Annotated in this window: 55 protein-coding genes (2 of these 55 only partly in view); 28 read left to right on the top strand and 27 right to left on the bottom strand. The window is 54.5% G+C overall.

All coding sequences use genetic code 11. The features are described 5' to 3' along the window. From ACRDCA_RS11795 to ACRDCA_RS11775, 5 genes are all read left to right on the top strand, one after another. Positions 1 to 711 carry the 3' portion of a glutamine synthetase family protein gene (locus ACRDCA_RS11795; protein ID WP_438689670.1) on the top strand. It extends 708 nt beyond the left edge of the window, so the window shows 711 of its 1419 coding nt (coding positions 709-1419); the start codon falls outside the window, past its left edge; it ends in the stop codon at positions 709 to 711. Positions 712 to 837: 126 nt separating this feature from the next. Beyond that, positions 838 to 2208: an APC family permease gene (locus ACRDCA_RS11790; protein ID WP_438689669.1), complete on the top strand. Its 1371-nt coding sequence runs from the start codon at positions 838 to 840 to the stop codon at positions 2206 to 2208. Between the two features lie 99 nt (positions 2209 to 2307). Further along, positions 2308 to 3201, top strand: coding sequence for an aromatic amino acid DMT transporter YddG (gene yddG, locus ACRDCA_RS11785; protein ID WP_438689668.1), 894 nt, complete (start codon positions 2308 to 2310; stop codon positions 3199 to 3201). An 83-nt stretch (positions 3202 to 3284) separates the two neighbouring features. After that, the gene (locus tag ACRDCA_RS11780; protein ID WP_025121179.1) at positions 3285 to 3557 is read left to right on the top strand and encodes a hypothetical protein; all 273 of its coding nucleotides are present in this window, start codon (positions 3285 to 3287) and stop codon (positions 3555 to 3557) included. 417 nt (positions 3558 to 3974) lie between these two features. Next, positions 3975 to 4853 (top strand): nucleoside-specific channel-forming protein Tsx, encoded by an 879-nt coding sequence (locus ACRDCA_RS11775; protein WP_438689667.1) that lies wholly within the window; start codon positions 3975 to 3977, stop codon positions 4851 to 4853. 53 nt (positions 4854 to 4906) lie between these two features. Here the strand turns inward: ACRDCA_RS11775 and ACRDCA_RS11770 are convergent, their stop codons facing one another. From ACRDCA_RS11770 to hutC, 5 genes are all read right to left on the bottom strand, one after another. Continuing rightward, complete coding sequence (locus tag ACRDCA_RS11770) at positions 4907 to 5089, bottom strand: hypothetical protein (RefSeq protein WP_438689666.1); 183 nt, start codon at positions 5087 to 5089, stop codon at positions 4907 to 4909. A 531-nt stretch (positions 5090 to 5620) separates the two neighbouring features. After that, entirely contained in the window at positions 5621 to 7156 is a 1536-nt protein-coding gene (locus ACRDCA_RS11765; RefSeq protein ID WP_438689665.1) for a serine hydrolase domain-containing protein, read from the bottom strand. A 348-nt stretch (positions 7157 to 7504) separates the two neighbouring features. Further along, positions 7505 to 8305, bottom strand: coding sequence for an N-formylglutamate deformylase (gene hutG, locus ACRDCA_RS11760; RefSeq protein WP_438689664.1), 801 nt, complete (start codon positions 8303 to 8305; stop codon positions 7505 to 7507). After that, positions 8305 to 9525, bottom strand: coding sequence for an imidazolonepropionase (hutI, locus tag ACRDCA_RS11755; protein ID WP_438689663.1), 1221 nt, complete (start codon positions 9523 to 9525; stop codon positions 8305 to 8307). The genes hutG and hutI overlap by 1 nt, the downstream gene beginning before the upstream one ends. A gap of 308 nt (positions 9526 to 9833) precedes the next feature. Next, entirely contained in the window at positions 9834 to 10589 is a 756-nt protein-coding gene (gene hutC / locus ACRDCA_RS11750) for a histidine utilization repressor (protein WP_438689662.1), read from the bottom strand. Between the two features lie 183 nt (positions 10590 to 10772). On the opposite strand from hutC, the gene ACRDCA_RS11745 reads away from it, so the two are divergent. Together ACRDCA_RS11745 and ACRDCA_RS11740 are read left to right on the top strand one after the other, a co-directional pair. Continuing rightward, positions 10773 to 12143 carry a formimidoylglutamate deiminase gene (locus ACRDCA_RS11745; RefSeq protein WP_438689661.1) on the top strand — a complete coding sequence of 457 codons (1371 nt, stop codon included), beginning with the start codon at positions 10773 to 10775 and terminating at the stop codon, positions 12141 to 12143. Beyond that, the gene (locus ACRDCA_RS11740) at positions 12143 to 12715 is read left to right on the top strand and encodes a HutD/Ves family protein (protein WP_438689660.1); all 573 of its coding nucleotides are present in this window, start codon (positions 12143 to 12145) and stop codon (positions 12713 to 12715) included. Before ACRDCA_RS11745 ends, ACRDCA_RS11740 begins: the two co-directional genes overlap by 1 nt. A gap of 143 nt (positions 12716 to 12858) precedes the next feature. Here ACRDCA_RS11740 and ACRDCA_RS11735 read toward each other — a convergent pair whose 3' ends face one another. Next, positions 12859 to 13068 (bottom strand): hypothetical protein, encoded by a 210-nt coding sequence (locus ACRDCA_RS11735; RefSeq protein WP_438689659.1) that lies wholly within the window; start codon positions 13066 to 13068, stop codon positions 12859 to 12861. Between the two features lie 172 nt (positions 13069 to 13240). Here ACRDCA_RS11735 and ACRDCA_RS11730 point away from each other — a divergent pair, with 172 nt between their 5' ends. Beyond that, positions 13241 to 13429, top strand: coding sequence for a hypothetical protein (locus tag ACRDCA_RS11730; RefSeq protein WP_438689658.1), 189 nt, complete (start codon positions 13241 to 13243; stop codon positions 13427 to 13429). Here ACRDCA_RS11730 and yniD read toward each other — a convergent pair. Further along, complete coding sequence (gene yniD, locus ACRDCA_RS11725; RefSeq protein ID WP_223499378.1) at positions 13426 to 13533, bottom strand: small membrane protein YniD; 108 nt, start codon at positions 13531 to 13533, stop codon at positions 13426 to 13428. The two genes, ACRDCA_RS11730 and yniD, sit on opposite strands and share 4 nt — an antisense overlap. Positions 13534 to 13871: 338 nt before the next feature. On the opposite strand from yniD, the gene ACRDCA_RS11720 reads away from it, so the two are divergent. Further along, the gene (locus ACRDCA_RS11720) at positions 13872 to 14258 is read left to right on the top strand and encodes an ASCH domain-containing protein (protein WP_021178228.1); all 387 of its coding nucleotides are present in this window, start codon (positions 13872 to 13874) and stop codon (positions 14256 to 14258) included. A 139-nt stretch (positions 14259 to 14397) separates the two neighbouring features. Here ACRDCA_RS11720 and ACRDCA_RS11715 read toward each other — a convergent pair whose 3' ends face one another. Continuing rightward, positions 14398 to 14646, bottom strand: a complete 249-nt coding sequence (locus ACRDCA_RS11715) for a DUF1480 family protein (RefSeq protein ID WP_438689657.1) — start codon at positions 14644 to 14646, stop codon at positions 14398 to 14400. 505 nt (positions 14647 to 15151) lie between these two features. Here ACRDCA_RS11715 and ACRDCA_RS11710 point away from each other — a divergent pair. The 6 genes from ACRDCA_RS11710 (at position 15152) to ACRDCA_RS11685 (ending at position 21144) form a co-directional block, all read left to right on the top strand. Further along, a complete protein-coding gene (locus ACRDCA_RS11710; protein WP_438689656.1) occupies positions 15152 to 15697 on the top strand; it encodes a Csu type fimbrial protein in 546 nt (181 codons plus the stop codon). A 63-nt stretch (positions 15698 to 15760) separates the two neighbouring features. Then, complete coding sequence (locus tag ACRDCA_RS11705) at positions 15761 to 16279, top strand: Csu type fimbrial protein (RefSeq protein WP_438689655.1); 519 nt, start codon at positions 15761 to 15763, stop codon at positions 16277 to 16279. Positions 16280 to 16291: 12 nt separating this feature from the next. Next, the gene (locus tag ACRDCA_RS11700; protein WP_438689654.1) at positions 16292 to 16816 is read left to right on the top strand and encodes a Csu type fimbrial protein; all 525 of its coding nucleotides are present in this window, start codon (positions 16292 to 16294) and stop codon (positions 16814 to 16816) included. A gap of 18 nt (positions 16817 to 16834) precedes the next feature. Then, entirely contained in the window at positions 16835 to 17632 is a 798-nt protein-coding gene (locus ACRDCA_RS11695) for a fimbrial biogenesis chaperone (RefSeq protein WP_438689653.1), read from the top strand. A gap of 18 nt (positions 17633 to 17650) precedes the next feature. Beyond that, positions 17651 to 20173, top strand: a complete 2523-nt coding sequence (locus tag ACRDCA_RS11690) for a fimbria/pilus outer membrane usher protein (protein WP_438689652.1) — start codon at positions 17651 to 17653, stop codon at positions 20171 to 20173. Continuing rightward, on the top strand, positions 20170 to 21144 hold the full coding sequence (locus ACRDCA_RS11685) for a Csu type fimbrial protein (RefSeq protein ID WP_438689651.1): 975 nt from the start codon (positions 20170 to 20172) through the stop codon (positions 21142 to 21144). The genes ACRDCA_RS11690 and ACRDCA_RS11685 overlap by 4 nt, the downstream gene beginning before the upstream one ends. A gap of 141 nt (positions 21145 to 21285) precedes the next feature. Here ACRDCA_RS11685 and rsmF read toward each other — a convergent pair whose 3' ends face one another. From rsmF to yebS, 3 genes are all read right to left on the bottom strand, one after another. Continuing rightward, a complete protein-coding gene (gene rsmF / locus ACRDCA_RS11680) occupies positions 21286 to 22722 on the bottom strand; it encodes a 16S rRNA (cytosine(1407)-C(5))-methyltransferase RsmF (protein ID WP_438689650.1) in 1437 nt (478 codons plus the stop codon). A gap of 107 nt (positions 22723 to 22829) precedes the next feature. Next, positions 22830 to 25460: an MlaD family protein gene (locus ACRDCA_RS11675; protein ID WP_438689649.1), complete on the bottom strand. Its 2631-nt coding sequence runs from the start codon at positions 25458 to 25460 to the stop codon at positions 22830 to 22832. Next, entirely contained in the window at positions 25429 to 26676 is a 1248-nt protein-coding gene (yebS, locus tag ACRDCA_RS11670) for a membrane integrity lipid transport subunit YebS (protein WP_438689648.1), read from the bottom strand. Before yebS ends, ACRDCA_RS11675 begins: the two co-directional genes overlap by 32 nt. Before the next feature lie 238 nt (positions 26677 to 26914). Between yebS and ACRDCA_RS11665 the strand changes: the two genes are divergently transcribed. The 4 genes from ACRDCA_RS11665 (at position 26915) to htpX (ending at position 31430) form a co-directional block, all read left to right on the top strand. Beyond that, the gene (locus ACRDCA_RS11665; RefSeq protein ID WP_025121201.1) at positions 26915 to 27412 is read left to right on the top strand and encodes a GAF domain-containing protein; all 498 of its coding nucleotides are present in this window, start codon (positions 26915 to 26917) and stop codon (positions 27410 to 27412) included. Positions 27413 to 27507: 95 nt separating this feature from the next. After that, positions 27508 to 28218 (top strand): RNA chaperone ProQ, encoded by a 711-nt coding sequence (gene proQ, locus ACRDCA_RS11660; protein ID WP_025121202.1) that lies wholly within the window; start codon positions 27508 to 27510, stop codon positions 28216 to 28218. A gap of 19 nt (positions 28219 to 28237) precedes the next feature. Continuing rightward, on the top strand, positions 28238 to 30286 hold the full coding sequence (gene prc, locus ACRDCA_RS11655; protein ID WP_438689647.1) for a carboxy terminal-processing peptidase: 2049 nt from the start codon (positions 28238 to 28240) through the stop codon (positions 30284 to 30286). A 265-nt stretch (positions 30287 to 30551) separates the two neighbouring features. Continuing rightward, positions 30552 to 31430 carry a protease HtpX gene (htpX, locus tag ACRDCA_RS11650; protein ID WP_438689646.1) on the top strand — a complete coding sequence of 293 codons (879 nt, stop codon included), beginning with the start codon at positions 30552 to 30554 and terminating at the stop codon, positions 31428 to 31430. 205 nt (positions 31431 to 31635) lie between these two features. On the opposite strand, the gene ACRDCA_RS11645 is transcribed toward htpX, so the two are convergent. Then, positions 31636 to 33030 carry an MFS transporter gene (locus ACRDCA_RS11645; RefSeq protein ID WP_438689645.1) on the bottom strand — a complete coding sequence of 465 codons (1395 nt, stop codon included), beginning with the start codon at positions 33028 to 33030 and terminating at the stop codon, positions 31636 to 31638. Positions 33031 to 33258: 228 nt separating this feature from the next. On the opposite strand from ACRDCA_RS11645, the gene kdgR reads away from it, so the two are divergent. Beyond that, positions 33259 to 34050, top strand: a complete 792-nt coding sequence (gene kdgR / locus ACRDCA_RS11640) for a DNA-binding transcriptional regulator KdgR (protein ID WP_438689644.1) — start codon at positions 33259 to 33261, stop codon at positions 34048 to 34050. A 75-nt stretch (positions 34051 to 34125) separates the two neighbouring features. Here kdgR and ACRDCA_RS11635 read toward each other — a convergent pair whose 3' ends face one another. The 7 genes from ACRDCA_RS11635 to hxpB form a co-directional block, all read right to left on the bottom strand. Further along, positions 34126 to 35022: an SMP-30/gluconolactonase/LRE family protein gene (locus ACRDCA_RS11635; RefSeq protein ID WP_438689643.1), complete on the bottom strand. Its 897-nt coding sequence runs from the start codon at positions 35020 to 35022 to the stop codon at positions 34126 to 34128. Beyond that, complete coding sequence (locus ACRDCA_RS11630) at positions 35015 to 35890, bottom strand: SDR family NAD(P)-dependent oxidoreductase (RefSeq protein ID WP_438689642.1); 876 nt, start codon at positions 35888 to 35890, stop codon at positions 35015 to 35017. Before ACRDCA_RS11630 ends, ACRDCA_RS11635 begins: the two co-directional genes overlap by 8 nt. An 85-nt stretch (positions 35891 to 35975) precedes the next feature. After that, positions 35976 to 36896 carry a LysR substrate-binding domain-containing protein gene (locus ACRDCA_RS11625; protein WP_438689641.1) on the bottom strand — a complete coding sequence of 307 codons (921 nt, stop codon included), beginning with the start codon at positions 36894 to 36896 and terminating at the stop codon, positions 35976 to 35978. Between the two features lie 117 nt (positions 36897 to 37013). Continuing rightward, positions 37014 to 38405 (bottom strand): L-cystine transporter, encoded by a 1392-nt coding sequence (locus ACRDCA_RS11620; protein ID WP_025121207.1) that lies wholly within the window; start codon positions 38403 to 38405, stop codon positions 37014 to 37016. A 176-nt stretch (positions 38406 to 38581) separates the two neighbouring features. After that, a complete protein-coding gene (locus tag ACRDCA_RS11615) occupies positions 38582 to 39130 on the bottom strand; it encodes a metal-dependent hydrolase (RefSeq protein ID WP_025121208.1) in 549 nt (182 codons plus the stop codon). Positions 39131 to 39339: 209 nt separating this feature from the next. Continuing rightward, positions 39340 to 40101, bottom strand: a complete 762-nt coding sequence (gene kduD / locus ACRDCA_RS11610) for a 2-dehydro-3-deoxy-D-gluconate 5-dehydrogenase KduD (protein ID WP_438689640.1) — start codon at positions 40099 to 40101, stop codon at positions 39340 to 39342. Between the two features lie 209 nt (positions 40102 to 40310). Then, positions 40311 to 40976: a hexitol phosphatase HxpB gene (gene hxpB / locus ACRDCA_RS11605; protein WP_438689639.1), complete on the bottom strand. Its 666-nt coding sequence runs from the start codon at positions 40974 to 40976 to the stop codon at positions 40311 to 40313. A gap of 203 nt (positions 40977 to 41179) precedes the next feature. Here hxpB and ACRDCA_RS11600 point away from each other — a divergent pair, with 203 nt between their 5' ends. Next, complete coding sequence (locus ACRDCA_RS11600) at positions 41180 to 41740, top strand: YniB family protein (RefSeq protein WP_438689638.1); 561 nt, start codon at positions 41180 to 41182, stop codon at positions 41738 to 41740. Between the two features lie 55 nt (positions 41741 to 41795). Here the strand turns inward: ACRDCA_RS11600 and ACRDCA_RS11595 are convergent, their stop codons facing one another. The 6 genes from ACRDCA_RS11595 to ghoS all read right to left on the bottom strand — a co-directional run bounded on the left by ACRDCA_RS11595 (position 41796) and on the right by ghoS (position 46923). Then, positions 41796 to 42665, bottom strand: coding sequence for a fructosamine kinase family protein (locus ACRDCA_RS11595; protein ID WP_438689637.1), 870 nt, complete (start codon positions 42663 to 42665; stop codon positions 41796 to 41798). A gap of 283 nt (positions 42666 to 42948) precedes the next feature. Next, a complete protein-coding gene (locus tag ACRDCA_RS11590; RefSeq protein ID WP_438689636.1) occupies positions 42949 to 43806 on the bottom strand; it encodes a metal ABC transporter permease in 858 nt (285 codons plus the stop codon). Continuing rightward, positions 43806 to 44669: a metal ABC transporter permease gene (locus ACRDCA_RS11585; protein WP_438689635.1), complete on the bottom strand. Its 864-nt coding sequence runs from the start codon at positions 44667 to 44669 to the stop codon at positions 43806 to 43808. The genes ACRDCA_RS11590 and ACRDCA_RS11585 overlap by 1 nt, the downstream gene beginning before the upstream one ends. Continuing rightward, the gene (locus tag ACRDCA_RS11580) at positions 44669 to 45559 is read right to left on the bottom strand and encodes a manganese/iron ABC transporter ATP-binding protein (protein WP_438689634.1); all 891 of its coding nucleotides are present in this window, start codon (positions 45557 to 45559) and stop codon (positions 44669 to 44671) included. Before ACRDCA_RS11580 ends, ACRDCA_RS11585 begins: the two co-directional genes overlap by 1 nt. Next, the gene (locus ACRDCA_RS11575; RefSeq protein ID WP_438689633.1) at positions 45556 to 46494 is read right to left on the bottom strand and encodes a metal ABC transporter substrate-binding protein; all 939 of its coding nucleotides are present in this window, start codon (positions 46492 to 46494) and stop codon (positions 45556 to 45558) included. Before ACRDCA_RS11575 ends, ACRDCA_RS11580 begins: the two co-directional genes overlap by 4 nt. Positions 46495 to 46623: 129 nt before the next feature. Continuing rightward, a complete protein-coding gene (gene ghoS / locus ACRDCA_RS11570; protein WP_438689632.1) occupies positions 46624 to 46923 on the bottom strand; it encodes a type V toxin-antitoxin system endoribonuclease antitoxin GhoS in 300 nt (99 codons plus the stop codon). Positions 46924 to 47032: 109 nt separating this feature from the next. Here ghoS and ACRDCA_RS11565 point away from each other — a divergent pair, with 109 nt between their 5' ends. From ACRDCA_RS11565 to ACRDCA_RS11545, 5 genes are all read left to right on the top strand, one after another. After that, the gene (locus ACRDCA_RS11565) at positions 47033 to 47695 is read left to right on the top strand and encodes a transglycosylase SLT domain-containing protein (RefSeq protein WP_021178197.1); all 663 of its coding nucleotides are present in this window, start codon (positions 47033 to 47035) and stop codon (positions 47693 to 47695) included. 307 nt (positions 47696 to 48002) lie between these two features. Beyond that, positions 48003 to 48728: a gluconate 2-dehydrogenase subunit 3 family protein gene (locus ACRDCA_RS11560; protein ID WP_438689631.1), complete on the top strand. Its 726-nt coding sequence runs from the start codon at positions 48003 to 48005 to the stop codon at positions 48726 to 48728. Positions 48729 to 48730: 2 nt separating this feature from the next. Further along, positions 48731 to 50515, top strand: coding sequence for a GMC family oxidoreductase (locus ACRDCA_RS11555; RefSeq protein ID WP_438689630.1), 1785 nt, complete (start codon positions 48731 to 48733; stop codon positions 50513 to 50515). An 11-nt stretch (positions 50516 to 50526) separates the two neighbouring features. Next, the gene (locus tag ACRDCA_RS11550; protein WP_438689629.1) at positions 50527 to 51867 is read left to right on the top strand and encodes a c-type cytochrome; all 1341 of its coding nucleotides are present in this window, start codon (positions 50527 to 50529) and stop codon (positions 51865 to 51867) included. Between the two features lie 413 nt (positions 51868 to 52280). Continuing rightward, a complete protein-coding gene (locus ACRDCA_RS11545) occupies positions 52281 to 52445 on the top strand; it encodes a hypothetical protein (RefSeq protein WP_438689628.1) in 165 nt (54 codons plus the stop codon). Between the two features lie 790 nt (positions 52446 to 53235). On the opposite strand, the gene ACRDCA_RS11540 is transcribed toward ACRDCA_RS11545, so the two are convergent. Beyond that, complete coding sequence (locus tag ACRDCA_RS11540; protein ID WP_438689627.1) at positions 53236 to 53814, bottom strand: hypothetical protein; 579 nt, start codon at positions 53812 to 53814, stop codon at positions 53236 to 53238. A 319-nt stretch (positions 53815 to 54133) separates the two neighbouring features. Here ACRDCA_RS11540 and ACRDCA_RS11535 point away from each other — a divergent pair, with 319 nt between their 5' ends. Beyond that, positions 54134 to 55018, top strand: coding sequence for a PHP domain-containing protein (locus ACRDCA_RS11535; protein WP_438689626.1), 885 nt, complete (start codon positions 54134 to 54136; stop codon positions 55016 to 55018). A gap of 354 nt (positions 55019 to 55372) precedes the next feature. Continuing rightward, positions 55373 to 56656, top strand: coding sequence for an HAAAP family serine/threonine permease (locus ACRDCA_RS11530; RefSeq protein WP_438689625.1), 1284 nt, complete (start codon positions 55373 to 55375; stop codon positions 56654 to 56656). A gap of 36 nt (positions 56657 to 56692) precedes the next feature. Here the strand turns inward: ACRDCA_RS11530 and ACRDCA_RS11525 are convergent, their stop codons facing one another. Next, positions 56693 to 56761, bottom strand: partial view of a MarC family NAAT transporter gene (locus ACRDCA_RS11525; RefSeq protein ID WP_438689624.1) — the final stretch only. The gene runs 618 nt beyond the window's last position; the window shows 69 of its 687 coding nt (coding positions 619-687); its start codon lies off the right edge, out of view; it ends in the stop codon at positions 56693 to 56695.

Genomic DNA, 56761 nt, shown 5'->3' with positions numbered 1-56761 from the left:
CATACCAACGATGTGTTGCAGGCCTGCGATCATGCCCTGGCGTTAAAACGGCTGATACGCATGGTGGCCGAGAAACATCATATGCATGCGACCTTTATGGCTAAACCTTATGAGGAACATGCGGGTAGCGGTATGCACGTGCACATCAGCATGCTGGATAAGCAAGGCAATAACGTGTTTGCCGATGCGGATGGGGAAGACTCCGCACTGCTAAAGCAGGTGCTGGCTGGCATGATTGCTTTAATGCCTTCCTCTATGGCCCTGTTGGCACCCAACGTTAATGCTTACCGCCGTTTCCAGGCGGGGATGTACGTACCAACACAGGCCTCCTGGGGCCATAACAACCGCACCGTAGCGCTGCGAATTCCCTGCGGCGATCGCGACAGCCACCGCGTGGAGTACCGCGTGGCGGGGGCCGATGCCAACCCTTATCTGGTGATGGCGACCATTCTGGCCGGGATTGTCTATGGCCTCGATACTCAATTACCCCTTCTGGAACCAGTGACCGGCAACGGGCTGGAGCAGGAGGGGCTGCCGTTCCCAATTCGCCAGAGTGATGCGCTGTATGAGTTCGAACACCAGCCGGTGCTGAATGCGCTGCTGGGCGAACGCTTCAGCCATGTCTACCTGGCCTGTAAAACCGATGAGTTGGAGCAGTTTGAAAAGCTGATCACCGAAACCGAAATCGAGTGGATGCTGAAAAACGCCTGACGTCCTCAACCCGATCCTACCGCGCGCCGGCGCATTCCCGCGGGTTCCCTGTGGCCTGGCGAAGCCGTGCGCGACGGTGATGACTTCTTCCAACTTGGCGTACAGGACGCCGGTGAGGAATAACCCATGACGATAAGTGCCATCGACGATAATGGCGCGGGCAAACCGCAACTGCGCAAGACATTGAAGCTGTGGCAAGTGGTGATGATGGGCCTGGCCTATCTGACACCAATGACGGTGTTTGACACCTTTGGTATCGTTTCTGGCGTGACGGACGGTCATGTTCCGGCGTCTTACCTGTTGGCGTTGGCAGGGGTATTGTTTACCGCCATCAGCTACGGCAAGCTGGTGCGCCAGTTCCCGACGTCAGGGTCGGCTTACACCTATGCGCAAAAGGCCATCAACCCGCATGTGGGCTTCCTGGTTGGCTGGTCATCGTTGCTGGATTATCTGTTTTTGCCGATGATCAATACGCTATTGGCGAAAATTTATCTCACGGCGCTGTTTCCTGAAGTCCCGCCCTGGATTTGGGTGGTAGGATTTGTGGTCCTGATCACCGCTATCAATCTGAAAAGCGTCAGCCTGGTGGCGAACTTCAATACCCTGTTTGTGGTGGCGCAGGTGGCGATTATCGTGGTGTTTATCTTCCTGGTGGTGCGTGGCCTACACAGTGGCGAAGGGATTGGCCACGTCTGGAGCCTGCAACCCTTTATCAGTGAAAACGCTCATCTGTTGCCGATCATTACCGGTGCCACCATTCTGTGCTTTTCGTTTCTGGGTTTTGACGCCGTCACTACGCTGTGCGAAGAAACGCCGGATGCCGCCCGTGTGATACCGCGTGCCATCTTTCTTACTGCGCTCTATGGTGGGGTAATTTTCATCAGCGTGTCGTTCTTTATTCAACTGTTCTTCCCGACGTTGGAACGTTTCAAACAGCCAGATGCGGCCCTGCCGGAAATTGCCCTGTACGTCGGCGGCAAACTGTTCCAGTCGATCTTCCTGTGCATCACCTTTATCAACACCCTGGCGTCGGGTCTGGCTTCTCACGCCAGCGTTTCCAGACTGTTGTATGTGATGGGGCGTGACAATGTGTTCCCGGAAAAATTCTTTGGTTACATCCATCCCAAATGGCGTACGCCGGCGCTTAACGTGTTGTTAGTCGGTTTGGTGGCGTTATCGGCATTATCTTTTGATTTGGTGACGGCGACCGCGCTGATCAACTTTGGCGCGCTGGTAGCCTTTACCTTCGTCAACCTTTCGGTGATCAGTCACTTCTATATTCGCGAAGGGCGTAACAAGAGCTGGAAAGATCGCTTCCACTTCCTGATTTTGCCGCTGGTGGGGGCGTTGACCGTCGGGATCTTATGGCTGAACCTGGAGAAAAGCTCCCTGACCATGGGGCTGCTGTGGGCGGCGCTTGGATTTGGCTATCTGGCCTATCTCACCCGTCGTTTCCGCCAGCCACCGCCGCAGTTGGAACGACAGCCTCAACAGTGATCGGTATAGGCAAGGGCGCAGTGATGCGTCCTTTCTTTTTCCCGTGCGGGGCAGTAGAGTAAAAAATCGTATAAAAATAACCGATTGGATCTCACGCTGATGTCACCGTTGTCCGTTTCTCATAAAGCTACCTTGCTCGGCCTGTTGGCCATTGTGTTATGGAGCAGCGTGGTTGGCCTGATCCGCAGCGTCAGCGAAGGTTTGGGGCCGGTAGGCGGGGCGGCGATGATCTACAGTGTGGGCACGCTGTTTCTGCTGGGGGTGATGGGCATCCCCAAGCTGCGCGAGTTCCGCCGTTCTTATCTGATCCTCGGTAGCCTGCTGTTTGTGCTGTATGAGATCTGCCTTTCGCTGTCGCTCGGCTATGCCAGCAACCGCATGCAGGCGATTGAGCTGGGGATGATCAACTATCTTTGGCCCTGTTTTACCGTGCTGATGGCCATTGTGTTCAACGGCCAAAAGGCCAAATGGTGGGTGCTGCCTGGCTTGTTGCTCTCGCTGTTCGGCATTGGTTGGATCATGAGTGGCAGCGGCGGCTGGTCACCGGCGCAAATGCTGGCCAACGTGCGCAGTAATCCGTTGAGTTATACGCTGGCGTTTAGCGGTGCGGTGATCTGGGCAATCTATTGCAACGTGACCAAGAGGATCGCCCAAGGTAAAAATGCGGTGGTCCTGTTTATCAGCCTGACTGCGTTGGCGCTGTGGCTGCTCTATCCGTTTAGCCATGAAACTGGCATGCATTTCAGCCTGCCGGTTGTTGTGGCGCTGTTATGCGTGGGGACGGCGATGGGGGCGGGCTACGCCGCCTGGAACGTCGGGATCCTCCATGGCAACATGACTCTGCTGGCTACCGTCTCTTACTTTACCCCGGTGTTGTCATCGATCTTTGCCGCCGTGGTGCTCAGTACCGCGCTGACCCTCAACTTTTGGCAGGGAGTGATAATGGTGACGCTGGGATCGCTGATCTGCTGGCGGGCCACCCGTGCAAACTGAGCCAATTTTTACCTGCGCAGGCGGCAGAACAATGAAATTCGAGCTAATCTCAAGGTAAGTCTTCCGCCAGAAGGAACGGGAAAATGAAAAAAGATATTCAATTTATTCAGCAGCCAGCACTGAATGGCCACAGCTTCAGCACCGGCGATATCGTTCGCCTGACGACCGCGAACCTGCCGCATGAGTATCAGTTGGATGTAATGATCCTGCGCCGTGACGACAAGCTGATCCATGGCTCTGTGGTCGTGGCCTCACCGAAAACCGATATCCCGGTCAGCCAATGGGAAATTGCCACCGGCGATGAGGTGGTGTTCCGGCAAGAGAACATCGCCAAGGCGGTACCTGGAGCCCGCTGACAAAATCTGATTTCCTCGTTTTCAGGTTTGCCGCATGCTGCTGAACCGGCGCAGCATGCAGCCCCGTGTTTATCTTCACCCTCAGCCGACATCTCGTCGGTTTTTTTACGCGCTTTTTGACCCCAGGTTAAAATTTTGTGTCGTACAAAAAGACACCAAAGGTCGCTGTTTGAAATCTGTTGATATGATGAAAATCACATCAAAAATGTTTTGCAGTGCAATTTGTTTTATAAAATGAGAACGCAATCGATTACGCAATGGTAAAATGCCCAACTGGATCACAGATTATTACAGTGAGAGCTTTCTATAATGCGCACGGCAACCCGCAATAGGTAACCATTCGTTTACAGCAGGCATCGCCAGACTCATCATCATTCTAACGGGCAGGGAATGGCCCACTCAGCATGTGGTAATAAAATGAAGAAAATAGCTCTCGCAGCAGGTGTGCTTCTCTCCGCGTCTTTCAGCCCCGTTTCCATGGCGGCGGAAAGCAAAGACAGCCAGTTTGTTTCAGACTGGTGGCATCAGAGTGTCAACGTAGTAGGCAGCTACCACACCCGCTTCGGGCCGCAGCTGAACAATGACGTGTATCTGGAATACGAAGCCTTCGCCAAGAAAGACTGGCTGGATTTTTATGGTTACGTAGACGTGCCAAAGTTCTTCGGCATCGGTAACACTCCGGACCGCGGTATCTGGGACAAAGGTTCACCGCTGTTCATGGAGATCGAGCCGCGCTTCTCCATCGACAAACTGACGGGCACCAACCTGGGCTTCGGGCCGTTTAAAGAATGGTATTTTGCCAACAACTATATTTACGACATGGGGCGCAACGACGCCTCCCGTCAAAGCACCTGGTACATGGGGCTGGGTACAGATATCGAAACCGGCTTGCCGATGAGCCTGTCGATGAACATTTATGCCAAATACCAGTGGCAGAACTACGGTGCATCCAACGAGAACAGCTGGGACGGCTATCGCTTCAAGGTGAAATACTTTGTGCCGTTGACCGAAATGTGGGGCGGCAACCTGAGCTATATTGGCTTCACCAACTTTGACTTTGATTCCGATCTGGGCAGCGATGACTTCGTGGTAGATGGCCGCCAGGCACGTACCAGCAACTCAATCGCTTCCAGCCACATTTTGGCGCTGAACTACACTCACTGGCATTACTCCTTCGTCGCGCGTTATTTCCATAACGGTGGTCAATGGAATGATGGGGTGGATATTGGTACGCCGCAGGGGCCAATCAAGTCAACCGGCTGGGGATACTACCTGGTTGCCGGTTATAACTTCTGATTTTCCGTGGTGTCAGAAACAGGAAACCCCGCATTGGCGGGGTTTTTTTATCATTATCTCAGGTGACTTTCCGCTGGTAAATGTTTAACAGGCATAACCAGTTTACCCTTGATAACGTAGCACTCATTGTCGATCCACTTGAGGATTTGCTCACGGCTGACACCTTCAAATAGCGCATAGCGATAAATATCGCCATCGAAGTGCAGCTGGATGTACTCCATCAGCGTCATATGCATGGGTATAACTCCTAAACGCCCAGTGGTAGCCGGTTTTACTAGGTTGAGCGGTCGAGCTTTGCAAGGCATAAATGTAAATTATAAGTAACCAAATCGCAACAAGAAGCACCGAAAAGTGTCATGTTAAGGGTGTAAATAGCAAAATAATTCCCCCACAGGGCGGCGGGAAATGGAGCGATTTAAAAAACGATGGCTTACACGGGTATTTAAGACACCAGCAAAAATAGTAGCGTTACTCACTTTTTGTGGCTCGTTTAAATTACGGGGTGGCTTATTTTTCAGCAAGAAAAATTCGTGCTTTGCGATCGGCTATTACGAATAGTTTTGTATGTGAATAAATTTTTTGTCTTTTGGCCATGATAGTTTTTTAAATAACCTGGGTGAATGATATGTTGGCTGCGGTTGGCTTGGCACCCGCAACGCGACGATGTGGCCAAACTTGTTGGGGCAAATATATTTGACTCGATCTCACGTATTGATTATCCAACTGGGCACGGCATGCCGCGCCCTAAGATCAGCAGCGGTTCCAATTCACGCATTGGCGCGAATGTTGCGTTTGAACGTGAGTACCCGGCTGCGGCTGGCGATCAGATCGACCTGGTAACCGCGGAAATACAGGCAAAACCGATTCAGATTGGGGCCATCGTTGCTCTCAACCAGCATCCGCCCATCCCCCAGCGAACTCAGGGTGCCGGTTTGCGCCGCAGGCCCGACTCCAATGTGGATCTGGTTGCCGCAAATTTCGAACGAGGTGCGATATTGTGGATGATACCAGCGCCCCTGAACCTGCTTGAGGCAAACCGATTCGCTCGCTACCGGCAGAAAGCGCCGTGCAACGTGGCCAACTTCACCTTCTACAGCAGCTCCTGTCCACTTAAGGCGCATTGGCTGATGGGCCGATAGTGACACGGCGTAACCGTCGTCACTTTGATACAGCGGTTCATTGCTACCCAGATAAGCGACGTTACCCTCTTTAACCTCCAACCAGTAAGGCTCCGCCCGGGTGGCGTAAATCCCGTCCGGGATCGCCGTGCTGCGTTGGGGAAGAGGCTCACTGAGCAGTGCTGCCATGACCCGTAAAATGAGGGTAAAGCTGTCGCAGTCTTCACGGTTGGACACCAACAGGGCACCAGCTTGCCGATCTGGAGCCAGCAGGAAGTAGGTTTTATATCCCGCATGAGAGCCGCCATGGCCCAGCAATGTCTGGCTGCCCAGAGGCGTTTGCGCCAACCCCAGTCCGTAACGGCTTACCTGGCCCTGGCTGAGTCGACGTGGGGAGCTTAGCTGCGTCAAGACTCCTTTGCCAGGGCCGGTATTGGCCAACAGGCATTGTAACCAGCGGGTAAGGGCGTTGGCACTCCCTGTCAGGCAGCCGGAGGCGGAGAGGTGCAAGCCGGCACTGGTTTGCTGCCAACCTTTGGCCGTGTGCCAATAGCCGGGAACCAACCCTGGCACCACATCAAACCAGCTTTCGGGAGCTTGTAGCTGCACGGCAAGCGGGCTGGCCAGATGCTGCTGTACCAGCGAGTCAAAAGCGTAACCCTTTGCCTTCAGCGCCGCCTCTACCAGCCGATAACCGGTATTGGTGTAGGCGATCTCTTGGCCCGCCGGGTAGTTGAGCCGGGTTAATCCCTGGATAAAGGCCATTACCGGTTGAGCCTCACTCACGGTGCTGACTGAGACACCAAGCAACCCCAGCGTTTGCCGAATATCGGGCAGCCCGCTGGTCATGTCTAACGCCTGGCCGACCGTGACTTGCGCCAGTTGCCCGCGTAGTTCGGGCAGCAGATTGCCAAGGCGTTCGTCAAGCTGCAAGGTGTTGTCAGTGGCGTTGAGCGCCAGCGCGGCAAAGATATGTTTGGTGATGGAGGCATAGCGCACTACGCTGTCGGCGGTGAAGGGATCGCGCCGTGCCAGATCGGCGAGCCCAGCGCAGACCACCGCCTGGGTGGTATCCGTGTCAAACAGGGTGATAGCCCCACCGGGTTGGCCTTCAATTTGCCAGCCTGCCAGCAGTTGAGTGGCGGCTGCCTGTGCGGCGCGCCAGTTTAGCGGGGTGTCAGACATAGTTTCCTCCTGGAATAACGAGCGCCACAAATCACGTGGCCTGGTATACACGCATGTCTACCACAGCCACGGTGCAGAAGTGGTTGGCGGGTATGGCAAGGGTGAACTTTCAAGCCCTGATTTCTGCCGCATAACCGTTTGACACGGGTTCATGGGATGAAAGTGGCCCAATTGTGGCGTATGAAAAAAGTCATGGGCCGCTGTTTTGTGCGCTGTTCAGACCAGTGGCGAACCTTTCCGCCAAAATTGCGATGCAGTGCTCAAATTGAAATGGAAGGAGAAGTAAGACAGGAAGGTGAAAGTCAGTCCGACTCCGGTGCGACAGTCGCACCGGAGTAGAGGTACGGATTAGCGTTGTTGCTCGCCCCAGGTCAGCATACTTTCAATCATTTGCTGTAATAGGCGTTGTAACGGTGCGGCCCGATCAGCGTCAAATTCGAATGTCTGCTCGGACATATAATTCACCTGCGCCAACTCCAACTGCACCGCATGTTGATGTTCCTGCGGATGACCATAAGCGCGGGTAATGTAGCCCCCTTTGAAGCGCCCGTTGAGCACGTGGCTGAAGCGTTGTTGTTGCTGACAGCAACTGACCAGCCTGTCGCTCAGTGAAGCAGGACAGCTTTCACCGCCGTTGGTGCCCAGATTAAGATCGGGTAGCTTGCCGTCGAACAGACGCGGTATCACGGAGGCGATCGAGTGGGCGTCAAACAGTAAGGCGTAACCGTGTTGGGCTTTCAGCCGCGTCAGCTCGTTTTGTAATTGCTGATGGTAGGGCTGCCAGATAGTTTGCAGATACCCGGCCCGCTCCTGATCCGAAGGGGCGGCGTCCGGCCGAAAACTGGGGCGGCCATCGAACAGCACATCCGGGAACAGGCCGGTGGTGGCCGTGGTGTAGAGCGGTTTGTCATCGGCCGGGCGGTTCAGGTCGATCACCAGGCGCGAATAGTTACCCACCAGAATACTGGCCCCCATGGCACGGGCAAAATCGTACAGCCGTGGGATATGCCAATCGGTATCCTGCAGGGGACGGGCCTCATCGGTTAGCCCTTGCTCAACCGCAGGCGTCAAGCGGGTACCGGCATGGGGAATACTGATCAACAGCGGCAGTTTGCCGCTTTGGAACTCGAAAGGATCGCGGATTAACATTAACGGAGTTCTCCTCGGAAAATCACCTTGCAGGGCAGTTGTCCGCCCAGCCAGTAAGCCAGCTCTGCCGGATGTTCCAGCTGCTGCCAGTAAACGAAATCGGCCATTTTGCCCACCTCCAGAGAACCATGAGTTTCCTGCAGGCCCAATGCCTTGGCGGCATGCAACGTGACGCCTGCCAGCGCTTCTTCCGGCGTCAGGCGGAACAGGGTGCAGGCCATATTAATCATCAGACGCAGCGATAATACGGGGGAGGTGCCAGGGTTGGCATCGCTGGCAATGGCCATCTTGACGCCGTGTTTGCGGAACAGATCAACCGGTGGGCACTGCGTTTCGCGTAACATGTAGTAGGCACCCGGTAACAGTACTGCCACGGTTCCGGCCGCAGCCATCGCCATTGCATCTTGTTCGGTGGCATATTCCAGGTGATCGGCGGAAAGGGCATGATGCCGTGCCGCCAATGTGCTGCCACCAAGTGCCGAAAGTTGCTCCGCGTGGAGTTTAACTGGCAATCCAGCCTTTTCTGCGGCGGCAAAGACCCTCTCGACCTGCTCAGGTGAGAATGCCAGATGTTCGCAAAACGCATCCACTGCATCGGCCAATCCTGCCGCAGCGGCTTCAGGGATGATGGTGTTGCACACCAGGTCGATATAGTCATCGCTGCGCCCGGCGTATTCCGGTGGCAGGGCATGAGCGGCCAGGCAGGTGGTTTTTACCTCGAGCGGTAATGTCGCGCCTAACTCACGTGCCACGCGCAACATTTTCAGCTCGCTGTCCAGCGTTAATCCGTAACCGGATTTGATTTCAATGCAGGTGACGCCTTCGGCCAGCAGCGGCAGCAGGCGGGGCAACGCCTGTCCCAGTAAATCGAGTTCTTCTGCATCGCGCGTGGCCTTGACCGTGGAGATAATGCCTCCGCCCTGAGCGGCAATTTCTGCGTAGCTTACCCCGTTCAGACGTTGTTCAAACTCACCACTGCGGTCGCCGCCAAACACCAGATGCGTGTGGCAATCCACCAGACCGGGGGTGATGATGCCACCGTCAAGCTGCACATTTCTTGTCGCCGTTATGGCGGGCATCGATGCCTGTTCACCCAGCCAGACGATCTTGCCTGCGTGCATGGCGATCGCGCCGTTGCTGATGATGTGATACTTGCCGTCACGCATGGTGACGATATCGGCCCCGCGCCACAGGCTGTCGCAGTGGATCTCAGACGTCATGGTGTTTCCGCTCCCACATGGTTGTATATACAATTAAAAACAACCTAACGCATTCGCCGGGTGGCGACAAGAGAAGGGATAAAAATTTGTTACCAAGATGTGATGAAACGCGAAAAAGGTAGCGTTTAGCTTCGGCGATTTTCCCCTCACCCCAACCCTCTCCCACAGGGCGGGGGAGCCAGTTCAGCGTCGTTGGTAGGTAATGTGGCACTACGCTTGTGTTGAGGCCAAATGCAGGGCTCATTCTGTGGCACGTTCGGTCCCCTCTCCCCAGGGAGAGGGCTAGGGTGAGGGGGCCGTCACCAGATTTAAACCTGATTGGTAAAGCGGCCAAACAGCTGATAGCGGCTGCCTGGATAGAGCAAACGTGCGGAAGTTACCACCATTTTACCCGACCAGGTGCGGCGATGGATCAGCAGGCCCGGCTCGTGGTCTTCCAATTGCAGCAACTCGCGCTCATGCTTGGTTGGCACCACGGCTTCGACAATATGTTCACCCGCAGTCAGCGGAGCCGACTGGGTCAGGTAAATATAAGGGGTGACCCGGTCGAAATCCTGCTTCATATAATCGGGAGCCGCCAGCGGGTTGACGCAGCGATCTTCTACCTGCACCGGCACGTCATTCTCGTAATGCACAATCTGTGAGTAGAACAGCTGCTGGCCCGGCAGGATCCCCAGTGCAGTAGCCTCTTCGGCGCTGGCCGGCCTGGCGTTAAGCTGTAGGATTTTGCTACTGTGGCGATGCCCACGAGCGGCGATCTCATCGGCAATATTATGTACTTCCAGCAACGCGGTATGCGCCTTGGCCTCGGCCACGAAGGTGCCAACGCCCTGCATGCGGATCAAAAAGCCTTCGCTGGTCAACTCACGCAAGGCCCGGTTGATGGTCATACGGCTGACGCCCAGTTCACTGACCAGTTCACTTTCTGAGGGAACGCGCTGATGCGGTTGCCAATGGCCCGCACGGATTTGGCTTACGATGGCCTGTTTGACCCGTTGATAGATCGGGGCGGGGGTTTCGCTCATTGCTGCAGCCAACTGCAACACGGTCTGTTGATCTACCACGACGTTAACCTCGTCAAATAAAAAAATAATAACACCAGTTTACTGTTGATGTTGGAGATACGTATATGTATATACAAGTAAGCGTCTGTTCACCAGATGAATGAAACTGGTTTACAAATTGTTTACCTGCGCGGCGTGATTGTCGTGCGTTCTTAGCCGTTACACCTACTTTGGAATACTGCTATGCCTGCTTATTTTGCCTCTCGCGCACTGCTTCCGACCGGTTGGGCTCACAACGTGCGGCTCGCAGTCGATGCGCACGGCCAGTTGGCCCAAGTGACCCCCAATGCCGACCCTGACGGTTGCCTGCGCCTGCACGGTGATGTGGTGCCGGGCATGCCGAACCTGCATTCTCATGCTTTCCAGCGCGCGATGGCCGGGCTGGCAGAGGTGGCTGGCGATCCACAAGACAGCTTCTGGACCTGGCGCGATCTGATGTATCGCCTGGTGCAGCGTTTAACCCCGGAGCAGGTTGGGGTTATTGCCCGTCAACTGTATATCGAAATGCTCAAGGGCGGCTACACCCAGGTTGCCGAGTTCCATTATCTGCATCACACGCCGGAAGGAAAACCCTATGCCGACCGCGGTGAAATGACCGGCCGCCTTAGCGAGGCTGCGCATCAGGCGGGTATTGGCATGACGCTATTGCCAGTACTCTACAGCTATGCCGGCTTTGGAGCTCAGCCTGCACAAGCGGGGCAAAGGCGCTTTATTCAGAATGAAGAGAGCTACCTCGAACAGCAACAGACGATCGCTCGCCAACTGGCAGGCCAGCCATTGCAGAATCAGGGGCTGTGCTTCCATTCGCTGCGGGCAGTGGAACTGGGGCAGATGCAGCAGATCCTGGCGGCTTCGGACCCGGCCTTGCCGGTACATATTCATATCGCCGAGCAGCAAAAAGAGGTCAACGACTGCCTGGCCTGGAGTGGTCAACGCCCGGTGGCCTGGCTGTATGAGCATTTACCGGTGGATAGCCGCTGGTGTCTGGTGCATGCCACGCATCTGGATCGTGAAGAACTTGAGCAACTGGCGCGCAGCAAAGCGGTGGCCGGATTGTGCCCAACTACCGAGGCTAATCTGGGAGACGGCATTTTCCCTGGTGACAGCTATCTGCATCATCAAGGGCGCTGGGGGATCGGTTCGGACAGCCACGTGTCGTTAAACGTGGTGGAGGAGTTACGCTGGTTTGAGTATGGGCAGCGGCTACGCGATCAGCGTCGTAACCGTCTGACTACGCCAGAGCAGCCCGCCGTGGCAGACGTGCTTTATCAGCAGGCGTTACAAGGGGGCGCTCAGGCTTGCGGCACGGCAATCGGCAAGCTGGCGGTCGGCTACCGCGCGGACTGGCTGGTGCTGGATGGTGACGACCCTTATCTGGCGTCTGCGCCGGAGGCTTCTATCCTCAACCGCTGGCTGTTTGCCGGGGGCAAAGAGCAGATCCGTGACGTGTTTGTGGCCGGTCGGCAAGTGATTGAGCAGGGGCGTCATGCGTTGCAGCAGCAAAGTAGCGCCGAGTTCCTGCAGGTGCTGAAAACGTTCCAACAGGAGGCGTGATGAAACTGAACCGTTTCGACTTTGCCGGTTTGCCGGTCAGTCCTTGGCGTAATGGCGGGGGTGAAACTCGTGAAATTACCTGCCAACCGCCGGGCAATGCCGATTTTGGCTGGCGCGCCAGTATTGCCACTATCGCTCAGGATGGGCCATTCTCGGCCTTTAAGGGTATTGACCGCTCCATCACGTTGTTGGAAGGCGATGGCGTGCATTTGTCCAGCGCCGGTCAGGTTGATCACCGTTTGCAGCACGTCGGTGAGCCGTTTGCATTTTCTGGGGATGTGGCGCTGGAGGCCAGATTATTAGGCGGCAGCAGTCAGGATTTCAACATCATGACGCGGCGAGGTCATTATCAGGCGCAGGTGCAGCGCATTGTCGAGACCATTGGCCTTTCGCTACAACATGCAGGCGTGTTGTATGTGCTGCGTGGGGAATGGCAGTTGCCAGACGGCAGTTTGCTGGCCGTTCGCCAAGGTTGCTGGTGGCTGCCAGGGGATGGCCCGTTGCGGCTGGTGGCTCAGGGTAATGATGCTCAGGCTTTATGGGCCGATATCGTACCCACTACGCTGCTGTAGGGCAGCGTGTGGTGCCCAGTTCTGTGACATTCTGGACTATTCCTATTACCGTCCCACGGCTGGCGTGAGAATATCGCACCAAGAGAGGCCGGGCTTGCATACCTTGGGCTCTTACCGAATCGCCAATCGTCTCGGTTGGCGATTCACTTGCCATCTTTCAGCATGTTGATCGCGGCAGCGATCATGATCCGCTGTTCAACATCGTGGCATGTTGCCTGATGCTGCGCCAACTGTCTGGACAGGCTCTCCACCGTCAATTCCTCACCGCGATGACGCAATTGCATCACGCTGTCGCCAATCAATCGGGCAACCTCATCCCATACTGACTTGATCTCCTGCTCCGAGAACTTCATTGCCAACCTCGGCTGGGTGTTTTTTGCTCAATGTAGCAGTTGCCAACCCGCTGCGCCACCTGTCAGACCACGGAGAAAATAAAACCGGAAGTATAAAGATTATCCCATCAGTGTTTCTTCTTGTTTTTATATTCAATACTGATTTGGTGCAATCAACGAGAGGGGCGCAACCATGAAACTGGTCGAACAATTAGCGGCTTATTATCAACTTAGCCGGCATGCAGAGGTGAAAAATCGCTGGTGCCGTTGGTGGCTACCGCAGGGCGAGGCCCGGGTTGCCTATTTGCGTGAACTGCTGGAGCCGACGGCCAAAACGCCTGCCGCTCGTGTGCGAGCAGTGTCAGGCAAAACGCAGGATTAGCCGAAGACGATTGCCGCCCAGCGCAGTAACAGCAGGGCCAGACAGATCAGCACCAGGATCACAAACATTTTCCAGTGTTTGGTACGCATACGCTTGGTTGGCAATTGGGGTTCCTTATTTTCCTTTAGACGCTGAGATACCAAACACCCAGACCGAGCAGGGTGATGGCCATATAGCTGATGATTTTCAGTAAATCGCTGAAGGTGTCATCAGGATCTTGCTCCGCCTGGTTCATATTACTGCCTTGGCAGGCTGGCTGCCAATAAGTACGTCTTGATCCACAGTATGAATGCTGCACCGGGTTACGCACAGATCTTTAACGGTAAAGTCTGGTAAAAAGCAGCGGTTACCCACCTGCGTGCTAACTCGATGGGTGCAGAGGTTGGGGAATACGGTGTAATATTGATTGAGCGTCCGTGAATCAATCAATAAAGGTAAAGTAATGGCCATTCCTGAAAAGTATGAAAATGTAGAGCGTTGGGCGTTTGGTGACACCGAACAGCAAGCGGATGAGTTGGTGAAGCTGGTGCTGGATGGCGTCAAGACCGCCACCTGCTCCAACCTGGATGGCGAAGGGATCCCGCAGCCCGGCGATGTCTTTGTGGTGGTCGACGGCAAGAATGAACCGGTGTGTGCCATTGAACTGACCACGGTGGATATGAGCACTTATGAGCAGGTGGATGCGGCTCATGCCCTGGCGGAAGGGGAAGGCGATCGCTCGCTGGATTACTGGCGCAAAGAGCACAAACGCTTCTTTGAGGAATATGAGCTGTTCTCGCCGGATATGACGCTGGTATTGATGCACTTCAAGGTGATTGAAAAGTTCTGAAGCAGGTTGCCAGTCGCGGTAAGGTGACCATGTCACCGGCGCAATTCGGCCATTTCTTCGCCGGGCGCAGGATCGCCATCACATAAAACAACGCGCTGTGCCCAATGGGAACACGGCGCGTCCTTCCTTGCGCAGTCATCTACTCCAGCCGCATCACCCAGGCATCGGCATGTCGGTCGTAATGCTGTTTGTACAGCAGCGACTGCTGGCCATTGAGCATTGCCGGGATACTGGTATGTTCGTCCCACCCGTCCAGTTGCATGCACAGATCGGGGTCTGATTTGCAGGGGATCGCCAGGGTGGTTTTCCCTTCGGCGTGTTCGGCTGCTGGCGTTAAATGCGCGTCATCAACCTCGAAGCTGCCTATTTTCACGACGGTTTTGCCCATTGGAACTCCTTGCTGAAACTGGTGGTATGAGGTGTGACCAGTTGCCATCACCCATTAAGCATAGACAAAGGGGCGAAAAAGTCACAAAAAAAGTACCCTGGCCCTCAGTTCTGGCGCCAATGGAGCGAAATTCAACCGTTGTGAATCAATTAATTTCTTCGGTAAATATTAACATTTTTCACTATCGCGTTTCTTAACCATTTTTAAGTCAATAAGTAACCTCTTTTTCCGGCGTAAAATTTGCTAAAAATTTCAAAAACGGGTTTTTATCCTTATTTTGTTGAAAGTCAGGAAATTGCGCTTAAGCTAAATTTATTAATCTATATTTAACCTCGATAACCTGAGTCACCGGTTGTTGCCGCCAGGGTTCCCTTGCAAAAAAACAGAACCCGGCTCGAAACTCGTCCTTGGCAATTTTTGGCAGTAAGTGGATCCACCAGAGAATTTCCATACGCAACCTGGTTGCATGAATACACATCGGTGTAAGTTGTTATTGGGAGTTATCATGGGCGAAAAAAATAGTGTATTACTGGCCTTGTTGGCTGCTGCAACCTTGACGTTGGCGTCAGGTGTGCAGGCTGCGGGTCTCTTGACAGGGCAAGTAGGCATTCAACTGACCATCGGTAGTGGCTGTACCGTCGGTAACGGTGGCGCGACTGGCGGCACCAACCAATGGGGTACTTTAAACTTTGGCACTTACTCCGATCTGACCAGCGTCATTAACGGTACGGTGTTTGGTGCCAATGGCTCCAGCGCGGTCACTATCACCTGTAGCACGGGCCTGAGCCCGACGCTGTCGCTTAATGGCGGCCTGGCGGCCACCGGAGCGCTGCGTGCCATGAGCTCCGGTGGCACCACCATTCCTTATCGTCTCTATTCTGATACCGCGCGTACCACGGAAATCGCCATTAATACGCCGATTGCCCTGACGACGGGGACTACCGCACAAAACATTCCGATCTATGGCCGCGTATTACCTGGCGACCAAGTCAGTACCACTCCGACCGCTGGAACCTATAACGATACCGTAGTCGCCACGCTTGCCTGGTAAGGCTGTTATTCCGTCAGGGGCAAATTTGCCCCTGACTGGTTTTCTATACGCGAAGGAAAGAGCATGGGGATCAAGGTACTGCTGTTATTGCCAGCGATCCTGTCGCTGTCGATGTTGATCAGCATTCCCTTAAGTCAGGCAGCGACGATCGGCATAGCCGCCACGTTACTGCCCGCCTGTGAAGCGGGAACGACAACGTCTGGCAACACCAGCTTTGGCACGATGAATTTCGGTAATTACGCCTCTCTGAGCAGCTTGATCAACAAGGCCAGCGCCCAGTTGGCGGGTTCTATCCGTGTCAAATGCGTCAGCGGGTTGAGTTATAAAATCTTGCTGGATGGGGGCAGTAGCGGTGTCGTGACCAATCGCAAAATGGTAAATACCACCAATAGTGCGATCAGCGTGCTTTACAACCTTTATACCAATCAACCCGGCGGAACAATTTGGGATAACACCACTGGGTTGAGTGACACGGGCAACGGTGCCGATCAATGGCATACCGTCTATGGCCGTGTTCCGGCGCAAACCACACCGGCTGCCGGTATTTATCTGGATACGGTGAATGTCACCGTGTCCTGGTAGCTGGAGGCCAGGATGCGCTACATCTCCTTAATCCTGTTGCCGTTGATCATGTGTGCTGCGGTGCGTGCCGCCACGCCAATCACCAAAACCTTCACCGTGACGGCGACCCTGACCAACGGCTGTGCGTTTGGCAGCTCGTTATCCAGTCCAACTTCCAATCTCGGCATCATCAACTTCGGCACCATGACGACCATTGCCAGTAACATCGATACCGTGAGCAGCGCCGGTGCCGGCTCGGTGGTGGTGACCTGTACTCCGGGAGCTACGGTCACCATTGCTATGGATTACGGTATTCACGGCGGTAATGCCACCCGGCGTTTCATGCAGAACACCGCCAATAGCGACACGCTGGGCTATCAGTTGTTTAGGGATGCCAACCGCAGCCAGGTCTGGGGCAATGGCGCATTGGCCATGTCTATCCCCAGCTTTCCCAGTACCACCCAAACCTACCCGGTTTATGCCCGTTTATACGCCGTGACCACACTGCCTTCGGCAGGTAACTATACCGATACGGTCACCGTAACATTAACTTATTGAATCATCAGGATATGAGCCATGTCGATGTTGTTTAAACGCCTTACCATTATCGCAATACTGAGTTATGCGCTGTGCTCCTCAATCATCGCTCAGGCCGCCAGCTCGGTGTTGGTCTGGCCGGTATATCAAATCATTGAATCCGATCAGAATGGGTCCGCCTTATGGCTGGAAAATCGCGGGACGGAACCCGTTTCTTTACAGGTGCGGGTGCTGGCGTGGAAACAGGAAAATTTTAATGAGCGCTATGCCGATCAAAATAACGTGGTTGCCAGCCCACCGTTCGCTACCGTCCCGCCAGGACAACGACAATTAATCAGGCTGATCCGCAATACGCCGGTACCGGCCAATACCGAGCAGGCCTACCGCATTATCGTTGATGAAATCCCGTCGCCGATCAACGGCACGGCAGGGGGGCAAAGCAAGGCGGTGGTCGGACTGCAATTGCAGATGCGCTATCTGTTGCCATTGTTTATGTACGGTGGCGGTCTGTGGACCAACGAACGTAGCGATATCAAACGCGATGCCTCAACGGCGACACGGCCCGTGTTGCAATGGCACACGGTCAATGACGGCGGGAAAAGCTATCTGCAGGTGCGCAATACCGGCATCGTTCATGCGCGGCTGAGTAATGTGTTCTGGTCGCAGACTGGTAACCAGCAGCAGGGCGTGAAAACCATGAACGCGGGCTTTATGGGCTACGTACTGCCGGGGCAGTCGATGCGCTGGCCGGTACCTGCCGGGGTTAGCCCTGGCGCGCAGCTCAATGCGCAAATTGCCGACAATACCAAGCCGATCGTCATTCCACGCGGCGAATAGCGTCAGGAAGCGCGACGAATGTCGAACCGAGCCATTACCCCCCCCGGTCATCAGTATCCGCTGTATTACCGGGGCGGCCTGTGCCTGCTCTGCCTGAGTACCTTTAGCGTTCAGGCGCAGGAATACTCATCATTGCCCGATGCCCCACGAGCGGCACCGGTGATCACCAATGCGATGTTCTATCTGACCCTGGTCGTCAACGGCCAGAGCGATGGGCAGGTCATCCCTGTGACCTATCGGGAAAATGCGTATTACGTCGAGGCCGGCGTCCTGGCTAAAAACCATGTGCACACCAATGGCCAGCAGGGATTGCTCAACGTCGAGCAATTACCCGGGGTGAAAGTGAAATACGACTCCGCCGCTCAGCAACTGATTTTACAGGTGCCGGATGCCTGGTTGCCAAAACAGGAGGTGGGGGGCGGCGAACTGATGAACTACACCCCGGCACAAAGCAGTACCGGCCTGTTGCTTAACTATGATTCCTACTATACCGATCCTCATGGAGGATCCCGGTCGGTGGCAACCTGGATGGAGCAGCGCCTGTTCAGCAACGTGGGCATTATCAGTAACACCGGGACTTACCGCTACAATATCGACACGGTATCGGGTGAGGGGGGCAGCAGCGTACAAGACCAGTTTCTGCGTTACGATACGTTCTGGCGTTACAGTGACGAAAAAGATCTGATCAGCTATCAGATTGGGGATTTTGTCAGCAACTCGCTTACCTGGAGTAATTCGGCCCGTATGGGAGGATTACGTATTAGCCGCAATTTTTCCCTGCGCCCGGATCTGGTGACCTATCCACTGCTGCAATACAGCGGTACTGCGGCGGTACCCAGCACCGTCGATTTATTCCTCAATGGGTTTAAGGCCAGTAGCAATAATCTCAATTCCGGGCCGTTTACACTCACCAACGTGCCCTATATCAACGGGGCCGGAGAGGCGACGATCGTGACCACCGATGCGGTTGGGCGACAGGTATCTACCACGGTGCCGTTTTATGTTTCCAACACCCTGTTGCGTAAAAACCTGAGCGACTTTGATGTATCGCTCGGCGCGGTACGCCAGAACTATGGCATCTCCAACAGCGATTATTCCGATGCTGCCTTCAGCGGGATTTACCGCTATGGGCTGAGCAATTACCTGACGCTGTCCGGGCACTCCGAGGCCACGCAAGGGTTGGCACTCGGCGGGTTAGGGGCCGATATTGCGGTGGGGACCTGGGGAACGCTCAGTCTGTCTGGCAGCCAGAGCAAGGCCAATCATCCGCCGGTCGCGACCAGTAACGTGGTGAACGACCAGATCGTCCCGCCGAACACGCCAGGAATGCCCGATCCCAACCAGGATATTGATCATCCGTTGGGTACCAACGTGACGGATAAAAAAGACGGCAGCCAGTACACGCTGGGCTACACCTATAGTTCCACGCTATTTAGCTTTTCGGCTCAGCGGGCGTCGCGCACCGTGGGCTATCAGGATCTCACGTCTTACACCAGCGATACCCGGTTGAGCCGTAAGTCCGATCAGGCCACGTTCAGCGCTTCGCCGTTTGGCTCGCACAATGGCACTCTGGGGCTGGGCTATTACGACGTGCAGGCTTACGACAACTCACACACCCGCCTGGTGAACTTCTCCTACAGCCGTGCTCTGTGGGGCCAGAGCAGCATGTTTGTCTCGCTCAATAAAACGCTGGGGGATAACGGCTACAGTGCACAACTGCAGTTTATTATCCCGCTGGGTAACGATATCAGCATGAACGCCGGGCTGGCGCGTAACAATAACGGGCATTACCAACAACAGGTGGGGGCCAGTAAAGCGGCTCCCAGCGACGGCGGTATAGGTTGGAATCTGGCCTACAGCGGCGGCGACGGTGATTACCAGCAGGCCGATGCCACCTGGAAAACCCGCTATGCCACCCTGCAAGGCGGCATCTTTGGCCCGCAGGGTGAATATACCAACTGGGCAGATTTGAGCGGCTCGGTGGTGTTTATGGCTAATTCCTGGTTCCTGTCGGACAAGATCAACGATGCGTTTATCGTGGTCGATACCGATAATTATGCCGGCGTCTCGGTGCTGTACGAAAACCAGAAAATGGGAACCACCGACAGCAACGGGCACCTGCTGATCCCGTCGATCAGTTCTTACTATCCAGCCAAGGTAGAGATCGACACGCTGCCGTTACCGGCGGACGTGGTGGCCAACCAGGTCAACAATCGCATTGCCGTCAAACAGGGCAGCGGGATGGTGGTTAAATTCCCGGTTCAGAAAGTCCTTTCGGCCAATATCACGCTGCATGATACCGCCGGGCAGCCAGTGAAACTGGGTACGCTGGTCACTGAACAAACCACCCAGCAAACTACCGTTGTCGGCTATGACGGGCTGGTGTACTTCTCCCATTTACAGCCGCACGGTCAGTTAAGTATCCAGCAGGAAGATCGCTCGATATGCCGTGTGGGCTTCGATCTGGATCCCAATTATCACAGCATTGAACAGGTCGGGCCGTTGGTCTGCCAAAGCAGTGCAGCGGAGGCAAAATCATGACCGGGTTATTACCATGGATACGAGCAGGGGTGGCATTGATACTATTAATGGCTTTTATGCCATCAGGTTGGGCTGTCTGCACCGCACCGCCAACCACGGGGAGTCTGGGTACGCAAAACTCATTTGACGTCAGTAGTACCCCGTTAACCACTTCCGTCAGTAGCGGGCTGAAATGCACTGGCGGACTGCTCAATATTGGCGGCACCAATATCATCACCGCCACTATCGGCGCGACTTTACATCCCGACGGGTCTCAACCCCGCTTATACAGTGCGGCCACTGGCCAGTATCTGCCTTATAGCCTGTGCCAGGATGGGGGCTGTAGCACGCTGTATAATCAGGGCAGCGTCATCACCTGGAGCAGTACCACCGCATTGGGTTTATTAGGCCTGTTCACCGGGCCAAGCAGTACGCTACCGATTTTTATCCGGCCACAAATGAACACTAATCTGGCGGCCGGCACTTATACTGACACCATTCCAATAGCCTGGACCTGGAACATCTGCTCGGTGGCCATTGGCACACTGCTATGTCTCGCCGACACCGGTAGTATCCCGACGGGTTCCTATATCAACCTGTCGCTGATTGTCACCAATTTTTGCTATATCGACAGCGCGCCGAACGTCGCTTTCGGCACTGCGGCGTTGCCTTCTGGCCTGACTACGGTAGTTTCCAATACTCTCAGCGTGCGCTGCACCCTCAACGCCAGCTATTCGGTCAACCTGACCAGCAGCGTTGCCAGTTCAGGGCAGTATCGGCAAATGGCGTCAACCGTAAATGGCACCACCAGCTATATTCAGTATCAGTTGTTCAAAGGGAATGGCACCGTGTGGTCCGCCGCCACCGATAGCAATGCGACGGGCGCTGGCACCTCGCAATCCTTTCCCTATACCGCCTCGGTTAACCTGTCGCAAAACAATCAGCCGGCAGGGGCGTATAGTGACACCGTAACGGTTACGGTGGCCTATTAAATTGCCACTCACTCAAAGGGAGAGGGAGCCGAATGCGCCACAAGTGAGTTCTGAACCTGACCTGAGCACCGTACCAACCTCCTCTCCTTTTTGGGGAGAGAGGGTTGGGGGGGAGGGGAAAATGGCTCTCACTGGATCGCGTTATTGATGGAAGTCCAGGACTCCGTCGCGCACCAGTTCGCGCGGCAGGCTGTTTTTGATCCGGCTGCCAATACGTTTAGCCATGCCTAATGGTTGATGCTGATAAGTGACGATGCACTCATTGCTTTGCGGGGGCGGTGATGGGTAGATATCGCGACCATGAAACCATTCCTGGGCCAGTGCCGCATCAAGCTCAAAATTTTGTGGGTTGCCACTGGCAGCCAAGGCGATCACCGCCTCATGCTGCCAGCGAAACCCTTTTGGGAAGCGTTCCGCCAACTTTAGGCCAATGCGTGAAAAGCGCACTTTGTGGATCAACGGCTCGAGCGCTGCCGGGAACAGCCAGATTTCCTTATCCCGCGCCCATAACTTGCTGGTTTCATCCCAGGCTAAGCCTGAGATTGCGGCAGCCTGTGCAACCAGTGCGGATTCCTGGGCCGAAAGTGGGGCAAAAGGAAACTTGCCCAGCTTATAGCTCGGTTTGGCCAAGGCTGGGACGCTGTGATTTTTTCGTAACCGGGCGACGAAGAAGCCTTCACTATCATAAATCTGCGGAAAGACGTGCAGAAACCCTTCGGCAGTCAAGGCAAGCTCCGCCTGTGGGAACAGATCGCCCAGCGGCTCAACGCTGACGGCATCACCATAGGTTGCCAACAGTTGATTGACTACCTGCTGATTTTCCTGAGCATTCAACGTACAGGTTGAGTAAACCATCACGCCGCCGGGTGCCAGGGCGTGAAAGGCGCTGTCGATCAGTTCCCACTGGGTTTGCGCAATGCTGGTGACGCTTTCCGGTGACCAGTTGCTCATGGCATCCGGATCTTTGCGCACCACGCCTTCACCCGAGCAAGGGGCATCCAGCAGGATGGCATCAAAGCTTTCCGGTAAGGCGGCACCAAACACCCGCCCGTCGAAATGGGTCAGCGCCGTATTTTTGACGCCGCAGCGGCTGATGTTGGCGTGCAGCACCTTGACCCTGCTGGCTGAATATTCATTGGCGACAATAGCGCCCTGATTGCCCATCAACGCGGCGATCTGGGTCGTTTTTGACCCCGGAGCGGCGGCCACATCCAGCACCCGGTGCGGAGTTTCACGCCCGGCAAACAGGGCGCTCACCGGCAGCATGGAGCTGGCCTCCTGAATGTAGAACAGGCCGCTTAAATGCTCCGCCGCGCTGCCCAGCCGCAATGCGTCGTCCTCGCGCTCGATCCAGAAGCCTTCAGGGCACCAGGGGATAGGCTCCAGCCGCCAGTCGTAGTCTTTGACCAAGGCCAGAAAGTCCAACACGCTGATTTTCAGCGTGTTGACCCGCAGGCTGCGCCGCAAAGGGCGTTGGCAAATAGCGATGAAGTCATCCATGGATAAATGGTCAGGCATGATGGCGCGCGTAGCGTCGAGAAATGCAGCAGGCAAAAAAGCAGGGGCAGGTTTAGCCAAGGGGGGCTCTCAGGATGGAAAAAATCGAAGGGGCTAGTCTACCATAAACTGCCACCCTGAGAAAATCGGCAAGGCTCAGTAAATTGAACCCTGCCGATCGTTTTCGGTCAGTCTCTCGGAATAGCGGTGCCCCATTGGTGCCAATCTTTCGGCTCTTCCGCATTCAGCAGGAAGTGCTTGTTCGACGTAGCTTTAGGGGCCAGCGGAATACTCGGTGGGGTGGCAAAGGCAATGCCGCCGCGAATAAACTGCTGGAAGGTACCGCTCTTGATCACGCCACCCGTCAGGCCAAATTGCAGGTTATAACCAGAGGCCAGCCAGAACACGCTGTTGTTACGTACCAGATGCTGGAATTTCTTGCTGACGCGCAGCGAGACATGCACGCGATCTGACATTGCTCCCAGATAGAAACCGGTCACGGTACCCACTTCAATGCCACGGAACAGGACTGGCGTACCAATTTGCAGTGAGCCGGTCTCGGCGGCATCCAGGATTATGCTCAGGCCATCGAGATAGCGGGAGTCGGTAATGCTGGCCTCTTGGAGCTCAAAGGTGCGCATTGAACCGCCGTGACCGGGTTCCACGTTGATATAAGGCTGCAACAAGGAATCCAGATTATTGACCCCAGCGGCGGAAATCTCAGGTGAAACGATCGCAAAACGGCTGCCGAGACGGGCAAAGGTTTTTACATACTCTGGATATAGCACCGCTTTCGCCAACACCTCGTTACGCTCTGGTGCCAGCTTCAGGGACTCCAACTGGCCGATATCGATGCCCAGATAGCGTATTGGCATGCCAGGCGACAGCTTGCTGGCATCATAGGTACGCAGCGTAATCTGGCTGCCCACGGCTCGAGCGGCGGTTTCGGAGGCGTACAGCACACGCTTGGCCCCTTTATCCAACGTCACGCCTTGCAGGTTATCAAAGCTGATGGCACCTTTCAGCGCGCGGTTCAGCGGTGAGGCCTGCACCGTCAGGCCGCTGCCGTTCAATTGCACCTTGGCACCACCTTCGGCCCAGAAAATGCTCTCGCTGGTTAACAGTTTGCGGTATTCCGGGCTGATATAGACCTCAACATCAAACTCATTCGCCTTGGGCCGGACGTTGACAATCTCACCCACCTGGAACTTGCGGTACAGCACCACGGAACCGGCTTGCACGTCTGGCAGGCTGGTGGCCGTGAGCGTCAGGGTTGGCAGTGGGCTGTTGCCGACGATGCCCTCGGCGGCTTTCTCCGCGTTGCTGTACAGCGGATATTGCGCTTCCGGCTCGCCTTTACCGCCCGGGATCAGGCGTACGCCGCCGTCCAGCCACTCCTGAGCGCTGGCTCCGAGTACCTGCACGCCATCCAGCCCGAACTTGACGTCCATCCGGCTATTGACCACGAATTTACTGTCTTTGTGCAGTAAGCTGCGGTGTTGCGCTTCGATCGCCGCCGTAAAGGTCACGCCGCCGTCGGTCAGGGTCCGCGTCAGGATCTGCCCAATCTTGATACCATGCACGATTAACGGTTGCCCGACATCGATGCCGTAGCTTTGCGGAGCATTCAGGGTGACCGTCATCACGCCAGGCTGCTGCAGCAGCGTTTTACTGCTGTCCAGCACGGTAAAGTGTTGTTGCGGTTCGCCTTCACCCGGCACCAATTCGAGGGTATTACCGGTTAGTAACTGGCTCAGTTTGGCGTCGTTAAGGCTGATTTTCGGGCTGCGCATCTCAATACGTGTACCACTGCGCATCAGATCGACCACTGAAGGATCAATGGTGAGTTCGCCGGTCACCTTGCTGTCCGGTTGCAGAGCCAGGCGAGTCAACGTACCGACCTGCAATCCTTGATACATCAGCGGCGTGTGGCCTTCGCTCAGACTGTTACCATCAGGGAGATCCAACGAGATATTTACGCCACGCTGGCTGCGGGCCAGATCCGGATACAGCGCGTAGTTTTGATCGGCCTTGGCCTGCTTGCCGTCGAGCGGAGAGTCAAAGGCTATCGCTCCATTTACCAGCGCCGCCAGGCTTTCCATCTGCACGCTGGCACCGGACAGGCTGAAATCACCTTTAAAACCGGAGACGTTCCAGAAGCGGGTGTTATCTTTCACCAGGTTGGCAAAACGCCGGTCGATCAGCACGTCGATAATCACGCCTTTATTGCCCGGTGAAATGGTGTAGTCATAAACTTTACCGACCGGGATCTTGCGGTAATAGACCAGCGAGCCGGTATTCAGGGAGCCAAGGTCGTCCGCTTGCAGGTGGATCATCAGCTCGCCGGTGTTGAGGCGATATTTCGGTTGCGTATCCAGCGCGGTAAAGTGGGTTTGTGGCTTGCCCCGGCCCGGCATCATGCCGATATAGTTACCCCCAACCAGCGCATCCAGGCCAGAAACCCCGGCCAAGGAGGCTTTGGGCGTCACCAGCCAGAATTGCGTACCTTCACGCAGCGAGTCTTCCAAATCGCTTTTGATGCTGGCTTCAACCACGATGCTACGCAGATCCTTGCTCAGCGAAATGCTTTGCACGGTACCTACGTCCACGCCCTGGTAACGCACCGGCGTACGGCCGGCGACAATACCTGCCGCCGACTGGAAGTCGATGGTGACGCTATTGCCGCTCTCCTGGTAATTGGTATAGACCAGCCACCCGGCAATCAGCAGGGCGATAAACGGCAGTAACCAGAATGGCGAGATACGGCGCTTGTTTTTGACCCGCGCCTCAGTCGGCGTATTCGGCGTTTCCTGTTGCATGTGCATCCCAAATCAATCGGCTGTCCAGCCACTGTACGGCAAGGATAGTTAAAATGACCGCAGACCCAAAGTAAAAAGCTGCTGGCCCCATGGTAAAAGAAAACAGTTGGTCGCGATTGATCAGCGACATCATCAACGAGATCACGAACAGATCGAGCATCGACCAGCGGCCAACCCAGGTGACCAGCCGCAGCAGCCGGATGCGGGTTTTCAGGCTGTGCGACGTTTTGAAATGAATGCTGCACAACAGCACCAGCAGTACGATCACCTTGGTAAAGGGGACCAGCACGCTGGCGATAAACACGATGGCGGCGATCGGCATGTTGCCCGAGTTCGCCAACGCAACGACGCCGGAGAAAATGGTATCTTCCATGCGCGCGCCGTTGGCGTAAACCACCGAGATCGGTAACAGGTTGGCAGGGATCAGCAGCACGATGGCGGCAATCAGCGCGGCCCAGGTTTTTTGCAGGCTGTAAGGCTGGCGATGGCACATCGGCACGTGGCAGCGTGGGCAGCGGCCGCGTTCATCCTGAATACCGGTAAAATGGCAGGCCAGGCAGACGTGCAATGCGTCTGATTTTCCCTCTGGCTGTTCCTGCGGATAGTAGCGTTCCCACAGCTGTTCCAGATTCATGTGGATCAGCGTCAGCAGGCTGAGCAGGGTCAGTGCCAGATAGGCAATCAGGGCGCTGCCGGCTTGAATATCGGCATATTCCTTGACCTTGATCGCCGCAACCACCATGCCGATCAGGTAAATATCGAGCATGATCCACTCTTTGAGCCGTTCCAGCATCAGTAATACTGGCCGCAGGTTCATGCCGAGCGCATGGCCAAACCACAGGTATAGCAATGACAGCGCCAGCGTCAGCGGCGCGCCGATGGTGCAGAAGGCGACCATACTGGCGGTAAAGGGATCGCCCTGGCTGCTCATTTGCCAGATGCCTTCCAGCAGGCTAGCGTTAATCCGCGTGCCGAGCAGGCGGATGCTGATCAGCGGTTCGGTAAAGGCAAACGGCATCAACAACAGCATGGTGACGGCCACGGCGGTCAGACGGGTCATTGACCAATCGCGGCCATGCACCACCTTGGCGTTGCAGCGTGGGCAATAGGCGGCCTGATTACGGTTCAAAGGCGGCAACGTGAACAGCAAATCGCATTCACAACAGCGTTGGTGGCGAGCCTTGGAGAGCGGGCCGGTAATGGCGAGTATCTTCATCGTGAGTGCTGTTCTGCAACCTGAGGTCTACTTAGCGTAGTTGGAAAACAAACCGACAATATCATCAACCGCTAAAAAGGGTTGGCATCGCAGGTTACAAATGATTTTAGACGGCAAACATACCCTGTTGTACCGTGTTTTGTGAAGTAACAGATGATTAACCTTGTGGCTATACGCATTTAATGCTTATTTTATACGGGTTAAGTCTGGGCTATTGAAGCATTTTGAACGGTTAATCATGACTAAAGAATCATTCTACGCGGAATTAAAACGCGATTTGAGCGCATTGCTTGATGGGGAAGAGAATTTTATCGCCGCGCTGTCTAACGCCAGTGCGCTGCTCAATGAACGCCTCGATGACGTAAACTGGGTGGGTTTTTACCTGATGGAGGGCCATCAACTGGCGCTCGGTCCGTTCCAGGGCAAGATTGCCTGCGTGCGGATCCCGTTGGGTAAGGGCGTGTGTGGCACGGCAGCGGCGGAGAACCGGGTACAGCGTGTTGGCGATGTTCATGCATTTCCTGGACATATCGCCTGCGATGCCGCCAGTAACGCGGAAATTGTGCTGCCTTTGGAGGTCTGTGGTCAGGTCATCGGCGTTCTGGATATCGACAGCACAGTTTATCAACGCTTCGACGAACAGGACGAAATCGGTCTGAAAGCAGTGGTGGCGGGGCTTTGCGCACGACTGGCACAGGGCAATTTTGCGAAATATGTCACTGTAGCTGCAAGTTGATCTACGGATAACGTGGCATTTAGCGATGGCGTCATTATAATGACGCCTGTTCATGCCTGCGGCTTGTTGGCAACCCGTTGTAATCAGGAAATTTCATGGAAAATCAACACAAGTTGAACTCAGTTAAAGAAGTCATTGCTTTTCTTGCCGAGCGGTTCCCGCTCTGCTTTAGCGCCGAAGGCGAAGCACGCCCGCTGAAAATCGGTATTTTTCAGGATCTGGTAGAACGTGTACAAGGGGAAGAGAACCTCAGCAAAACGCAGCTGCGTTCCGCTTTGCGTCTGTACACCTCAAGCTGGCGTTACCTGTATGGTGTCAAAGTTGGTGCCCAGCGTGTAGACCTGGACGGTAACCCGTGCGGTGAGCTGGAACAGCAGCATGTCGATCATGCTCGCCAACAGCTTGAAGAAGCCAAGGCGCGCGTTCAGGCACAACGTGCCGAACAAAATGCCAAAAAACGTGAAGCTGCTGGTGAGTCTGCCACTGCCGAGCCTCGTCGTCCGCGTCCTGCCGGTAAAAAGCCTGCCGCACGTCGTGAAGGCGGAGCCGCACCAGAGAACCGCAAGCCGCGCCCACAAACACGCCCACAGCAAGCTCGTGAACCTCGTGTAGCCAAAGAGGAAAGCCAGCAGCGCCATGTGCCAGTCACAGACATCTCAAAACTGCAAATTGGCCAGGAAATCAAAGTCAGAGCAGGTCAGAGCGCGATGGACGCAACCGTACTCGAAATCGCCAAAGATGGCGTACGTGTGCAGCTCTCCTCCGGTCTGGCGATGATTGTGCGCGCAGAACACTTGCAGTTCTGATACGGAGGCCAACCAAGGCATGAACAAATTTGTCAGATTGACCGCAGTTACGGCTTTGCTGTGGGCGGGTGTCAGTTACGGAGCGGATACAGCCAACATTCGCATCGATCAACTGCCCAAGCTAGAGCAAGAAGCGCAACATGCAACCGTGAGTGAGCGCGTAACTTCGCGCTTCACTCGCTCTCATTATCGCCAGTTTGCTCTGGATGCGGACTTTTCAGGCAAGATCTTCGATCGCTTCCTGAATATGTTGGACTACAGCCACAATGTGCTGCTGGCCTCCGACGTCGCACAATTTGCCGACAAACGCAGCACGCTGGGTGAAGAGCTTAAATCCGGCAAACTGGTTACGCCTTATGCGTTGTTCAATCTGGCGCAGAAACGCCGTTTTGAGCGTTATCAATATGCGCTGTCGCTGCTCGACAAGCCGATGAACTTCACCGGCAACGACACCATTGACGTAGACCGCAGCAAAGCGCCGTGGCCGAAAGACAAGGCCGAACTGGATCGCCTGTGGGATGCCAAGGTCAAATACGATCAGTTGAACCTGAAGCTGACCGGCAAGACGGATAAAGAAATCCGTGACACGCTGACCAAACGCTATCAGTTTGCCATCAAACGCCTGACGCAAAGCAACAGCGAAGACGTGTTCTCGCTGGTGATGACCGCGTTTGCCCACGAGATCGATCCGCATACCAACTATCTGTCGCCACGTAATACCGAACAGTTCAACACCGAGATGAGTCTCTCGCTGGAAGGGATTGGGGCCGTGTTGCAGATGGATGATGACTACACGGTGATCAATTCCATGGTGCCAGGCGGCCCGGCAACCAAGAGCAAGGCGATCGCCGTAGGCGACCGCATTGTTGGCGTTGGTCAGGCAGGCAAACCGATGGTGGATGTGATCGGCTGGCGTCTTGACGATGTCGTTTCCCTGATCAAAGGACCAAAGGGCAGCAAAGTGCGCCTGGAGATCCTGCCTGCGGGCAAAGGCACCAAAACTCGCGTAGTTACGCTGACTCGTGAACGTATTCGCCTGGAAGATCGCGCGGTTAAAATGACCATCAAGACCGTCGGCAATCAGAAAGTGGCGGTAATGGACATCCCTGGCTTCTACGTCGGTCTGACCGATGACGTAAAAGTTCAGCTGCAAAAGATGGCCAAGCAGAACGTCAACAGCCTGATTATCGATCTGCGCGCTAACGGTGGTGGAGCATTGACGGAGGCGGTATCGCTTTCCGGTCTGTTTATCCCGAGTGGCCCGGTTGTGCAAGTGCGCGATAACAACGGCAAGATCCGCGAGGATGCGGATACCGATGGCGTCGTCTACTACAAAGGCCCGCTGGTGGTGCTGGTTGACCGCTTCAGCGCCTCGGCTTCCGAGATCTTTGCGGCGGCAATGCAGGACTATGGCCGTGCGCTGATCGTCGGTGAGCCAACCTTCGGTAAAGGCACCGTACAGCAATACCGCTCCCTGAACCGGATCTACGATCAGATGCTGCGCCCTGAATGGCCTGCGCTGGGCTCTGTCCAGTACACCATCCAGAAGTTCTACCGCGTTGACGGTGGCAGCACCCAACGTAAAGGCGTCACGCCAGATATTCTGATGCCAACCGGTATCGATCCGGCAGAAACCGGTGAAAGCTTTGAAGATAACGCCATGCCATGGGATAGCGTCAATGCGGCTGCCTACACCAAAACCGGTGATTTGAAGCCGTTTGAACCGCAATTGCTGAAAGATCACGCGCAGCGTATCGCCAAAGATCCGGAATTCCAGTACATCGCGCAGGATATTGCTCATTACAAGGCGCTGAAAGACAAGCGCAACATTGTTTCTCTCAATCTGGCGACCCGCGAGAAAGAGAGCCATGATGATGATGCGACGCGCCTGAACCGAATCAATGAGCGTCTGCAACGTGAAGGCAAAAAACCGCTGAAATCCCTGGAGGATCTGCCAAAGGACTACAAGGAGCCGGATCCGTATCTGGATGAAACGGTCAAGATCGCCTTGGATCTGGCCGCCAGCGAAAAGCAGCAGCCTTCACAGCAGATAGCCGCCGCCAAATAAGTTATTCACGGATTTAACCTTTTCGAGCGCACCTTTGGGTGCGCTTTTTTTTGCCCGGCCTGCAGTAAAATTTCCGCTAAAATCTCTCCCCTTGGTGCAGCGATCGTTTACACTTTGTAAAACCGTTGTGTCGCCATGGATTTTGTAAAGTTACGTATTTTTAGTGGGTTAATGGCGGCCAAATCTTGAAATTGTGACCAATGCCCATAAGATCGAGGTATCTGAGGTCGCGTTTTGTTAACACTTACGAGGAAGTAAACATACTATGATGCGTATAGCTTTGTTCCTGCTCACCAACCTGGCGGTGATGTTGGTTTTCGGGCTGGTACTTAGCCTGACAGGGATCCAATCCAGTAGCGTGCAGGGTCTGATGATCATGGCCGGTCTGTTTGGTTTTGGTGGTGCCTTCGTTTCACTGCTGATGTCCAAATGGATGGCGCTACGCTCCGTCGGTGGGGAAGTGATTGAACAACCGCGTAACGAAACCGAACGTTGGCTGTTGGACACGGTACGTCGCCAATCGCAGCAGGCGGGTATCGCCATGCCGCAGGTGGCTATCTACCAGGCACCGGACATTAACGCCTTTGCGACCGGCGCACGCCGCGATGCCTCGCTGGTAGCTGTCAGTACCGGTCTGCTGCAAAGCATGAGCCGCGATGAGGCGGAAGCGGTGATCGCCCACGAAATCAGCCACGTTGCCAACGGCGACATGGTGACCATGACCTTGATCCAGGGGGTGGTAAACACCTTTGTGATTTTTGTGTCACGCCTGATTGCCCAGGTGGCCGCCGGTTTCCTCGGCAACCGCGATGGGGAAGGCGAAGGCAACGGCAACCCGATGATTTACTTCGGCGTGTCGATGGTACTGGAATTGGTGTTTGGTATTCTGGCCAGCATTATTACCATGTGGTTCTCACGCCACCGTGAATTCCACGCCGATGCGGGCTCGGCCAAACTGGTAGGGCGCGAGAAGATGATCGCTGCGCTACAACGCCTGAAAACCAGCTATGAACCGCAGGAAGCGGGCACCTTGATGGCGTTTTGCATCAACGGCAAATCCAAGTCGTTCAGCGAGCTGTTTATGTCGCACCCGCCGTTGGACAAGCGTATCGAAGCGCTGCGTACCGGCCAGTATCTGAAATAATTCTGCATCCAATATCAACCCCGGCTTGCCGGGGTTTTTGTCATTTAAGGCCAACAATCGGCCCTCATCCCAACGCTCTCCCACAGCAGATATGGGATCCTCATGAACATCTGTTTAGGGGAAAAGGGGCGAGTCCAGCGCGAGATCAGCTGAAGGCGTTAAAATGTAGCACGTTCTGTTCCCTCTTCCTTTGCGATAGGGGGCATTACGGCTTGCCGGGTTCAGTGACGCTGGCGCGGGGCTGGGTGATACGTAAACAACTCACCACGGCAGCGACGCTGGCGAAGGTGCCAGCCAGCACCAATGAGGCGTGTGTTCCGCTGGTGGGGAACAGGTTAAACATCAAGGCCACCAGCGCCGCACCGGAGGTTTGCCCCAGCAGGCGTGCGGTGCCCAGCATGCCACTGGCTCCGCCGCTACGGTGGCGTGGGGCGGCGGAAATAATGGTGTGATTGTTGGGGGACTGGAATAAGCCAAAGCCCGCGCCACATAGCACCATACGCCAGATGATATCCAAATCCGTTGGGTTATGCGGCAACAGCGCCAGCAGAAATAGGCCGAGTGCGAAGGTCGCCAAACCAATGCCGCCCAGTAACCCTGCATGAACGCGCTCCACCAACCGTCCTGCAATCGGCGCCATCACGATAATGGCCAACGGCCAAGGGGTTAACAGCAAGCCGGTTGCCACCTCGTCACGGCCCAATGAGGCCTGTAGGAAGAAGGGCAATGACACCATGGCCAGCATCTGTGCGGCAAAAGAGCAGATCGAAGTGCCCATCGACAGCGCAAAAATAGGGATACGCAGCAGATCCACCGGCAGCAAGGGGGCTGTCTGCCGCAGTTGACGGCGCACGAAGAAGTAACCTATCACCAGCAGAGCGGCTATTTCTGTGGCAATCAGTAGCAGGCTCTGTCCTTGGGCAAATCCACTGATGGCGGTGATCAGCAGGCCAAACGTCAGGGCATTCATCACCGCACTGGTAGGATCAAAGCGCTGGTTACTGCTTTTCTGGCTGTTGCCCGGCAGGTATTTCATTCCCAGGATCAGGGCAACGATACCGATGGGCAGGTTGATGGCAAACAGCCATTGCCAGGAGGCCACGGATAAAATTGCGGCGGCGACCGTCGGCCCGGCGGCGGAAGAGAAGGCCACGATCAGCGAGTTTATGCCGATACCACGGCCAAGAAAGCGTTGCGGATAGATGATGCGGATCAGGGCGGTATTGACGCTCATAATTGCCGCGGCACCAAAGCCTTGCAGCACGCGGGCAATCGTCAGGGTTAACAGCGAATCGGAGAGTGCGCAGAACAGCGAAGTGATGCTGAATACCAGCAGACCAACCTGATAAATCCGACGATAGCCAATCAGATCGCCCAGGGACGCCAGCGAAAGCAGCGAAATGGTGATCGCCAACTGATAGGCGTTGACTACCCAAATCGAGCTGGCCGGGCTGGCGTTCAGATCGCGGGCAATGGTTGGCAAGGCGACGTTGGCAATCGCCCCGTCGAGCACCGAAACGGTGATGCCCAGCGCAATCGCCAGGATCGCCCCGTAGCGCTGTGGAACCGGTAAGCCGTCGGTATTGGAAAGCGTTGTCATGAGGACATTTACTAAACAGGGGGAATATTAATATGCTAATCATATTTGCCGCTGATTGCATCCGCCGTTTCTGTGCTAAATGTAAAAACGCCGCATAGTCTGCCGCTAATTGTCTCAAAAATGACAATAATTGCGCAACTCTGATTGCGTGGGGCGAAATGTTCCGATTATACTGAAACTCTTGTTCAAATTTCCTAAAACAAAAATAGTTAAGTTAAGGTATTAACCATGGCTAACGCAGATCTAGACAAACAACCGGATTCGGTTTCATCAGTGCTGAAAGTGTTTGGTATCCTGCAAGCACTGGGTGATGAACGCGAGATCGGCATTACCGAGCTCTCTCAGCGGGTAATGATGTCCAAAAGTACCGTTTACCGTTTCCTGCAAACCATGAAGTCGCTGGGTTACGTCTCACAGGAAGGAGAGTCGGAGAAATACTCGCTGACGCTCAAGCTGTTTGAACTGGGTGCCAAATCGTTGCAAAACGTCGATTTGATCCGCAGCGCGGACATTCAGATGCGCGAACTGTCCAACCAGACGCGTGAGACGATCCACCTGGGGGCACTGGATGAAGACAGCATCGTCTATATCCACAAAATTGACTCCATGTATAACCTGCGTATGTATTCGCGCATTGGCCGTCGCAACCCGCTGCACAGCACCGCGATTGGTAAGGTACTGCTAGCCTGGCGCGATCGCGGTGAAGTGGAAGAAATCCTGTCCGGCGTTGAGTTTACCCGTAGCACTCCACACACTATTGCCAGCGCCGCAGAGTTACTGCCGCTTTTGGACAAAGTGCGCGAACAGGGCTTTGGCGAAGATATCGAAGAACAGGAAGAAGGTTTACGCTGCATCGCGGTGCCGGTATTCGACCGTTTTGGCGTGGTGATCGCCGGTCTGAGCATTTCCTTCCCGACCATCCGCTTCTCTGAAGAAGGCAAAGAGGGTTATGTGGCGCAACTGCATACCGCCGCTCGCCTGATTTCCGAGCAGATGGGTTATCACGACTACCCGTTTTAAGCCTGCCAAATTTATAGGGGCGAACACGGTTTCGCCCTTACGTTTCCCCACCCAATGTCCTTATCATTCCACCTGTTAACCATCAGTCCTTTTGCCTTCCTTGAATAAATGACGTGCAACACCTGCGATTGCTGGACGTATGGCATAGAGATCACCTGCATCAGGGCAAGCTGCCAGCTCCGAGGGCGTCATGGCAAAGCGCGCCGTAGTGATGAACAGTGTCTCCAGGCCCTTTCCGCCAAAGCAGCAACTGGTAGGGCGTGGTACGGGCATGGTGATGCGATCGCTCTGGTCTCCATGACGATTATAGTGCAGTAAACATCCCCCGTTGAACTGGCAGACCCACAACCCTCCGGCCTGATCCAGGGCGATGCCATCGGGACGGCCCAGATCAGACGGGGTTTCGGCAAACAACATCACCGGTCCCAGTTCCCCTGTGGTTGAATAGTCGGCCCGAAATATTGCACGTGCAACTGAATCGACAAAGAACAGCGTCTGGCCATCCTGCGACCAGGCTAAGCCATTGGGCAGGGCGACGTTCCGGTGGATGATTTGGGCGTTCAGCTCATGGTCATAGCGGTATAGCGCTCCTGGCTTACGGTTCGGCCCTTCATCCATCAGGCCGGTAATAAAGCGCCCCTGTGGATCACAGGCACCGTCATTGAACCTATAGCCTGCCCGCTCATGGATAGCGATGGAGTGCGTATAAACGGCCCCTTCCTTGAGATCCAGCATGGCAACCCGGGCGTCTTCGGTAAAAATCAGGTTGCCTCTATCGGTCAGCGCCAAGGCTCCAACGCGCGACGTCGATTGATAGAGGGTTTCCACCTGCGCATACGGGGTCAGGACGTTGATCTTCCCAGCAGAGATATCGACGAAGTACAACAGACCGTTATGTTCGTCCCAGACTGGGCTCTCCCCAAGGTCGGCGCAGACGTGGGCAATCCTGCGCAGGCGACGATCGTCACGCATCACCAAACTCCTTGATGCGCTGCCAATTGTTGGCGACGTCTTCCACGCTGGCGCATTCAATCCTTGCCAAGTCGGTGGGGTAGTTAACCCCCGGGTTTTCACAGAAACGGGTAGCAGTGAACTGGCCGTTGCTGGCTCGCAGGATCACGCCCGTATCCTGGCATAACGGGCTGGCCAGATACAGGACACCTGGGGCTACCCATTCGGGTTTGAGGTCAGTGGGCGGCTGGGTGATCCCCCACATGCGGGTTTTGGCTACCGGCGAGATGGCGTTGACCAAGATGCCGTGCGGTTCACCTTCCATGCTCAGGGCATTCATAATACCCACTTGGGCCATCTTACCGGCGGCGTAGGCAGCCAGCCCCGGCTGCGCGTAACGTTGATACATGGCGCGGTCTGAGGTTGTCAGCACGATCCGTGCCGATGAGGATCGCTTGAGATGCGTCCAGGCATGCTTGCTCAACCAGATCGGTGCCTGTACGTTGATGCCAAGGCTGCGCTGCAGGAAATCGTCTTCCTGGGCCTCAATAGGCTGATAACCGACCCAGCCAGCGTTGTGGATCAGAATATCCAGTGCGCCAAAATGCTCAATGGCCAGCGCCACGAGTTGCTGGCAACTGGCCTCGTCATCCAGGGGGCCGTTGTGGGTAACAAGCGGCCAACCCTCTGCCTGTAAGTCATGCACGGCTTCGCTCATCACATCCGGATTTGCTCCATCGCCGCTCAGATCGGTGCCCAAGTCGCTAACGACCACACGTGCCCCCTGTGCCAGCAGGGCTTTGGAGTAAGAGCTGCCAAGGCCCCGTCCAGCGCCGGTGACGATAGCTACCTTGTCTTTGAAAAGCCCGTCTATGCGTCGTTCTGTCATCTGGTACCTCCGTTGGGATAGACCACGATGATGGAATGAGCGGGGTTCGGTGTAAAATATCTTATTTATACCGAAACAAGACTTATCAAGTCTCAGTAACGGCAGCCGTAGCCATGGCGTTACGCACTTCGCCGATCAGTTTGTCCCGGATTATGCCGGGTGACTGCGGGTTCCAGGCCATCAGTAACTCCACATGCCGCAGTGCGTCTGGTGCATCCACCTGGATTGGCCGGAATACCACGTCATTTCGCCCCTCCTGCGCCAGTGAGGCTGGCAGCAGCGCGACCCCAAAGCCGCTGGCTACCAACGCCACCAATGTCTGTAGCTGCCGCGCCTGCTGGGTAATTTGCGGCATGAAACCCGCCGCTTCGCAAAGCTGCACCAACTGGTCATGAAAGCCCTGGCCCAGATGGCGTGGCGACGAGACGAATGCCTCCTCTCGCAATGCGGCCAGTGGGACAAGCTCGTTACATGCCAGAGGGTGCTTGGCTGGCAGGCAGATCAGGATAGGTTCGTGCAGAATGGATTCGAAACGCAGATTTGGAGCTGTCCTGCCCGGCGGTCTCATAAAGCCAAGGTCGGCGTTGCCCTGTTCCAGCGCTGCAACCTGTTCCTGAGTAGTGGCGTCTAGCATGGTGAAAGAGACGGCGGGGGATGAGGAGCGAAAGTGCTGGAGTGCGCTCAGCAGTGCGCCATAAGGGGCGATATTGATGAAGGTCAGCGTGAGATGGCCTTCGATACCTTGCGCCACGCGCCTGGTCTGTTCGACGCCATCGTCCAGCAAGCGCAACACCTTCTTCGCGGTTGCCAGAAAGTCTGCTCCGGCAGGCGTAAGCGACACAGTGCGATTGGTGCGCTCAAACAACGGAGCACCGATCTCCTGTTCCAGCCGACGAATAGCCTGACTTAACGGCGGTTGCGCCATATGGAGCCGTTGTGCGGCGCGATTGAAGTGCAACTCCTCGGCGACGGCGATGAACTGGTGAAGTAGTCGGGTTTCAATCATAAGGGCTCCCTGGATCTTGTTTGATACACATTAATACTAATGAGATATCATTGGCAGACCTGGAGACATAAAAAAACCGGTGCCCAGGCACCGGTTCAGTTTGCGAATCGCTCAGCGTTACTGATGAGCCAGTTCCGCCTCGTCTTCGCTGTCCATGATGGTCTTATCGGTCTGTTTCATCAGTTGGCTGGTGACGGTACCTGCGGTCATCGAGCCGCTGACGTTCAGCGCGGTACGGCCCATGTCGATCAACGGTTCAACCGAAATCAGCAGGGCAACCAGGGTCACCGGCAGGCCCATCGCTGGCAGCACAATCAGCGCAGCGAAGGTCGCGCCGCCGCCGACGCCGGCAACACCTGCTGAGCTGACGGTAACGATACCGACCAGCGTCGCGATCCACAGGGGATCCAGCGGGTTGATGCCAACGGTAGGCGCAACCATCACTGCCAGCATTGCCGGGTAGAGGCCCGCACAACCGTTCTGACCAATGGTGGCACCAAACGAAGCCGAGAAGCTGGCGATGGACTCAGGCACGCCCAGACGGCGTGTCTGCGCTTCGACGTTCAGCGGGATGCTGGCAGCGCTGGAGCGGCTGGTAAAGGCAAAGGTCAGCACCGGCCACGCCTTGCGGAAGAATTTCAGCGGATTCACGCCGGTGAAGCTCAGCAGCAGGCCGTGAACCACGAACATGATCGCCAGACCAAGGTAAGAGGCCACCACAAAACTGCCCAGCTTGATGATGTCTTGCACGTTGGAACCGGCAACGACCTTGGTCATCAACGCCAGCACGCCGTACGGAGTCAGCTTCATCACCAGACGTACCAGCTTCATTACCCAGGCTTGCAGGGTATCGATAGCTACCAGTACACGCTGGCCTTTCGGCTGATCATCTTTAAGCAGTTGCAGGGAAGCCACACCCAGGAAGGCGGCGAAAATGACCACGCTGATAATCGACGTTGGGTTAGCCCCGGTCAGATCGGCAAACGGGTTTTTCGGCACAAATGACAGGATCAGTTGCGGTACGCTCAGATCGGCGACTTTACCCGCATAGTTGGTTTCGATCGCAGACAGACGCGCAGTTTCCTGCGTGCCCTGGACCAGACCTTCTGCGGTCAGGCCGAACAGGTTGGTGACCAATACGCCGACCAGCGCAGCAATCAGCGTGGTGAACAGCAGGGTACCAATGGTCAGGAAACTGATTTTGCCCAATGAAGAAGCGTTGTGCAGCTTGGCAACCGCACTCAGGATCGAGGCGAAGACCAGCGGCATCACAATCATTTGCAGCAGTTGGACATAGCCGTTACCGACGATGTTAAACCAACTGATGGACTCTTTCAGCACCGGGTTGTCCGAGCCGTAAATCAGTTGCAGTGCCAAACCGAACACCACACCGAGCGCCAGACCGACCAGCACTTTTTTAGCCAGGCTCCATTGCTTATGGCGGGTTTGCGCCAACAGCAACAGGAGGGCGGCAAAAACCAGCACGTTTAATACGAGCGGTAGATTCATCCCCATTTCTCCAATCTTGTTTTCTTATAATAAGTAAAGGTGTCACGCACCGATGTAAATATCGTAACAGTTTGCGGCGCGGCGCACTTATATCCAAAAAGAATTTAATATAACTTTTGACTTAAAATCGTCGACGAAATGAGCGGAAAGGGGAATAAATCAGCGAATTTTTGTGATCACAGTCGGATATTTTTTATTTGCTCAAAATATGACTGCACTGGAAAGGTGTAATCCCCTTGCCAGTAGATGGCGAAAGCGACCAGGCATAAGCACAGCACCCGCTCCAACTGGTTGCCTTTTTGGGAATTCAATATCGGTAAGCAGAAGCGCCAGCGGCAGGGCCACAGCAACGGTACACCAGCGGGAGTGAGCATATCGGCCAGCAGGTGACTGAAATAACCGATAATCATGGCATGCAGCACGTCGGCCGGAATCGGCCAACCGCGTGGCACCTCCAGCTGAAATAGCCACATGCCGCCGACGATCGCCAGCAGGCTATGGGTGAAACCACGGTGACCAAAGGCGCGTGAGATGGGGACCGCGATCCAGCGCAGACGCTGGCCGAGGATGGATTTAGGGTGATCGATATCAGGCAACAGTGACGTCAGCAGTGCGGCAGGGATGATGTGCCACCAGTCGCCGGTGGCGAGCACGGGGGTCACCTCCGCTTTCTTGGCAAAGATCGCGCAGGCAACAGAGAAAATGAGATGTCCTTCCGCGGTCATGTTGCGATATTCCGGCCACTAAACTGTTAATTTATCCAGTATATGGGAATTTTCACAGTAACGGAAGCGGTTACCCTGTAACTATTTGTTAGTTTTACGCCGTTTTACAAAGAGTTGAAAGCTCATTGCGGGTGGATATCGGAGTCTCTCACTATGTTGCAGGGGCAGCTGCATGCTGCGCCCGTTCAAATTTGCTCAATCTTTCAGGATCAGCGAGCCAGCCAACCGCCGTCTACCGCGAGAGTGTAGCCATTAACATAGTCAGAGGCTGCCGAGGCGAGGAAGACGACCGGCCCCATCAAATCATCCGGCGTGCCCCAGCGCCCGGCGGGGATGCGCTCGAGTATCTGTTGGTTGCGGTCTTCATCGTTACGCAGTTGCTGGGTGTTGTTGGTGGCCATATAACCTGGCGCAATGGCGTTGACGTTGATCTGGTATTGCGCCCATTCATTGGCCAGCAACCTGGTGATGCCCAGTACCGCGCTTTTCGACGCGGTGTAAGACGGCACGCGGATACCGCCCTGGAAGGATAGCATTGAGGCGATATTGATAATTTTACCGCCGCTGCCCTGGCTGATGAACTGTTTGGCCACCGCCTGCGCCATAAAGAACAGGGTTTTGATATTGACGTCCATCACCTGATCCCAGTCTTGTTCACTGAAATTCAGCGCATCTTCACGGCGGATAATCCCCGCGTTGTTCACCAGAATATCGATCCTGCCAAACGCCTCAACGGCGTTGGCCACTAGCGAAGGGATGGCGTCGATACTGCCAAGATCGGCATTCAGGCTCAGGAACCTGCGCCCGGTCTGGGTGACTTTGCTCATTGTCTCAAGCGGTTGGCTGCGGTTAACGCCGATAATGTCACAACCGGCCTGCGCCAACCCAACCGCAATACCTTGCCCCAAACCGGTATTACAGCCGGTGATTAACGCCACTTTGCCCGTCAAGTCGAACGAATTCAGAATCATAGCTTGGCTCTCTTACCGTGAGGGAAGAAAGCACCGGGCTTTCGGCAGCGCTGCGTGGCAGTGACAGTGTCACCTAGTCGCCCGATGTTTTCTTTATGCGACTAGCATAAATTGAATGGCATTCTAATTCAATTAAAATGAAACGATGTTTTATTTATTTTGACGGCGTGGGGAGGGAAAAGGGCATCGGCGTGGCCGATGCCGTCAGATCAGGCCAGATGGGCGGCAGTCAACTGTTCGAGACTTTGCAACTTGAGGTCGGCCAAGGCCCAGCGGGGATCCTGACTGTATTCTGGTGCAGGGATCACGATCGACTTCATGCGTGCCGCTTTAGTGGCAATCATGCCGTTGAAGGAGTCTTCCAGAGTGATGCATTGATGCGGTTCACTGCCCAGCCGTTCGGCCGCGATCAGATAGACTTCCGGGTGCGGTTTGCTATACGGCAGGTATTCGGCCGAAACCAACTGGTCGAAATAGCTCTCGAGATCGAACATCTTGAGCACCTGTTGCTGCATATGTAGCGGGGAGGCGGAGGCCAGGCCAATATTCAAATCCAGGCTACGGCACAGTTCCAGCGCGTGTTGCACTCCAGGCAACAGCGGGCGCTTTTCCCGCACCAACTCGATGGCCCGCTCGATAATACGGCCAGCCACCTCCTCCTGAGAAGGCCCTTGCCACGGCATGGCCTCGAACCACATCCGTACCACCAAATCGATGCGTAGGCCCAGCGTATCCGGCAGCTTGTGGCGATCGGACAGATCCAGACCGAGTGAACTGAAGATATCCATTTCCGCCTGTAACCACAGCGGTTCAGAGTCGATCAGCAGACCGTCCATATCAAAAATTGCGGTTGCTATGCGTTGCGAATAAGCCATTAACAATTAACTCCTGCAGCACCAGTAAAAGAAAATGTTTTCGTCACTCTATCATCTTTGTTCAAGCTCCTGCACCGGGCTGTTTGCTCAAAGTGCAGGATCTCTCTGGATTAGGCGTGAAGACGAAGAAAACGGTGGGCGAGTTTCATTAACTACAGGTAGACTTAGCCCAACAACGGTTACGTCGCTTACAAGGGGAACACATGACGTATCAACAGGCTGGGCGCGTTGCCATATTGAAACGCATTTTCGGATGGGTCGTTTTCATCCCGGCGTTACTTTCAACGCTGGTTTCGCTGCTGGGTTTTGTTTATCAACACAGTGAGAAAACCAAAGGGATCAATGCCGTGATGCTGGATTTTGTCCACGTTATGGTCGACATGGTGCGCTTCAATACGCCATTCCTGAATATTTTCTGGTATAACTCACCGGTCCCGGACGTAGAGAAGAGCCTGTCTAGTGGCGCTAATCTGATGTTTATCATTATCTATTTTCTGATTTTTGTCGGCCTGGCATTACAGACTTCCGGTGCGCGCATGTCGCGCCAGGTAAAGTTCATCCGCGAGGGGCTGGAAGATCAGATGATCCTGGAACAGGCCAAGGGCAGCGAAGGGCATACGCGTGCGCAATTGGAAGAGCGGGTAACGTTGCCGCACCACACCATTTTGCTGCAATACTTCCCGCTGTATATCTTGCCGTTGGTGATTGCCGTGGTAGCGTATTTTGTCCTCAAGCTGCTAGGGCAAATGGCCGGAGTGGCCTGACCGGGCGTAACGTAGCTCACAAGTTTCAGGGCGCTGCTTGCAGCGCCCTGATGGTTTAAAGCGCGTCAGGATGTAGCAGGTTGTCGACGGCTCGCTGGGCGATGACCAGATGTTGGCCGCCAAACAGGTTGCTGCGGTTGAGCAGGTAATAAAGCTGATACAGCGGCTGACGGTCAATAAACCCGGCTTCCAGTGGCCATACGCTCTGATAGCCGTCATAAATTTGCGCAGGCAAATCAGGATACAGCGGCAGCATCGCCAGATCGCACTCCCTATCGCCCCAATAGCAGGCTGGATCAAACAGTAGAGGCCCATCGGCGGCCTGGGCACAGTTGGCCGGCCACAGATCGCCATGCAGCAGGGAGGGCTGCGGCTGATGGTTTTGCAACCTTAGATACACCACGTCGATAATCTCGTCGATATCACCGAAGGTCATACCCTTTTCCGCGGCCAATTGGAGCTGCCAGCCGATACGTTGCTCGGCAAAAAATTCCGCCCAACGGCGTTGCCAGGCATTGGGTTGCGGGGTGGTAGAAAGATGGTTATCGAAGTCGAGCCCGAACTGTGGTTGTTCGCTCCATTGATGCAGACGGGCCAGCTGTTGCCCGAGGCAGTGCGCCCCGTGTGCATCCAGCGGTTTGAGCGGCTGATACTCCAGCAGCAGGAAACTGTAATCGCGATCGCTGCCAACCCCATATACCTCGGGGACTCGTACGGTCTTACTGCGCGCCAGCAGGGCCAGTTGATCGGCCTCCGCGCTGAATATCGGCAGCAATTCGCGGGTATCGCATTTAACAAACACCTCGCTGTCACCGTAACTCACGCGCCACGCTGGGTGGATTTCTCCCCCGGGTAGTTCAGTCCTTTCGCGGATTTCTGCGCTGCCAAGATGCTCACTCAACAGACGGCTAACGGCTTGCCACATAGTAATCCCCTTGTGTTGCCTGCGATTTCATTAGGTTAGCGTCTTTCCTGCTGCGAAAACACGATGTGGCGCACAGCTGCGCCATCTATTGACGAAAAAGTCATCGCCGCGTGTCTGGTCAAAGTATATACGCTATTGATTAATTTAAGTACGCTCAACTGGCAACTTGGCAACAGCTCGACGATGTTTAGTCGTTTCTTTACTATCCATCTCAGCAGGATTTTGTCTGGCAGAATGCCCGGCCCGGTCTTTAGCAGCAGCAATAGTGCCCGGCAGACCGGGCTTATTGGCCTTTCGCCAAGCGGGGCTCGTGGCGCTGCACGGGTTTGAAGTGGCTATAGAGCAGGGCGATAACAAACAGCAACGCCTGGACGATCACGATGCACGGCCCGGTAGCGCCGTCGATATGAAAGCTGATCAATGTCCCCAGCACGCAGGAAAACACTGAAGCGACGGTGGCGACGATCAGCATCCGGTTGAAGCTGCGGCATAGGGTAAACGCAATGATGCCTGGAGCAATCAGCATTGCAATCACCAGGATCACCCCCACCGCCTGTAGCGAGGCCACAATGGTTAACGCCAGCAGGCACAGCAAACCGTAATGCAGCAGTTTCACCGGCAGACCAATGACACGTGCATGGTTGGGATCGAAACAGTAAAGCATGAAATCCTGGCGTTTGAGCAGCACGATCGCCAGCGTGATCCCGGCGATCCACAAGGTTTGCCGCAGCTCGCCGTCGGTGATCCCCAGCATATTGCCGAACAGAATATGGCCGAGATGTTGATCGGTATCGATGCGGGCAAACAGCACCAGCCCAAAAGCAAACATGCCGGAGAAGACGATCCCCATCACCGTGTCTTCTTTGACGCGGCTGTTTTCTTTCAGATAACCCGTCGCTACCGCACAGAAAATGCCGGAAAGAAAGGCACCAATCGCCAGCGGGATCCCAAACACAAAGGCCAGCACAATGCCAGGTAACACCGCGTGAGAGATGGCATCTCCCATCAGTGACCAGCCTTTCAACACCAGATAGCAGGACAGCACGGCACAGACTACGCCGGTAACGATGGCTGCGATGATGGCGCGCTGCATAAAGGGATAGGCGAACGGTTCCGAGAGCCATTGCATCAGGTATTCCATCAGTTGCCCTCCGGGGTATTGCCACGGGTGACGCGGCGTTTTGAGGCTAATAGCCCATGCTTCGGTGCGAACAGGAAGGCAGCCAGGAACACTAAGGTTTGCAGCGTGACGATCACGCCACCGGTTGCCCCATCAACGAAGAAGCTCAGATATGCGCCCAGACCGCTGGTTATGGCACCAATCGCAATGGCAATAATCACCAGGCGACCAAAACGGTCGGTCAGCAGATAGGCAGTGGCACCCGGTGTGATCACCATGGCGATCACCAATATGGCACCAACGGTTTGCAATGCCGCCACGGTACAGGCGCTGAGCAGGGTGAAGAACAGGATCTTCAACTTTAAGGGCGAAAGTCCGATCGAGACCGCATGATTTTCGTCGAAAAATACCGCCAGCAGGTCTTTCCATACCAGACACAGGATCAGTAACGAAACGCCGATAATAATCTCCACCTGCAACACGTCTTCGTCGGCGATACCCAGAATATTGCCGAAGATGATCGACTGCACGTTCACCGAGGTGGGGTTGAGGGAAATGATCAGCAGGCCGACGGCGAAAAAGGTTGAGAAAATAAAGCCGATAATCGCATCTTCACGCAGGCGGGTAACGTGACGCACCAGCGTCATCGCCAACGCGGCCAGCATGCCGGTAAAAAATGCACCGGCCGCATAGGGCAGGCCGAGGGCATAGGCACCGGCCACGCCGGGCACCACGGAGTGGGAAAGTGCGTCCCCCATCAACGACCAGCCTTTCAGCATCAGGTACGCCGACAGAAAGGCGCAGGCCGCACCGACGATGGCACTCACCCACATTGCCTTGACCATGTAGTTATAGTTAAACGGTTGCAGCAGGATCTCGAGCATCAGGGGTTTTTCTCCTTTTGCTGGCTTTGTGCCGGAGGATCGCTCTTGGTATGGCCATAAAACACCGCAGGACGCTCGTCATCGGTTAATACCGTTACGGTGCGGGGATCGTTATCATCGTGCAGGTCGGGCCCGGAGAGGTTGATATGGCGCAATACGCCACCAAACGCCTGTTCCAGATTGCTTTGCGTAAAGGTGGTTTCAAGCGGCCCCGCGGCCAGCACGGTACGGTTAATCAGGATCACCCGATCGCAAAACTCCGGTACGCTGCCGAGATTATGCGTTGACACCAGGATCAGGTGGCCCTCATCGCGCAGCGAACGTAACAGCTCGATAATGGCGTTCTCGGTTTTGACATCCACGCCGGTAAAAGGCTCATCAAGCAACAGCACCGTGCCCTGCTGGGCCAAGGCACGGGCCAGGAATACGCGCTTCTTTTGCCCACCGGAAAGCTCGCCAATCTGCCGGCTGCGTAGCTCGCTCAGGCCAACGCGTTCCAGTGCCTTATCGACCCATAGCCGATCCTCTTTCTTGGGGATACGCAGGAAATTCATTTTGCCATAGCGGCCCATCATCACCACGTCTTCCACCAGCACCGGGAAGTTCCAGTCAACCTCTTCGGTCTGTGGCACGTAGGCGATGGTATTTTTCTTCAGCGCGGCGACAACCGGTTGCCCGCTCAGCATCACCTGACCAGACGTGGGTTTTACCAGCCCCATGATGCTTTTGAACAAGGTTGATTTACCGCTGCCGTTAACCCCCACCAAGGCACAGATCGAACCGCCGCTGAGGGTGAAACTGGCGTTCTGGATCGCCGTGTGGCCGTTATTATAGGTGACCGATACGTCATCCACGCTGAGTTCGGGGCGGATAAAGGTCTCTGTGCTCATTGATTAAATCCTTTGGCGATGGTCTGCACGGTGACATTGAGCAGGTCGATATAGGTCGGTACCGGCCCGTCTGCGGCAGACAGGGAATCGACATACAGCACGCCGCCGTATTGCGCGCCGGTTTCTTTGGCCACCTGCTTGGCAGGTTTATCCGAAATGGTGCTTTCACTGAACACCACCGGGATCTGGTTGGCCCGCACGGTATCGATCACCCGGCGTACCTGCTGTGGTGACCCCTGTTCGTCGGCATTGATCGGCCATAAATAGACTTCTTGCAACTGATAATCTTTGGCCAGATAGCTGAAGGCGCCTTCGCTGGTCACCAGCCAGCGCTGAGCTGCCGGAATACGTGACAGACGTTCACGCAGCGGTGCATCCAGCGCCGCAATCTTTTCGGCGTAGGCTTTGGCATTGCGATTATAGATTTCCGCGTTGTCGGGATCGTGCTCAACCAACGCTTTGCGGATGTTCTCAATGTAGATCAGCGCATTGCTTGGCGACATCCAGGCATGGGGATTGGGATTACCGTTATACGGTCCTTCGTGGATCGGCAGCGGGGTGATGCCATCGGTCACTACGGCGGCGGGCACCTGCTTGATATTTTCAAAGAAGCGCTGGAACCAGCGTTCCAGATTCATGCCGTTCCATAAAATCAGATCGGCATGTTGTGCCTTCACGATATCCCGTGGCGTGGGCTGATAGTCATGGATTTCCGCCCCTGGTTTGGTGATGGACTCGACCACCGCGGCGTCGCCAGCCACGTTCTGGGCGATATCCTGGATGATGGTGAACGTCGTCACCACGCGCAGCTTTTCCTTCGCCAGAGCCGGTTGGGTCACGGCAAGAACGCTGAGCCATACGCAGAGCAGGGTAAGGGGGCGTAAGCGGGACAAACTAAAACGACAACGACTAAATACGTTGTTTTTCATTGGCATGGTGACGTCTCCTGATTCAAATGAAAATGATTATCAATATCAATTGAGCGGAAGTCAAGCATCACCAAGCACGGCCGAGGGGTTATTTTGTTGTTAATGAAATAATACCGCCTTGTGAGTTATAGCATTTTATGTATCCGGATGTAACTGTTTAAAGTAGTCACTACGGGTAACTATTGTTACATCCGGTTTTTCGCCTAATGCTACTTCGCCCAACCCCTGTGCTAACTTCTGTGCATCGTCTTGATTTAATGGCGTTATTAACGCAAAGCTATTGATGCCTAATTCGTGAGGAACACCGTTTTCGTCGGTGATGGTGGTGGAAAAGCCGGCCAGTGTCATTTGTCCGGTTAATTTAGCTAAATCGGTTAAGCTTCGTTCCGGATAGCTGAAAGAAACCACAAAACCTGTGGACGAAGATTGACTCATAAATCACCTCTTGGTATATGGATAGCCAGAGAATAGACCAAAAAAGTCAGGCAGGTATCCTTACCCGTTGTATATGCTTCGCAACTCATTGAAAGGAGTGAGGGATTCTGTGAAAACAAAAATAGGTTGCCTGATGGCAATCGTACTATTAGCCGGTTGTGCGAAAGATCCGCAAACAACGGGCAACCAGGCAGGCAGTGGCACTTCGGGCGGTTGGCTAAAAACCCCACCGCAAACACCAAGCAACCGCACCGGGACACCGGTCGCTTATAATGATTATATCCGTCAGGCCGCCAGCAACTATGGCGTCGACGAAACGCTGATTAAAGCGATTATTCAGGTGGAATCCGGGTTTAATCCGAACGTGGTCAGCACTTCGAATGCCGTGGGATTGATGCAGCTGAAGGCTTCAACCGCAGGACGCGATGCCTACCGTATGAAGGGAAAAAACGGGCAGCCAAGTTCACGTGAGTTGAAGGATCCGGCGGTCAATATTGATCTGGGAACAGCCTATATCAATATTCTTCAAAGCCAGCAGCTAGCCGGGATCACTAACCCACAGACGTTACGCTATGCCACCATCGTTTCCTATGTGAACGGGGCAGGCGCGATGTTGCGGACGTTCTCATCGGATAAACGTGTGGCCGTCAACCGCATTAATCAGATGAGCCCGGACGAGTTTTATCAGCATATCCAGAAGAAACATCCGGCACCGCAAGCGCCGCGTTACCTATGGAAGGTTACCACCGCTTATCAAGCGATGGCCGACTGATCTCAGATTACCCACAACCGGCCACCGCAGGGGGCCGGTTTCGCCATTTTTTTCCGACTAAAACGTGCTTTGTATCCCATTTCTGCATATCTCCCGCCCGATGATCTAAAAAACCGCACAAATTGTTAATTTTACATTAACAAAGAAAACTTTACGTTCAATCAAATAGTTACCGGTAACATTGTTGCTATAGCTCACATTCTGACCTTCAATAAATAGACAATAACGTTACAAATTATTTTGAAATCCCGTATCGACCGCAAGGTTGGGGTTAAATAGTTGTGATTATTTTTGGATGGAATGTGACATGTCGAATGATAAAACCAACAATTCCCGCCGCGATTTTTTGCTGAAATCGATGACGTTGATCCCCGCGGCCGTTATCGGTAGCAGCGGTGTGAGTGCCCTGACGGCGCCCACACCCGTGCTTGCCGCTAGCGGTACTCCCAAACAGAATGACTATCAACCGACCTTTTTTACCCCCGAAGAATGGGCTTTTGTTCAGGCGGCGGTCGCGCGTTTGATCCCTGCGGACGATCGCGGTCCGGGCGCTTTGGAGGCTGGAGTGCCGGAATTTATCGATCGCCAGATGAATACGCCTTATGCCACCGGTGCCATCTGGTACATGCAAGGGCCATTCAATCCCGATGTTGCCCCGGAAATGGGTTATCAACTGCCGCTGGTGCCCAAACAGATCTATAACCTGGGTATTGCTGAGGCGAATGCTTACAGCTTGAAAACGACCGGTAAGGTGTTTGCCGAGCTGGAGGGCGCACAACAGGACGCTCTGTTACATACGTTTGAAGCTGGCGAGGCCGAGTTTGAGCAATTGCCTGCCAAGCTGTTCTTCTCTTACCTGTTGCAAAACACCCGTGAAGGCTTTTTCAGCGATCCGATCCATGGTGGTAACAAAGATATGGTGGGATGGAAGCTGATTAATTTTCCGGGCGCACGCGCCGACTTTATGGACTGGGTTGAGCGAGGGGAACGTTATCCCTTCCCGCCGGTATCGATTCGTGGGGAGAGAGGATAATTATGGCAACGGTAATGAAGAAACAAGACGTTGTGATCGTCGGTTTTGGTTGGGTTGGTGCGATCATGGCGAAGGAGTTGACCGAAGCCGGGCTGAACGTGGTCGCGCTCGAGCGTGGCCCAATGCGCGATACTTATCCAGACGGTTCCTACCCGCAGGTGATCGACGAACTCACCTATAATATCCGCCGCAAGCTGTTCCAGGATCTCTCCAAAAGTACCGTGACCATTCGTCACAACACCAGCCAAACCGCAGTCCCTTATCGCCAGTTGGCGGCGTTCCTGCCGGGTACCGGCGTGGGTGGCGCGGGCCTGCACTGGTCTGGCGTGCATTTCCGTATCGATCCGATGGAACTGCGCATGCGCAGCCATTATGAGGAGCGTTATGGCAAAAGCTTTATCCCCAAAGATATGACGATCCAGGATTTTGGGGTGAGCTATGACGAACTTGAACCGTTCTTCGATAAGGCCGAGAAGGTGTTTGGCACCTCCGGCACCGCCTGGACGGTGAAAGGAAAGTTGGTAGGTAAAGACAAGGGCGGTAACCCGTTTGCGCCAGATCGTTCCGACGATTTCCCGTTGAAAGCGCAGAAGAACACCTTCTCCGCCCAGCTGTTTGAAAAGGCGGCACGCGATGTAGGCTATCATCCTTACAACCTGCCTTCGGCCAACACCTCAGATTCGTATACCAACACCTATGGTGCGCAGATGGGGCCTTGCAACTTCTGTGGTTTCTGTAGCGGCTATGCCTGCTATATGTATTCCAAGGCTTCACCGAACGTCAATATCCTGCCTGCGTTGCGGATGGAAAAGCGCTTTGAGTTGCGTGCCAACGCCAACGTGCTGAAGGTCAACCTGACCGCCGATAAAAGCCGGGCAACCGGGGTCAACTATATCGATGCCCAGGGCCGCGAGATCGAACAGCCTGCCGATTTGGTGATCCTCGGTGCCTTCCAGTTCCACAATGTGCACCTGATGCTGCTGTCCGGCATTGGCAAACCTTACGATCCGCAGACCGGCGAAGGGGTGGTAGGGCGTAACTTTGCCTACCAGAACCTGACCACCATCAAGGCATTCTTCGATAAGGACGTTCACACCAATCCGTTTATTGGCGCGGGCGGCAACGGCGTTGGTCTGGATGATTTCAATGCGGATAACTTTGACCACGGTAAAGAAGGTTTTGTCGGTGGCTCACCGTTCTGGGTGAACCAGGCGGGTACCAAGCCGATCTCCGGCCTGCCAACGCCTCCTGGCACACCTGCCTGGGGCAGCAAGTGGAAAGCCGCAGTGGCGGATGCCTATACGCACCACGTTTCCATGGATGCCCATGGCGCGCACCAGTCTTATCGTAGCAACTACCTCGATCTCGATCCGAACTACAAGAATGTGTTTGGCCAACCGCTGTTGCGCATGACCTTCGACTGGCAGGACAACGACATCAAGATGGCGCAGTTTATGTTTAACAAAATGGCTCCGATTGCCAAGGCGATGAACCCGAAACTGATTTCTGGCAGCCCGAAAAACGCCAACAGCCATTTTGACACCACCAGCTATCAAACCACCCATATGAACGGCGGTGCGGTGATGGGGGAAGATCCCAAGACCAGCGCGGTCAACCGCTATCTGCAAAGCTGGGACGTGCATAACGTGTTCTCTATCGGTGCTTCGGCCTTCCCGCAAGGGCTGGGTTACAACCCGACCGGCACCGTTGCCGCGTTGGCTTACTGGTCTGCCCGCGCCATTCGCGAGCAGTATCTGAAAAATCCAGGCCCATTGGTGCAGGCATGAGGACGCGAGCGATGAAAGTAATGATCCCCGCACTGGTTCTCAGTGCGCTGAGTTTTTCCGTTTTGGCGCAGGAAGCCACCGTCAGCAGTGAACTGATCAAACGGGGGGAGTATCTGGCCCGTGCCGGTGACTGCGTGGCTTGTCATACCAATGGTAAAAGTGGCGTGCCCTTTGCGGGTGGCCTGGCGATGGAGACGCCGATTGGCACCATCTACTCCACCAATATTACTCCAGACAAAAAAACTGGCATCGGTGACTACAGTTTCGAAGACTTTGACAATGCGGTACGCAAAGGCGTTGCGAAGAGTGGCAGTACCCTGTATCCGGCGATGCCGTATCCTTCGTTTGCCCTGGTGAAAGAGGATGACATGCGTGCCATGTACGCCTATTTCATGCATGGTGTGCTGCCGGTAGAGCAGGCCAATCAGGACTCCGATATTCCGTGGCCACTGTCCATGCGCTGGCCTCTTAGCCTCTGGCGTGGGATGTTTGCACCGACGCCGGCAGATTTCGCGGCCAATACCAACGCCGATCCGGTGATCGAACGTGGCCGCTATCTGGTCGAAGGGCTGGGGCACTGCGGAGCCTGCCATACGCCGCGCAGCCTGACCATGCAAGAAAAGGCGCTGAGCAACACGGAAGGGGATGATTACCTGTCCGGCAGCAACGCACCGATCGACGGTTGGGTGGCTTCCAGCCTGCGTGGCGAGAATAAAGACGGCTTGGGCACCTGGAGCGAGGCCGAACTGACCGAGTTCCTGAAAACCGGTCGTAACGATAAGTCGGTGGTATTCGGTGGCATGAGCGACGTGGTCGAACATAGTCTGCAATATCTCAGCGATGAGGATTTGACCGCGATCTCCCGCTATCTGAAAACTTTACCGCCGCAAGACGGGAAGCAACAGGCCGCACCGCGGGAAGACAGCGTCGCCAAAGATTTATGGCGCGGTAACGACAGCAAACCAGGAGCTGCGTTATACGTTGATAACTGCGCCGCTTGCCACCGTACCGATGGCGTTGGTTACCAGCGTGCCTTCCCGGCGTTGAAGGGCAATCCGGTGGTGCAGACGGAGGACGCGACTTCGCTCATCCATATTGTGTTGGTAGGCAATACCACACCAGCGGTGAAGGGCGCTGTTTCCAACCTCACCATGCCGCCGTTTGGCTGGCGTTTGAACGACCAGCAGGTTGCCGACGTGGTTAACTTTATCCGTTCAAGCTGGGGTAACGATGCCAAGGCAATCAGTGCCTCAGATGTGGCCGACGTGCGTAAAGATCGCTCAATCATCCGCAATGAGCAGGCGATGGGCAGCGCTGCTATCCCAGAGCCGGCACCGGTGGGTGCCAAGTAATACCCCTCACGCGAACCCTCTCCCAACAGGGAGAGGGGATCGAATGTGCTATAAATTATCTACCGTGATCATCCTCAGCATCCACGTTGTTACAGATTAACTTCTGGACCCACGCAGAGCGCCGCACTGGCTCCCTCGGCCTTGGGCGAGGGCAATTGCTCAACCTAAATAGATTAGATATTTTAATGGCTCTCTCAATTGGTTGACTTTTAATCTCTTTTATTGCCCTATTCCTGGGATATTTCTCTACAAAAATCGAATATAACCATCAAGTTTAGAGGGTTATATTGTTTGTTAAGGTTATGTGTTTGTTTTTATATGAATTTACATGCACTGTTTTTGCGAGTGAATACTAAGTTCTTTAATGATATTACTGTTGACTGCAAGGAGAGGTGATTGCAAGGGAGGTGGTAATGGTAATGCTGTTATTGGTGGTGATTTATGTTTCCATCGCTTTTGAGGTAGATAGGCGCAAGCGCCTTTGCATTGGTGCAGGCCGCAAATATGGTTACAAAAAGCGTATTCATTGGCAGAGGAAATGTGTCAGGTTAATCGACACGCTGCTGTTCAGAACTTGACTCTTTTAGAACCGTCATTCGACAAGGTTATTAAGATGCTGTCGTTTCGCTATTTTTCAACAGAGATTGCCTCAATCGCGGGGCATTCTCTATCTCCTTCCAGCTGAAGAAATCTGATATTTACCCCAATATTGTTTTTTCTACGCTTAAACCACTTCGCCTTTGATTTAAATCGGTTATCGATTCAGCCATAAATTAACCCGGTTTTACGGAGGTAAATATATGTTATTCCCATGTCTTTGGCTGAAACAACCCCTGGGTGATATTGACTCCTGCTATATTAAACAGTTGATTTATTCTTTTGTTGATTAATTTATGATCTTTTTGTTGTGTTATTTTCAGAATATTGCCCTGTTTATCAAGCTATCAACTGGTCTAACCAGGTCATCATATCGCTGATGTTTCCTAATGCATTGATTTTTATTGTATTAATGGTGGGTGAAATTACATATGACCCAAAAGCTTATCGGTGTTACTACTATTAATGACCAAGGAGAGCGAAGAGGGAGGAGACTATGACAATATTGATTGTAGTTCTATTGGTCATCGTTTATGTCTGTATCGCTTTCGAGGTTGCCAGAAGAAAGCGGCTCACTATGCGGACAGGGCGAAACTACACCGACAAAAAGCGCAGCGGCTTTAAAAAGAAATGCGCCAGATTAATCAAATTACTGTTCTTTCGGACATAGCGGCAACACCAGGGAATTCGATATTTTAGGCGACAGCGATCGCCTGGTGGATATCGACAAGCCGAAACCTTTTCATTTTCAACCTGTCGATTGACCGATGATTAATTCAAATCGGGCCGAACCGCCTTAAGATCGGCTGCAGTAAACACACCTTGCAGTGTACAGAGCAAAGACGCGGTGCCATCACTGTTTTTCTCAATAAAGAACAGCTTCTCGGCCGTTTGTTTGCCGGGAATAGAGCCGGAGCTAGGGTTGTTGTTAATGGTCCAGTTGCTGCTGTTGCTCTCTTTGATCATTGGGCCATGCACATAGGGGCCGTTATTGTTCAGCAACGGGACTTGTTTTCCGACTTTTTTTACCACCACGTCAAACGCTTCGTCGGTTTCAAAGCCCCAAAAATAGTATTCCCCCGCACCAGGATGATTTTTATCAATGTTGCTATACCTGCTGATATATCTGTTCAGCGTCAGATCGCCATCGCGGTAGCTTTTGGCATCCAAGGTGACATTGCCTTTTTCTTGGATCGGTTGGGCGTTGGCGAGCCGGATCAGGTTACCGATCTGCTTATTGCCTTTCATTTGATTGAAGAACGAACCATCGCAGGCTGCAAGGTTTTTAACCACCGTATCCGCAAGGGATGAAAAACTGACTAACAATGTGAGTGCCACCGCACCCGCCACATTTTTGCTAACCATACACGTCACCTTTATCAATAGATTGCACGGGATGCGGCCAAACGCTTAGCCAGTGCAGAAATGATCGGAATCAACCTAATTCATTATAGCCAGAGCTGTGATGCTGGGGGGAGGGCGTTCATGCGGTTTAGTACAAGGCAGGGCAACATTCAGACTATCCTGACGGATGCTGCTGCACCTGCGCAAATCTTGAGCGGGGAGGGCTATTTGTGATCCTGGCGGTAAAAACCGCCAAATCCGCTGTATGCATTCAGCCGCTGCTTTACTATGGGGTGATGACTGACTATTTGCCGAGGACATGGCCATGGAAAAAATCGACCTGCATATGCATTCCAACTACAGTGATGATGCGGACTTCCCGGTGGCGACGGTGATCGCCCGCTGCCAGGCCAATGGCATAGGTACCTTGGCGGTGACCGACCATAATAATGCCAATTCGGTGCCGGAGGCCAAGGCGTTGGCCTCATCCAGCCTTAATGTGCTGTCCGGTATCGAGATTGACTGCACCTTTGATGGACGTAACTTCCACTTGTTGGGTTACGGCTTTACCCCCAGCAATGACTTTGTGGAAATCTATGACAATTTCAGTGCCATCCAACGGGAACTGACGCCGTTAAAATTTGCCAAGCTGCGCGGGTTGAAATTCTATCTGGATGAGCAGCGGCTGGCGCAGGTCTGTGGTGGTGCTCTTCCGCAGGAAGAGCAGATGGGTGAGGTGATCCTTGAAGATCCGCGCAATGATGGTCATCCGTTGCTGATGCCTTATCGTCCCGGTGGCGAAAGATCCGATATGCCATTAATCAACTTTTACTGGGACTTTTTTGGCCCCGGAAAGGTTTGCTATATGCCCGTCACCTATCCGGCCATGAGCCGCATGGTGGAGGTGATCCGCCATAACGGGGGAATACCAATTCTGGCGCATATCGGTGCCAACGTTAAACAGGATCATACCCAGGTCATCGATGAGATGTTGAAGATTGGCGTGATGGGGGTTGAGGTATTCTCCAGCTATCATTCAGCAGAATTAGCCAGCCAGCTGTATGAGTTTACCGTTGGCCGTTCGGCGTTCGTTACCTGTGGCAGCGATTTCCACGGGCGTAACAAACCGAAAATAGAAGTCGGGCAATGTGCTTATGGCCCTGAGCATATCGACGAAATACGCCGGTTTGTTGCCGCCGCCAGCGCCTGAAACGAATCTATCCCACCTGGCTCGTGAGCGGCATTGGCTGCTCACGAAGCGCGCAGTTAATCGCCCAAACATAGACCATCCTGCAGATTTTCATTATCCTTTGCCGTCCTTTTATCAGGTGGAGCAATCTATACCCTATGGATTTCAAGTTGCAGCTAGGCGACAAGCTTACTCATCCCCAGGAGCTTACTTTTGTAAGTGACTGGGGTGAGTAAGTGCAGGTAACAACGCTGCTACTTGAAAGACGACGGGTATGTCTTGCCGTTAATATCCTGTTTTAAATAACCATTCTACGGAGAAGGGAGTTTCCGTCGGGCGCATTCGTTGGCGCTGTAGATTAAGGTAAGCTGTCTCATGAGTACGATTTCTCCAGATCATGGCGCGTTGGCCATTGCCCAACCCACCAAATGGAACAAGACCGACACCGTCTGGATGTTCGGGTTATACGCGACGGCCGTAGGGGCGGGCACCCTGTTTCTGCCCATCAATGCCGGTCTGAACGGCCCGCTGGTGCTGCTCTTGATGGCACTGTTCGCTTTTCCGCTAACCTATTTACCCCATCTGGCGCTAACCCGCTTTGTCCTTTCTGGCTCCAGCCGCGATGGTAATATTCAGGACGTGGTGGTCGAGCATTTCGGTGTACTGGCCGGCAAGATCATTATGGTCTTGTACCTGATGGCGTTTTTCCCCATCGTGCTGGTCTACAGCATTTCCATTACCAACGCGTTGGACAGTTTCCTGACCCACCAATTTCACTTCGCCCCGGTGCCCCGGATCTGGCTGAGTTTGGCGGTGGTGGTGGTGCTTAATCTGGTTCTGTTGCGCGGTAAGGATACCATCGTGGCCGCGATGGGCGTCCTGGTATTCCCACTGTTGGTGTTTCTAATGGGGATCTCGCTGTATCTGGTGCCCACCTGGCAGACCGAGAATTTTGTCGCTGGCTTGGCCAACACTCAGTTCAGCAGCCCGGACCTGTGGCACTCCTTATGGTTGGCCGTGCCGGTGATGGTGTTTTCCTTTAGCCACGCGCCGATTATTTCCTCGTTTGCCTCCACCCAGAAAAGCTTATACGGTGACAAGGCTGAGCGCCGCTGTGCGCGGATTATGCGTTACAGCTACATTTTGATTTGCGTGACCGTGCTGTTCTTCGTATTCAGCTGTGTGCTGAGCCTGTCACATCAGGAGATGGAGCAGGCGAAAGCGCAGAACATCACGGTGCTGACCACCTTGGCCAACAAATTTTCCAACCCGCTGATTGCCTATCTCGGGCCGGTAATGGCGATGTTGGCGATGGCAAAGTCCTATCTTGGCACCTCTTTGGGGGTGACCGAAGGAGCAACGAGCCTGATCGATGGGCTGACACGTACTGTCGGCAAGCCGCTGAGTTCTGCGACGACCCACCGTATCTCCGGCGTGGCGCTGTTCTTGCTCACCTGGGCGGCTACCGTCTGGAATCCGAGCGCCTTACATATTATTGAAACCATCAGCGGCCCGCTGATCGCGGTGATCCTGTTTATTCTACCGATGTATGCGGTGCGAGCGGTTCCGGCTATGCGCCGTTATCGTGCCTTGAGTAATGTCTTTGTGCTGGTGATGGGATTGATTGCGCTTTCCGCCCTGGTTTATGGGCTGGCATAGTGTTCGAACTGGCCCCGCAGTCGCGGGGCTGTTTGGTTAAGCCATTGGCGTGTAGGTAGAAATGAGTTCAAATATCCCGTTGATAATAAACTGGACGCCCATACA

The organism is Serratia sp. (in: enterobacteria) (assembly GCF_051654945.1).
In the GTDB taxonomy this organism is placed as follows: domain Bacteria; phylum Pseudomonadota; class Gammaproteobacteria; order Enterobacterales; family Enterobacteriaceae; genus Chania.
Note: the sequence above shows the minus strand (reverse complement) of the source record. Positions and strands in the feature narration are given on the sequence as shown.

Excerpts from the sequence above, each read along its gene's own strand:
- ACRDCA_RS11715 (WP_438689657.1), bottom strand. The coding sequence starts at position 14,646 with ATGGGCAAAACCGTCGTGAAAATAGGCAGCTTCGAGGTTGATGACGCG.
- ACRDCA_RS11675 (WP_438689649.1), bottom strand. The coding sequence starts at position 25,460 with ATGCAACAGGAAACGCCGAATACGCCGACTGAGGCGCGGGTCAAAAAC.
- kdgR (WP_438689644.1), top strand. The coding sequence starts at position 33,259 with ATGGCTAACGCAGATCTAGACAAACAACCGGATTCGGTTTCATCAGTG.
- ACRDCA_RS11545 (WP_438689628.1), top strand. The coding sequence starts at position 52,281 with ATGGTAATGCTGTTATTGGTGGTGATTTATGTTTCCATCGCTTTTGAG.
- ACRDCA_RS11775 (WP_438689667.1), top strand. The coding sequence starts at position 3,975 with ATGAAGAAAATAGCTCTCGCAGCAGGTGTGCTTCTCTCCGCGTCTTTC.
- kduD (WP_438689640.1), bottom strand. The coding sequence starts at position 40,101 with ATGATTCTGAATTCGTTCGACTTGACGGGCAAAGTGGCGTTAATCACC.
- ACRDCA_RS11685 (WP_438689651.1), top strand. The coding sequence starts at position 20,170 with ATGACCGGGTTATTACCATGGATACGAGCAGGGGTGGCATTGATACTA.
- ACRDCA_RS11575 (WP_438689633.1), bottom strand. The coding sequence starts at position 46,494 with ATGCCAATGAAAAACAACGTATTTAGTCGTTGTCGTTTTAGTTTGTCC.
- hutG (WP_438689664.1), bottom strand. The coding sequence starts at position 8,305 with ATGTTAATCCGCGATCCTTTCGAGTTCCAAAGCGGCAAACTGCCGCTG.
- ACRDCA_RS11550 (WP_438689629.1), top strand. The coding sequence starts at position 50,527 with ATGAAAGTAATGATCCCCGCACTGGTTCTCAGTGCGCTGAGTTTTTCC.
- ACRDCA_RS11625 (WP_438689641.1), bottom strand. The coding sequence starts at position 36,896 with ATGATTGAAACCCGACTACTTCACCAGTTCATCGCCGTCGCCGAGGAG.
- ghoS (WP_438689632.1), bottom strand. The coding sequence starts at position 46,923 with ATGAGTCAATCTTCGTCCACAGGTTTTGTGGTTTCTTTCAGCTATCCG.
- ACRDCA_RS11745 (WP_438689661.1), top strand. The coding sequence starts at position 10,773 with ATGCCTGCTTATTTTGCCTCTCGCGCACTGCTTCCGACCGGTTGGGCT.
- ACRDCA_RS11595 (WP_438689637.1), bottom strand. The coding sequence starts at position 42,665 with ATGTGGCAAGCCGTTAGCCGTCTGTTGAGTGAGCATCTTGGCAGCGCA.
- prc (WP_438689647.1), top strand. The coding sequence starts at position 28,238 with ATGAACAAATTTGTCAGATTGACCGCAGTTACGGCTTTGCTGTGGGCG.
- ACRDCA_RS11615 (WP_025121208.1), bottom strand. The coding sequence starts at position 39,130 with ATGACCGCGGAAGGACATCTCATTTTCTCTGTTGCCTGCGCGATCTTT.
- ACRDCA_RS11780 (WP_025121179.1), top strand. The coding sequence starts at position 3,285 with ATGAAAAAAGATATTCAATTTATTCAGCAGCCAGCACTGAATGGCCAC.
- ACRDCA_RS11665 (WP_025121201.1), top strand. The coding sequence starts at position 26,915 with ATGACTAAAGAATCATTCTACGCGGAATTAAAACGCGATTTGAGCGCA.
- ACRDCA_RS11585 (WP_438689635.1), bottom strand. The coding sequence starts at position 44,669 with ATGCTCGAGATCCTGCTGCAACCGTTTAACTATAACTACATGGTCAAG.
- ACRDCA_RS11770 (WP_438689666.1), bottom strand. The coding sequence starts at position 5,089 with ATGCATATGACGCTGATGGAGTACATCCAGCTGCACTTCGATGGCGAT.
- hxpB (WP_438689639.1), bottom strand. The coding sequence starts at position 40,976 with ATGGCTTATTCGCAACGCATAGCAACCGCAATTTTTGATATGGACGGT.
- htpX (WP_438689646.1), top strand. The coding sequence starts at position 30,552 with ATGATGCGTATAGCTTTGTTCCTGCTCACCAACCTGGCGGTGATGTTG.
- proQ (WP_025121202.1), top strand. The coding sequence starts at position 27,508 with ATGGAAAATCAACACAAGTTGAACTCAGTTAAAGAAGTCATTGCTTTT.
- ACRDCA_RS11790 (WP_438689669.1), top strand. The coding sequence starts at position 838 with ATGACGATAAGTGCCATCGACGATAATGGCGCGGGCAAACCGCAACTG.
- ACRDCA_RS11705 (WP_438689655.1), top strand. The coding sequence starts at position 15,761 with ATGGGGATCAAGGTACTGCTGTTATTGCCAGCGATCCTGTCGCTGTCG.
- yddG (WP_438689668.1), top strand. The coding sequence starts at position 2,308 with ATGTCACCGTTGTCCGTTTCTCATAAAGCTACCTTGCTCGGCCTGTTG.
- ACRDCA_RS11710 (WP_438689656.1), top strand. The coding sequence starts at position 15,152 with ATGGGCGAAAAAAATAGTGTATTACTGGCCTTGTTGGCTGCTGCAACC.
- ACRDCA_RS11530 (WP_438689625.1), top strand. The coding sequence starts at position 55,373 with ATGAGTACGATTTCTCCAGATCATGGCGCGTTGGCCATTGCCCAACCC.
- ACRDCA_RS11600 (WP_438689638.1), top strand. The coding sequence starts at position 41,180 with ATGACGTATCAACAGGCTGGGCGCGTTGCCATATTGAAACGCATTTTC.
- ACRDCA_RS11695 (WP_438689653.1), top strand. The coding sequence starts at position 16,835 with ATGTCGATGTTGTTTAAACGCCTTACCATTATCGCAATACTGAGTTAT.
- ACRDCA_RS11700 (WP_438689654.1), top strand. The coding sequence starts at position 16,292 with ATGCGCTACATCTCCTTAATCCTGTTGCCGTTGATCATGTGTGCTGCG.
- yebS (WP_438689648.1), bottom strand. The coding sequence starts at position 26,676 with ATGAAGATACTCGCCATTACCGGCCCGCTCTCCAAGGCTCGCCACCAA.
- ACRDCA_RS11720 (WP_021178228.1), top strand. The coding sequence starts at position 13,872 with ATGGCCATTCCTGAAAAGTATGAAAATGTAGAGCGTTGGGCGTTTGGT.
- ACRDCA_RS11555 (WP_438689630.1), top strand. The coding sequence starts at position 48,731 with ATGGCAACGGTAATGAAGAAACAAGACGTTGTGATCGTCGGTTTTGGT.
- ACRDCA_RS11580 (WP_438689634.1), bottom strand. The coding sequence starts at position 45,559 with ATGAGCACAGAGACCTTTATCCGCCCCGAACTCAGCGTGGATGACGTA.
- ACRDCA_RS11630 (WP_438689642.1), bottom strand. The coding sequence starts at position 35,890 with ATGACAGAACGACGCATAGACGGGCTTTTCAAAGACAAGGTAGCTATC.
- ACRDCA_RS11620 (WP_025121207.1), bottom strand. The coding sequence starts at position 38,405 with ATGAATCTACCGCTCGTATTAAACGTGCTGGTTTTTGCCGCCCTCCTG.
- ACRDCA_RS11560 (WP_438689631.1), top strand. The coding sequence starts at position 48,003 with ATGTCGAATGATAAAACCAACAATTCCCGCCGCGATTTTTTGCTGAAA.
- ACRDCA_RS11635 (WP_438689643.1), bottom strand. The coding sequence starts at position 35,022 with ATGCGTGACGATCGTCGCCTGCGCAGGATTGCCCACGTCTGCGCCGAC.
- ACRDCA_RS11645 (WP_438689645.1), bottom strand. The coding sequence starts at position 33,030 with ATGACAACGCTTTCCAATACCGACGGCTTACCGGTTCCACAGCGCTAC.
- hutI (WP_438689663.1), bottom strand. The coding sequence starts at position 9,525 with ATGACGTCTGAGATCCACTGCGACAGCCTGTGGCGCGGGGCCGATATC.
- ACRDCA_RS11535 (WP_438689626.1), top strand. The coding sequence starts at position 54,134 with ATGGAAAAAATCGACCTGCATATGCATTCCAACTACAGTGATGATGCG.
- ACRDCA_RS11735 (WP_438689659.1), bottom strand. The coding sequence starts at position 13,068 with ATGAAGTTCTCGGAGCAGGAGATCAAGTCAGTATGGGATGAGGTTGCC.
- ACRDCA_RS11690 (WP_438689652.1), top strand. The coding sequence starts at position 17,651 with ATGTCGAACCGAGCCATTACCCCCCCCGGTCATCAGTATCCGCTGTAT.
- ACRDCA_RS11765 (WP_438689665.1), bottom strand. The coding sequence starts at position 7,156 with ATGTCTGACACCCCGCTAAACTGGCGCGCCGCACAGGCAGCCGCCACT.
- ACRDCA_RS11740 (WP_438689660.1), top strand. The coding sequence starts at position 12,143 with ATGAAACTGAACCGTTTCGACTTTGCCGGTTTGCCGGTCAGTCCTTGG.
- ACRDCA_RS11590 (WP_438689636.1), bottom strand. The coding sequence starts at position 43,806 with ATGGAATACCTGATGCAATGGCTCTCGGAACCGTTCGCCTATCCCTTT.
- ACRDCA_RS11730 (WP_438689658.1), top strand. The coding sequence starts at position 13,241 with ATGAAACTGGTCGAACAATTAGCGGCTTATTATCAACTTAGCCGGCAT.